The organism is Citrifermentans bemidjiense Bem (genome assembly GCF_000020725.1).
Taxonomy (GTDB): Bacteria; Desulfobacterota; Desulfuromonadia; order Geobacterales; family Geobacteraceae; genus Geomonas; species Geomonas bemidjiensis.
This window is the reverse complement of record NC_011146.1, coordinates 1,292,844-1,350,514: the sequence shown is the minus strand read 5'-3', so window position 1 is coordinate 1,350,514 and position 57,671 is coordinate 1,292,844. Positions and strand designations below refer to the sequence as shown.

Below are 57,671 nucleotides of genomic sequence, written 5' to 3'. Positions count from 1 at the left end.
CAGCGTGAGCCTGCGATGCCAGATCCTGCCGAAGAAGCAGCAGGCGACGTTGAGTACCAAAAGCACGAGGAGCCCGTTGAACCAAAGGGTGGAGAAGATGATGTCCCAGGCACGCTGGCCGCGGAACACGGTGACGCCGACCAGGCAGCACAAGAGGATGGCAACCAGCAGGAACATGGCGAGCTTCGCCGATGCCAGAAAGTCGTATATGAGGCGCGGGATCTTGTGAATCGGGTGGAACCGAGGCTGTATCGGGTACAGTTCGGCTTCAGACTCGGTGGGGGTGTTGATTTCGTTCATTGCCTTCCTTTTGCATTCTGCTGCCGCAGCGCGGGGGCTGCCGTTACCAGTTCCACCCAGCGACCGTTCTGCCGTACGTAAAGCTTGCCGTCTTTGGGTGCGTCACCCACCGCACCGATCGCCTCGGCACTCTGACCGATGAACTCGCCGCGCCGGTCGCCGTCGTAGCTCTTGCTGTCGACGCCGGAGAAGACCATGCACTCGGTCAGCCTGCCGTTGAAGGTGGCGTGCACCACGCCGGGAAGGAAAACCGACCTGGTCACGTCCCCGGAAACCTTCGCCACCTCGGTCCCCCCCATGAAGAAGGAGGTTTCCACGGTGCCGCCGAAATTGACCGTGTTGTTGAAGCCGACCATCTGGCTGTTTCTCCAGCTACCCTCGCAGACGATGTCGTCGGTGCACTCGCCGAACAAGGCGCTGGTCACCTCGTTGCCGTAGATCTTGATGTTGAAGCTGTTCATCCCGATCTGTACCTTGTTGGCGGCTTCAAGGTAGTGCTCCGGGTTGCCGTACCCCATGTTATCCGCAACCGCGCCGTCCTCCCCCCTCCAGGGGATGCCGGCCTTCTTGATCACCACCTGCGAGGAGTTGTCGACCTGCAAAAGCGGCCGGTCCACGTAGGCCGGCCCCTTGCCGTAATCGCGGTAGACGCCGCTGCCCGGCGCGGTCTCGAACAGGCGCACGGTGTAGGCGCGGAAGTCGAACCAGCATTCGATGCCGCGGTTGATGTCCTTTCTGCGCACAATGCCGCCGCGGTCGTTGGAGGGGATCTCGACCCCGTTGACGATCTCCCCATGCAACGAACCGTCGTAGATGAGGTAGTCGATCTCGTCGTTCGGGTAGCGCTCGGAGTAGGCCAGGATGGCGAGCCGGTTCGAAGTGATGGCCTGAACCAGGAGCGGTTCCACCGGCGCCTCGTGCACGATCCCAGTGATGTAGGAGCGCCAGCGGGTACGGAAGTCGGCGATGCGGTACCACTGGCCGGGGACGAAGCCACCCTGGTTGCGCAGCGCCATCAGCTCCGCGTGTTTGAGGCTCACCGGCGCGCCCTGTAGTTTCCGCTCGGCCTGATCGGCCGGCGCCGCGAGGGCAGGGGCGACAAGCAGCGCGAGGAGCAGCGCGGAGAGGTTCAGGGCGAAAAGCAAGCGCCTCATAGCTTTTCCACCTCCCAGGCGAGCTGCCGCCCCTCCTTGATGCCATACGCCACCGATTTGCCGTCCGGGGTGAAGGTAACGTCGAACACCATCTCGTAGCGGGGGTGCTCTCGGACCACCTTGCCGTCACGGTCCAGCACCACAACGAAGCGCCTGCCGTCCTTGCGGGCGCGGCAGACCAGGAACCTGCCGTCGGGGGAGAACTTCGGGGTTACGATCATGTCGTACCCGGGGCTTTCCTTCCCGTTGACCACGGCGAAGATGCTCTTCTCCCTGCGCGCCAGGTATGCGGTCTGGCTGCCGTCCTTGCTGTAAATGAGACCGGCGGCCTCCTGATAGCTCCTGCCGTCTTTGCCGCCGCCAAAGCCCGGGTGCAGGCGGAAACCCTTGCCCGTCGTCAGGATGATCCCCGCCCCTTTGCCGCCCGGCTTGACCACCGGGGGTTGGCGCATTTCGCCCTCCGGGAGAGGCTCCTCCTTACCGTCGAGGACCAGGTATCGCCTACCCTCTTTCACGGCCACGTAGGCGAACGAGGCGCCGTCGGGGCTCAGGGTGAGACCGGTAACCTCTTCGTAGAGGGGACCTTCCTTGATTTCTTCGGGATTAAGCAGGCTCACGATCACCGCGCGCTGCTTCCCTTCGGCCGGCACGACCGCCGCCGCGCGCGTCCTGTCCGCGTCCAGCACCATCTCGTGGTTCACGCAGTCCCAACTCTTCAGGTGCTTGAGGTCGCGGCTCGCGACAACGAGCCTTCCCTTGCCGCCCGCACCAGGGGTGAGGTGAAAGGCGACGTGCGAGGCATCGGCGGCAAAGACCGGGTTGCCGCTGAGAAGCGAGGGGTAGGCGCCGGTGATGCTGCCATCTACAACGATGTGTGAGTCCTCACCGATCTGGGCGATGTAGGCTATGTGACGGTTGTCCGGACTGAAGACGGGATTCCAGACATCGACGTAGACATCCCCTTCCCTCCCGTCCCACACGATGCGCCGCTGTTTCTCCTGCACGGTCACACCGTAGGCCACGTGCTGCCCGTCGGGACTGAGCGATACGTTGGCCACTTTGTCGTACTCGGGACCGGAGCGGCCGTTATGCACCACGACCGACTTTCCGTTACGATATGCAACGTAAACAGCCCCCTTACCCTCCTCATTCACAACGATCTTGGCGGGATCGCTGCTGCCTGGGGGAGTCAATACAGCGTCGGGGGGGATGGTCGCCAGCACGGCGGGGGTAGCGATGGCACCCTTTACGGTGGGTGCCGGATAAGCGCGGCTTTGCTCCTGCTGTTGACATCCCGCAAGAGCCGGCAACAGGAGCCCGGCGCAGACAAGGCAGGTAGGCAGGCCGGGGAAGTGCATCATGTTGTGTTCTCCATGAACGAGTAAACCACCAACAACTTAATGAAGTGCCGCCAGAATACCCGAAATTGCGGGAGAATGGCAAGCAACTTAACCGGCTGGCAAGATCTACGAAAAAAAGCCCCGTCCCTGCGGACGGGGCTTTCTGTATTGCGGTCCTGCAGTCGGCTAGTAGGTGCCGCCCGGGCCGTAGGTCCCGTGGGAGTTGCCGCAGCCAGTGCCGGTGGAGTACTGCGAGCAGCCGACCGTGCCCAAGAGGGTATCGCCGGTACCTGTAGCCGGACGCCAGCTACCGAGTCTCGTGGTGCGGATGAAGGCGTAGGGCTTGGAGCCACCGCGGACGGTGCCCCCCCACTTGGCGGCGTTGGCCGCGGTGGTAGTGTCGGTCCGCAGCTGTGCCATCAGGTTGAAGCCGTGGGCGTCGACTCCGCGCCAGGGCCTGCTGTTGTTGCCGGAGGAGTGGCAGTAGGAGCAGGTCCTGAAGTTGGATCCGATGGCGCTGTCGGCGCCGGTGGCGAAGCCGGAACCGGTGCTGTGGTTGGTGGTGTTGGTGCTGTAGGAGTCGGCATGGCACGCTGTGCACAGGTTGAGCGTGGTGGCGCCGTTGGCCGCACCCCAACTGTCGTAGCGGATGGTGGCGGCGCCGCCATGCGCGGTGACGCTGGCAGTCTGGTTGCCGGAGGCGGCGGCGGCGGAGTGGCAGTCCCAGCAGGTGATCAGCAGCCCGTAGCTCGTGGTGTTCACCGTGGCACCACGCGTGGTGTAGTTCCAGGGGGCTTTCATGAGCGCAGGGGTGGTGCTCTTCAGGTACCAGTTATTCTGCTTGCCGCGGACCGGATGGTAGGAGGCGTTGCTGGTGGCAAAGGAAGAGTTGACGTCCACCACCGAGCCCGCGGTGTTGGCCGCGGCGACGTTGTTCAGGTAATAGGTGCCGGTGCTGGCCACGGTGGTGGCGAACGGCTTCAGGGCGGATCCGCCGGGAACCTGGGCCGTAGTGCTCTTGGCGCCGTCGGCATCGTGACACTTGAGGCAGAGGTTGATCATGATCGCAGCGGTATCCGGCTCGATGGTGCTGCTGGCCAGGTTGCGGCTGAAGCGCGCAGGGGTCGCATCGACAGCGGTACTGGTATAGCCGCCGGGATCGGCGCCGCCGAAGGTAACTCCCTTGATGGTCCCCCCGAGGTCCGGATCGCGCAGTTGCAGTAAACCGTCGCCATGGAAGCTGCTCTGCGTCCCGTCCGCGTTTCCTTCCATGTGGCAGACCACACAGTCGTATTTGGTGACGGCGCCGGTCGCGGCACGCTTGTGCGACCAGGTCAGCTTAAATTCAGCGGAAACGGCGCGGCGCGACGAGGTGCCCGCCAGCGGCCCGGCGGTGATGGGCTGGGTCACGTTATGACAGGAGACGCAGTCGAACTGGGAAAGGCCCCAGATGGCGTTGCCGTGGCAGGAGACCGTGGAGCAGGTGCTCCCCCCGGCGTTGTAGGCGTAGGTGAAGGTCACTCCGGTCTTCGGCGCCAGGTTGTAGCTCCCGGTGGCGTGGTTTGCCGGCGTGGTGATGCTGGTGCCCGTCGTGGTCGTCGCGCTGTGGCAGACGTCGCAGGTCTTGGTCGCGTGCTTCGCGTGGCTGTTCATCTTGGGCTCGGCGGCGGTGTACACCACCACCCTTACGCAGTCTATCTGTATGTTGGTGGCAGTGGTGTCGTTGTCCTTCAGGATGACGCCGAAGTTGGCGGACTGCAGGTCGGCGACGGTCCAGGTGGTCCCCCAGAGATCGGTCGGGGTCGTGTTCACCGTCACCCAGCCGTCGGTGGTCGGCATCGTGGCCGTCTTCGCGGTGCCGGCGACGGTGGTGGTGCCGGTCTTGGTGAGTGCCACGTTGATGAGGCCGGAGGCGGCAAGGCCGTGCACCGAAACCGAGATGCCGGTGACCGTGTCGCCGGCGGTGAGCCCGGCGCCGGTCAGGTTGAAGGTGGTCAAGACCAGGGGCTGCTGCGTGGTGCTGTTGTAGACCGCATACAGGCCGTCCTCGACCAGGGCGTTGGTCCCGGTGGTCCAGCCGGTGCTGGTCGGTGCCGCGGTCGGGTTGGCCCTCACGTTGGCGTAGCCCGGCGCTCCAGTGGTCCCCCCTTCGGTGCCGTGGCAGCTGTAGCAGGTAGTGCTGCCCCCCAGGCCGGAGAGGCGCCGCTGGCTGCCGTGCCGGTGGCGACCGAGGTCCCGTTCGAGTGGCAGTAGGTGGCCGTGCAGGTCTGCCCGACGAAGGGCGTCGTGTTGGAGACCGCGAAGCTGGTCCCCCGCCCGTAGCTGGCGCCGGTGTTGCCGTTGATCGGCACAGCCATGTCGATATTGCCGTTGGCGTGGTTTGTCAGGGTGTTGTTCACGTGGCACTTGGTGCAGGCGTAGCCGTACTGGCCGGCGCCTGTACCGGTGTGGGTGCCGTGGGACCCCGGGAACTGCCCGGTGGTCGAACCGACGCGGCTTGCGTTGTCGACCGGCGGGTTGCCGTGGCAATCACTGCAGGTAAGGGCCTGCGCCATGCCGGGGATACCGGCAGCCGCTGTTACCAGCCCTGCAAGTACCACAGCCTTAATCGTGCCCCTGTTTCTCTTCAAAACTCTCAACATTCTATCTGCCTCCCCCCGCTGGAAACTACCAGGACGGCGTCTCTTTGTAGTGGCAATCTACGTTCGAACAGGTCTTCGGCTTGGTCGCCGACGCTGTCCCGACGATGCCGTTGTAGACCGGCAGCAGTCCGCCGAACTGGCGGGCCGGCGTAATGGAGATGGTGCGCCCGGTGCCGGGGATGGCTTCGCCCATGTCGTGGGCGGCGCCATTATGGCACACACCGCAGACCGCTGTCCACGAGGAACCGACTCCGAAGGCGTCGGCGGTCGGGGTCAGCACCACGTTGTAGCGCGTCTTGAGGTAAGCGATGTGCTTCTCGTGGGCGCCTTTGCCGGTTATCACGCCGGAGCGCTCGGGGAACGAAGCCCAGGTGCCGACATCGTAGCCGTGGCAGCTGTCGCAGTTGCCGGAGCCCCACTTGATGCCGTCCATGTGCCTCTTCCCTGCCACGGTGCCGGTTGCGTCGCCGTTATGGCCGTGGCAGCCGGAACAGTCGGTGGTGTCGGTGTTCATCCCCGAGTGGGTTCCCGCAGGCTGGAAGCCGGTGACGCCCGGGACCTTGTGGCAGACGCTGCAGTTGGCGACCGACTTGGCGCCGCCTGCCACGTAGCTCGCGCTGGTCCAGGAGGGGAACACAGCGGTCCCTGAGTTGGCGGCCAGAAGCGTTCCGCCGGCCCCTGCCGGGTTGTGGCAGTAGGTGTTGTTGCACGTGGTGCCGCTGTAGCTGGCGGTCATGGCGCCGTTTTTGGTGGCCAGCCCCTGGAACGCGGGGGTGGAGTTCGAGTTTATATGGTCGAAGTTGGTCGGCAGCGGGCCATGGCAGGCCTGGCAGCGGTAATCGATCGTCGAGTAGTTGCTGAAACCGAGGGTCCCCTTCAGGTGGGTCTGGTGCGCCCCGACCTTCGGGTCGTTGCTCACCTGGCCGATGCCGGCCGCGGTACCGTTCAGGCCAGAGGCGTTTCTGGGCGGAGCCACCACGTAGCGGTTATCCGGGGTGATGGTCGCGGTCTCGGTGCCGTGGCAGCCGGTGCAGCCAAGCCCCTTGACGCTGAAGCCTTTGCCGTGTTTATGGCAGTCGATGCAGTCCCTGCCGTCGGTGCCGAAGTGGTTGCCCAAGGTCGCGGTGGTGGCAAACGGGTGCGCCTTGGTACCGTTGGCGCCGGTGGCGTCGTAGGTGTGACAGACCTCACAGATCTTGCCGGAAGAGACCCTGGGGGTTGCCCCGGAATCCCAGCCCGGTACCGGCTGCGTCCCGTTGATACCGGCGGTCCTTCTGTAGTTGATCGCTTGTCCGGCGCCCGGGAGCTGCCCCTTGGCTGTATCGGGAGCGGTGACCGTTTCGCGGATCCTGTTCACGTTCCTGGTGGCCGCCCCGCCCTGCACGTGGCAGGTGGTGCAGTCGAATTCGCCGTATCGGGCGCTCGGGATACCCCAGCCGCCGTTGGCGCTCCACTTGGTGGAGCCGGTGCTGTCGGAGTTGTGCAGCATCGGGTTGTTGACGGTCGAGTTGACCGCAACGTTGGCCGGCGCGGTATGCAGAGCCGCCGAGGCGGCCACGGTGGTTTTATTGACCACGTTCTTCGCCGCCGTCGACTTGGCGCTGACGGTGAGGGTCACCGAACCGATCTGGCCGGAGTTGAGGACCAGGCTCGGAGCGCTGAAGGACGAGGCGTTGAAGTCCGTCGTGTTGGTCTCCGACGGAATAGCGAGGTTGTAGGTGACCGGGGTGCAGCCGCTACCCGAGTCGGTGTTCTTCACCGATACCGTGTAGGTCATGCTGCCGCCGCGGTTAAGATAGCCGGAATCCGGCCCCACGATGAGAAGCGGCGTCTTCTTGGTGCAGCTCACCACGTTGAGGGTGGTCTGCACGTCGCCGGTCGTCACCGCGGCATGGTACAGGTCGGCGACGGTGAAGGCGCGGGTCTTGCCGGAGCCGCTTAAGTGGTCCACGGTGGCCTTGACGGTCACGGTCGCGGTGGTCTGTGCGCCCGGGGCGAGGTTGACCGAGGGGACCGCAACGGTCGGCGGATCGAAGACGGCCCCGACATCGGTATCGGACACGCCGAGGTTGAAGGTGGTGGAGCCGCACCCGCCGTAGTCGTTGTTGACCACTTTGAGGTTGTAGACCGAGGTCCCGCCATCGACGGAGATGGTGGAAGCGATGCCGCCGGTCGGGGTCAAGAGGGTGACGGTCGGATCGTTACGGACGCAGGCCGCGGCCGTGGTGAAGGTCCTGGGCGCGTCGGAGGCCGAGTTACCCACGCCGTCGCGAGCCGTGACGGTCCAGGTGTAGGTGGTGCCTGCGACAAGACCTGCGGGCGCCCACGAGGTGGAGGCGATCCAACCGCTGTTCGTCGAGTAGGCGGCGCCGTCGTTGATGGCGAAGTAGTAGCTGACGTTCCCTACGCCTGCGTCGGTGGCGGTGGTGCACTGCAGCGTCGTATTGAGCGGCTGGTCGATGGAAGCGTCGGCGGGGGAGACGGCCAAAAGGCCACTCGGGGCGACGGTATCGACCTGCACCGAGCGGGTCAGTCCGGAAACGGCGGAGACGTTCCCCGCTGCGTCCTTCACCCAAGGGTAGAGGGTGTAGGTCCCGTCAGCTGCCACCGGGAAGGTGGCAGGCGCGGTGCCGCTCCAGCCGGCAGCGCCTGCTGCGGGCTGGGTGCTGGTGGAGGTGATCAGGTAGGCCGCGACGTTGGTGCCGACGTCAGTGCCGGTGATCCCGCCGATGGGGATGTTGCGGCTGTTGGTCTGGGCGTTGACGGTGAAGGTGGCGACGGTAGGAGCGGTCATGTCCACCACTACCGACACCGGAGCGCCGTAGGGATCCGAAACGTTCCCGGCGGCATCCTTGACCCAGGGATAGAGGGTGTAGGTACCTGCCGCGGCGACGGTGTAGCTCGCAGGCGCCGTGGCAGTCCACCCCGGATCGCTGGGTGCAGGCCTGGTGTTGTTGGTGGTGATCAGGTAGCCGGAGACCCCGCTTCCGCCGACGTTGTCGGTGCCGACGAAGGAACCGGCTGTGATCGGAACGGCCAGGGTGTTCCCCGGGGTTTTGGCGGCGAAGCCCGGGTTCACGCTCGGCGCGACGGCGTCGGAGATGAGGAGCTTAAGAGGCCCTGTCCAGACGTCGCTCGCGTTGTAGTAGTTAACGTAGCCGTCGTATTCGAAGATCTTATAGTAGTAGGTGGTCCCGGTCTGGAGGCCAACGTTGTCGGTGAAGGTGGAGAGGTTGCCGACGTAGCGGACGGTACCGGTGCCGAGGGTGTCGACTCCCGCGACATAGGTTTTGCCGTCCGCGGGCTTGGTGGTGTCGGTATTGGCAGTATAGCGGACGATTACCACGCTCTGCCCCGCCGTGCCGTAGCTCCAGTTCAGGGTGATGCTGGAACTGGTCGAGCTGTTCGTGCCCCAGGTGGAGGCGGCGTGGACGTTGGAGAGGGTCAGCGTGGTGTCGACCGCGTCGCTTCCGGTCATCACGTTGCCGCTGGTGATGGCGGACACGACGGCCGTGGTGGCGGTGAGCCCCGCCGGAGCGCCGGCCGCACGGCTCTTGTAGGTCGCCACTATCTTGTAGTTGGCGGCCGTGTTGGTCACCGGGATCGGTGTGCCGCCGCTGAAGTTCCAGGTGTTGGAGCCGGGGTTGTTGACCGCGGTGAAGTAGGTGGTGGTGCCCGCCTCGTTCTGGATCGACAAGCTGGCGATGGCCGCGTTGTTGGTGGTGGTGACGGTCAGGCCGGTCACCGAATCGGTGGTCCCGGCGGAACCGGTCACCAGCGAGAAGCCATCGAGCTTCTGCGCGGTCGCTCCGGGTGCCACGTTGATCGAGCTCCCTGCGACGCCGGCGCCGAGCGTCGTGGTGGCGGGGTTAAGCCCGATCACGGCGAAACCGTAGCGCGCGGAGGTCCAGGTCGGGAGCGGGTTTTCCGTGCCGCTTACCGTGATCGGCTTGGAGCCGACCGCGTCCTGGTAAAGGGTGCTGTTCGCGGTGTCGAAGTGCTCGGTGTAACCTGTCGGCACGCTCGCGACCAAGGCGCCGTTCAGGTTGGAGCCGTAGATGGCCGTGCCGCCGGCTGTGACGCTTACGGTGCCGCTAGTCGGTGTCGTCGCGGAGGTATCCGAGGCCACCGCACGGGAACCGGTGGTAGGCGTCGCCTGGTTCACGTTAGAGTAGAAGGCTGCCGAAAGGCCGACACCGGACTGCGGCGTCGAGTTCCAGCTGACCGTTATGCTCGGGGTGGTCCCTGTGGCCGCCACGATCTTGGCCTCGTTCAGGTACCCGAACCAGACCTTCTGGCGGCTCGTGGTGTCGGTCGCCACGATCTTGGTCAGGGCCTGTCCGCCGTAGCTGACGGTCGGGGTGAAGGTGCTGATGGCCGTGCTGTACTCGGCCACCACCTTCACCACCAGCAAGCGGTTGTTCCCCGCCCCCTTGGCCAGCGTCATGGCGGGCAGCGTCGAGGTGCTGCCGGTCCCGATGATGGCCCACTGGGTCTGTACCGCTACCGCCGCCTGGGCGTCCCTGGCGTCGCGCATCTGCAAGCAGAGCACGACCGCCAACAGGGTAAACACCGCGATCAGGCAGGTTCTCGCGCCCCATCCCATGCCCTTGATATTTTTAACGATCACTTTTCCCATGCTAATTCACCTGCCTTTGCACTCGATGTGTCATGGTTGTCTTCGTTTTGATACACGGTCATGCCCCCCTATTGCGGCAGCCCGATGTGGCAGGCTGCACAGGCCAGCGGCCCCTTGGTGCGCCACTCCATTTGCGTGCCGTTGTGGCAGGCGACGGTGGAGCAGGTACCGCCGACGTAGCTCGGAGTGGTCCGGGCCTGGTCGTAGGAAGTGGCGGTCTTGTAACCGTTCACGCGGGTCCAGGAGGTGTACACCGACTGGACTGCCTCGACGCCCATCCTGAGCTGCGCCTTGGACTTCACATTGAACGGACTCATGAATACCACGTCGACGTCGCCGTTGATGTGGGTCTGGCTGGTGGCCAGGACCTGCAGGTTCCCTTTGAGCGGAGCGGAGCCGGCGGTCACGTGGCAGCTTGAGCAGACGCTACCTTTGTCGTTGAAGGAGACCGCGACGGTCGCGTTGTGGCACAGGTTGCAGTTGAAGGTCGTCGAGGTGGCCGGGTCGCCGTGGGCGGCGCCTGAGCCCGGCGCGCCTGCAACGGCGATCCTGGCGCTGTAGCCGTCGAAGATGTCGTTGTAGTGGTTGCCGACTACGTGGCGAGCGTGAGCCGCCGAACCTTCCTTGCCGCCGGAGTTAGGCGAGTTGCCGTGGCACTGCGAGCACTTGTCTACGCTTCCCCACGGGTCCACCGCGTACCAGTCCGGAGTGGTCTGGAACTGGTACTGCTGCGTTGTCTCTGAGACATAGCCGTTGGAGTGGCAGTAGACGTTGTTGCAGACCACGCTGCTTCCCATGGTGTAGCTCATCACCCACGGGCCGCCCGCCTTGTTCTTGGTCTTGACGGTGCCGGCCAGGCTGTGGCTCGGGTCGAGGTCGAGTTCGACGGTGGAGTTCTTGTGGGTACCGGAATCCATCGGATGGCAGAAGCCGCAGCCGTATTTCGGGAAGCCGTCCTTGTACACGATCCCGTAGATCCACGAGGTGTCGATGAAGTCGCCGGCGGAGAGCTTCTTGCCCGCCAGGAACAGTTCGGCGTCGGTGTGGAACTTGTGCGCCCCGACCAGCTCCTTATTGACGCAGGTCGGGTCGCCCGGTGCGCAGAGGTTGGTCGAAGAGTGGCAGCCGAGGCAGTCGTCGACGGTCACTTCTACGATGCCGTCCATATGCTTGCTCTTGTCAGTGAAGGCGACGTTGGACTGCGCCACGTGGTTATGGCAGGCGGAGCAGTTCGTGCTCGCCGAGTGCGGGTACGCCGGCGGATTCATGTGGCACTTGTTGCAGCCGGTGCCGCCGAGGTAAGCCGGGTCGTTCCAGCCCGGGCTGGCGCCGGTCCCCTGGGCTGTGCCGTCGGAGGTCTTCCTGACACCCGCGTGGCAGTAGGTGTTGTTGCAGGTGCGCGTTGCCTGATCGTACCCGGGTACCATGGCTGCGCCTGCCACGCCGCCGGCGTAGCTCGGATGGGTGGCGAGCGTGCCCCAAGTGAGAGCGGCGGGGACGCCGTCCATGTGCCCTTGCGCATCGACCGTCCCCGGGACCTTGTGGCACTGGTCGCAGGTGATCGGGTTGGAGTAGTTGTGGGTGCCCGCAAGGTGCGAGACGTGGGTCCCGACGTAGGGGCCTGTGGGGCTACCTGCTGTGTCCTTGAAGGTCGCGCTGGTCTGGGCGGTGTTCGCCGAGCCGTGGCACTTCTCGCAGGTGGGAAGCGTGGTGGAGACCCCCCAGTTGCGGGTTGCGCGGCCATGGCAGGCGCTGGTGGAGCAGGTGCCGTACCCGTTGCCCGGGGTGTTATCCAGGGCCTGGGAGTAGGTGGTGCCGGTCCCCTTGTCGGTGAATGAGAGGTTGATGGTACCGTTGGCGTGCGAGGGGCCGGTGGTGCTTGCGGAGTTGCCGGCGCCGTGGCAGACGGAGCAGCTGTAGGCGCTGTCCACGGTGTGGCGCTTGTGGCTACCCAGGGTCAGGTCTTGCGCGGTTTCCTGCAGGGTCGCCATGTTGCTATGGCAGCTGCCGCAGGTAAGGGTGCCGTTGGCGCCCCAGACGGGATTTCCGAAGACGGTGGGCTGGCCGGTGCCGCTGGCCCCCTGGACGTTGCTGTGGCAGTAGGTGGCGCAGCTCTTGTTCGCCTCGGTGTAGGTTCCGCCCACCTTGAAGTCGACGTCGCGGACGCGGTTCAAGTGATTGGAAGAGTAGTCGCGCATCTTGCCGGCGACGCCGCTGTCGACGGTCGAGCTGTGGCAGTTGGCGCAACCGGTCGAGTCGGTCATGTTCGCCGTGTGTTTTTCGTGGCTGTTGGCGGTCTTCAGCGTGCCGTCGTACTTGTTGGCGTAGTTAGGAGCACCTGCAGCGCTGACCCAGGTTGCGTTGGCGGTCTTGCCGTGGCAGCCGTTGCAGGAGAGCTTGGCGTCGCCGCGCCAGTTCTTGGAGCCGGTCATGCTGGCAAAGACCGGGGTGGCCTGGCCGGAGCTGTGGCAGTAGACGTTGGAGCAGATGCCGCTAGAGGTATCGTAGTTGGCGCTCCCCCCCGCCTTGACGCCGGAGTAGTCTTTGAAGCTGTTGGAGTGGCTGGTGCCGGTGATCACGGTGTTGCTGGCAAGCGAAACCGTCTTCGCGTGGCACTCGGCGCACATGAGGTTGTTGTCACGCCCCATGGTCGTGTAGTTGTTCATGTGGGAGCGGTGCTTGCCGGTCGAGATGGCGACGGTATCGAGGCCTGCCGCGCCGCCGTGGCAACCGCTGCAGTTTGCCGGCATGTTCCCGCCCCAGACCGGGGTCTGGGACTGCTTTCCGTTGCCGTCGGCATGGCAGGAGTTGGAGCAGGTGCCGCCGTAGGTCCCGATCGGGTGTTTGTCAACCGGGGAGAGCGAGTAGTTGCTGACGTCCACCTTGGTATTGGCGTGGGTCAGGCCGCCGGAGACGCCGCTGACCGCGCCGGAGTGGCATACGCCGCAGCCGGTCCCGGGGAGGGCCATGTGCTTGTCGTGGCTGCCGGTTGCCGGCGCGCCTGTGGCGGTGAAGGCGCCGGCGCCGCGGTGGCAGGCCGCGCAGCCGGAATTTTGCCCCCACACCGGCGACTGAATCGGCAGCGGGCCGTAGGGGTCGGCGTGGCAGGAGGCGGAGGAGCAGCTCCCGGTATAGGTTCCCGGCGCGTGCTTTTGCACCGGAGAGCCTATGTAGTCGTTGGCTACTTCGACAGTGCCGTTGGCGTGGCTGAGCCCGCCGCTTGTGTTTTTGACCGCGCCGTCATGGCACTGGTTGCAGGCCGAGCCCACAAGCGCCATGTGCTTGCCGTGGCTACCGGTGTCGGGCGCGCCGTTGGCGGCGAAGGCGCCGGCGTTGTTGTGGCAGGCGCTGCAGCCGGCACTCTGGCCCCACTGCGGGGACGGTGTGGCCTGCGTGCCGTAGGGGCTCTGGTGGCAGGTTGCGTTGGAGCAGCTGCCGTAGCCGTTGCCCGGGGCGCCTGCCTTGTCGTACCCGCCCAGGCCCACGTCGATGCTGCCGTCCACGTGGGTCGGCGCCGTGTAGCTTGTCGCAGTTGCGTTGACATGGCACTTGCCGCAGTCGCCGTTGGAGGCCAAGTGGCTGCTGTGGCTACCGGAGGCAAGCGCAGAGGTCTTGTGGCAGGTGTTGCAGGCGCCGGTAGCCGGGTCGCTCCAGCGCGGGGCGCTGTAGTCGCCGGCGCCAAGCGGTCCGCCGGTGGCGCTTTGCCCTGAGCTGTGGCAGTAAAGGTTGGAGCAGCTCCCCACAACCCTGGTGGCGGACTGGCTGGGGAGGTAAGCGAAGTTGGACCCGGCATAGGAGCCGACGGTCACGGCTATGTTCCGCCCTGCGCTGGTGGCGTGCTGGAACGGCTTCGCTTCCTGGGTGTGGTCGATATGGCACTTGGCGCAGACGGTAAGGTCGCTGCCGTACAACGCCAGGTGTTTAGTATGTGCGTAACTGTCGGGAACGGCCTTGTGGCAAGTCGCGCAGGAGGTGCCGAAAGGCTCACCCAGAGCCGGCGTGCCCCATTCGGGGGTCACCGTCTCGAAATGGCAGTTGACGTTGGAGCAGGTCCCAAGGTTTGCCGGGGGGACGGAGGTCTGGTTGAAGAACCCCCTGCTGTAGCTCGCTCCGGCGCGGCCGTTCAGATCCTGCCGCACCTGAATGACCCCGTCGCGATGCCCGGTGCTGGTCACCTGCGGCCCGTGACACTTGGCGCAGCTGTCAGCCGTGCTTCCGGCATGGGTCTGGTGATTGCCGCGAATCGAACCGGCATCCGGCTCACGCTGCCCCGTCAGAGAGTCGAGCGGAGGCATGGTATGGCAATCGTCGCACTTAAGGTCGTACTGGGGCGCGGCCAGCGCCAGCGATGCAGTGAACATCACAACGCCGAACAGCACCAAAGTAAGGATCGTTCGGAGATTGCCATATCCAGGTCTGCGGTAGCTCTTCATTTTAAGCTCCTTCTCTAACCCTCTGATCTATACCTGAACCAGCTTGTTATCCGGCTGAGGAGAAATTCCCCCGCCGGAAGCTTGTAACGTACTTTACAGTATTAAGTAAAGTTAATCCCTACAAAGTTTTAATTTTTTTCTGCTGATGTCTCGCTCGTTTACTACATACGCAGCACCGACGCAATATTTATGCTGTACTAACGTAGTACCTAGTTTCCTAGGTACTACGTTAGTACTATGATTCAGACATATTTACTACGTATTTACTGAACATTAACAGCAAATTAATACTATTGTTGCCTATCTACTACCTTTCGATACTCCACGGCTTGGTCTTCTTGAAGTGGCAGCTCACGTTGAAGCAGCTGCCGGACTTGTTGACCCCGCCGTTGACCAGCTGGGCGGAAGTGTAGCCCAGGAACGGATCGTCGCTGAAGCGGTACTGCGGATCGATCTTGACGGTGACGTTGTCCACGTGGTTCCTGATCGGCAGCGCCCTTGAGTGAGCATCGTTGCCGCCGTTGTGGCAGGGGAGGCAGTTTGCCCAACCCTCGGAAGGCTTGGCGTCTTTCTTGATGTGAGCTGCAACCGCGTGGGCGCCGCCGCCGCCGGAGTAGTCTTCGAAGCGGGCGGAAGACCAGTTGCCCTGGACACCGAAGGTGACTGCGGAGATGGTTTTTCTCGGAGCCGGCGGGTAGCCATGGCAGGCGTCGCATCCGCCGTTGGGAACGAAGGCGAGGCCGGTTGCCGGGTTGTGCTGGTGGCACTCGAGGCAGTTCGTGGTGGAATCCACGTGGGTTGCCTCCGGCTGCCCGGCCTTGGTGAAGTACTGGGTCGTGGTGTGGCAGACCTGGCAGACGCCGGTGCGTGCTCCGTTGGCGAAGGTGTTGACGGTGGTGAAGCTCACCGCGGTCCCGTTGATCGTGCCGTTAATCATCATGCTGTTTGCGGTACCGTGCGCGTTGTGGCAGTCGGAGCACTTGGCGCCGAGTGCGCCGGTGGGACGGTGCACCTTCACGTTCAGAGCGGCGCCGGCCACCTTGCCTGCGTCGGTGTGGCAGTAGTTACATTCCTGGTTGTCCGCGCCGGTCAAGGCGCCCAAGAGACGCTTCTGGTCGCCGGCTATGCCGTTGATGTGTGCGGAGTTGGCGTCGTGGCAAGCGGAGCAGGACTGGTTGATTCCGGTCTTGCCGTGGCCCGCGGTCGCTGCCAGGGTCTTGTCCGGAGCGGTGAGGGCGCCGATGACGGAGAGCTGGCCCCCTGCGGTGCTGTGGCAGCTTTCGCAGGAAACGCGCCCGGTGGTCCAGTTGGTCGACTGCTTGTGGCAGGAGGAGCAGGTGCCGATCTTGTTGTAGCCGATGGCGAGGTTAAGCGTGCCGTCTGCGTGGCTGGCCGCGGTGTTCGGGGTATGGCAGCCGGAGCAGGAGGTGGCAGCGGCGCCGTCGAAGCCCGGGCCGTAGGTTGCGGTGAAGTGGGCGGAGTGGGCGTTGCTGCTCACCAGGCCGTTCGCGGTGGTGGAAAGCGCTTTATGGCAGGTACCGCAAGCGCCGGAGTTCTTGTCGTTCCACTTCGGGGTGCCGGAAAGGTGGCAGGAAGTGGCGCAGTTCTTGGTGTCGGTGGCGAAGCTGGTTACCTTGACGCCGGCAACCTCGACGATGGCGTCGCCGTGCAGGGTCTTGTCGGCAAAGGTGGTGCTGCCGGTGACGGTCTGCGCGTGGCAGGTGTCGCAGGCATAGCCCTTGGTGGAAACGTGAGCCGCGTGGGCGTTGGTGGTAAGGGTTGCGGCGTCGCCGTGGCAGCCGTTGCAGCCAAGCGACTGGCCCCATTTGGCAGCGCCGACGCCTGCGATCTTGCCGCCGCCGTCGTGGCAGGATACTGCGGAGCAGCTGTTCCCTGCGATGGTGAAGCTCTTGCCGTTGCCGGCTGCTACGTTGCGGGTGCCGTCGGTGTGCGGAGCGCCGGCCTTGATGGTCAGGCCGTCGGTGGTGGTGTTGACGTGGCAGTTCTGGCAGCTGGCAGCGCTGAATACGTGGTTTGCGTGGCTGTTGGCGCGCGGCTGGTCCATACCGTCGTTCTTGTAGTTAGGCTCGCCGGCGATGGAGGCGACAGCACCAGGCGCCGTGTCGGAGCCGTGGCAGCTTTTGCAGTCCAGCGCCTGGGTCTGGGTCCAGGTAACCGTCTTCTGGACTCCCTTGCCGTCGGTGTGGCAGTAGGAGGTGGAGCAGGTCCCGGCAACCGGGGTCCCTACGTGGGCGCCCGCGACGTCTTTGTTCTTGTTGACGTGGTTGTTGAAGTTGCCGATAGTGTTGTTGTCGGTCACGGTGGCGGAGTGGCACTCCACGCAGCCGTAGTTGGTGCCGAGGAAGCCGGCGTTGTTCACGTGTTTGGCGTGCTTGCCGGAGAGGGTGTTGCTGGTCGCGTCGCCGTGGCAGCCGGCGCAGCTAAGAGAAGCGCCCCAGGTCGGCGGGGTGAAGCTACCCTGGCCGTTGCTGTGGCAGTAGAGGTTGGCGCACTGGTTGCCGGCGAAGGAGCCGCCGTCGGGGAGCACCACTTCGATGGCACGGCCGGCGGAGGTTGCGTGGCTGAAGGGCTTTGCCTGAGCGCTGTGGTCGGTATGGCACTTAACGCAGGAGCCGGTACCGGTGCCGAAGTAGGAGGCGTGCTTGCTATTGAGTGTCGGGTGGTTGCCGGTAGCCGGAGCTACGTCGTGGCACTGGGAGCAGTCGCCGGGAGCCTGGAACGGTGCAGCGCCCCAGGCCGGGGTGGCCTTAAGGGTGCCCTTGCCGTTACTGTGGCAGGCCGCGGTGGAGCAGGAACCCATCGGGGTCGGCGGTACCGAGGTCTGGTTCACGAACCCGGCTGCGATCTTCCGCGAGTAGCCGATGCCGTCGGCAAGCTCGATGGTCTTGTTCCTGTGGCCCATGGCGTAGCCGCTCACGTCGCCGTGGCACTTGGCGCAGGAATTGACCGCTGCCGAAGCGTGACCCTGGTGGTTGCCGGGAATGGCGCCCGTGTTGGGGTCCTTCTTCGCGTTGGCGGAATCCAGCGGCGGCATTTGGTGACAGAAGGTACAGTCATAGCTGTACTGCGAAGCAGCTTGTGCCTGTCCGGCACCAAGCGTCATCAGTGTCAGCACCAGAAGTGCCAACCCGAACAAACATCGTCCTCCGTACTTAGGTAACATCTTTCCCTCCAATTTAGATACTTTCCTTTGTTGCCCTTTTTATTGTTCAAGCTGAATCGGTATTTGATCCAGAAACTTGATTATCTTTCGCTGCTCCACCTGACCGACGGGCTCATGTGGCAGGCGATGTTGAAGCAGCTGCCGGTGACGTTCGCACCGGGGACGCTGGTGAGGCGCGCGCCGGTGTAGACGGTGAAGCTGTTGGCGAAGCGCAAGCTGTTGTCCACCATGACCGTTACGTTTTCGATGTAGTCTTTAACCGGAGTGGCCATCTTGTGGTACGGTGCGGAGCCGGTTACACCCGCGTTGTGGCACACAGCACAGTTGGCCCACCCTTCCGAGGCCTTGGCGAACGGCGAGACGTGCGCTGCCACCAAGTGAGCCCCGCCGCCGCCGGAGTAGTCCTCGAAGCGAGCGCTGGACCAGTTGTTCATCCTGCCAAAGATCACGGCGCTGGCGGTGCGCTTGGGCGCCGGCGGATAGCCGTGGCAGGCATCGCAGGTACCAAGCGGCATGAAGGCGGCCCTAGCGGAATCATGCCTGTGGCAGGAGAGGCAGCCTGTGGTGGGGTGCCCCCCGGTTTCCGGAACCCCTGCCTGGTAGTGCGCGGTTTTGGTGTGGCACACCTGGCAAAGTCCCATGTTGGTGGTCAGGTTGACCAGACCGGCGCCGGCTTCAGTGTAGGTGATGCTCTTGCCGTTGATCACTGTCCTGATCTGGGAGAGGTTGCTGGTGCCGTGCGGATCGTGGCAGGTGGTACACGCCATGGCGGCATCTCCGCCCTTAGTGGTCACGTGGCTGGCCATGTTGAGGTGGTTTGCCTGCACCACCGCAGCATTGTTGTGGCAATAGCTGCACTCAGCGTTGAAGCTGACGGTGAGCGGAGCTATTAGCCTGCCGGCGCCACCGATGTGGCGCTGGTTCCTATCGTGGCAGGAGAGACATCCCTTCCCTGCTGCGCCGTGGCCGCGGGTGGCGGCGAGCCCCTTGTCCTGGGCGGCGACGCCGTTGATCACCGAGAGGGTGCCTGTATGGCAGCTCTCGCATGTCACCGCGCCGGAGGTCCAGCTTACCCGCTGCTGATGGCAGGGGGTGCAGGTGCCGGTTCCAGCGCTCAAGTAGCCGAGACCGATATTAAAATCGACGACGCCATTCACGTGGGCCGGACTGGGGTCCCCGCTGTTGCTATGGCAGGCCTGGCAACTCGTCACGGAGGTCTGCGTCAGCATCGGCCCGTAGGAGGTGGCCGAACTTGAGAAGTGGGCAAAGTGGGCGCCGCTGGCTATCAGGGCGCTTCCCGGAGACGGCACGGTGCCGTGGCAGGTACCGCAGGCGCCGGTGCTGGCTACGCCCCACTGCGGAGTGGCTGCGAGGTGGCAGGCGCTGGTGCAGGTCTTGTTGCTGCTCATCCCGGCAAGCCTTGAGCCGTTCACTTCCACGGCACTGTCCATGTGCGCCCCGTTTGCCACCAGCGTGGTATTGGTTTTTGCCGTGGCGGAGTGACAATCGGCGCAGCCTGCTCCTTTTTGAAGGTGCTTGGCATGCGACCCGGAAGCGAGGGTGGAGGAATCGCCGTGGCACCCGATGCAGCCTAGCGAGGTCCCCCAACTGACCGGCGCCGGATTGGTGAGGATACCGTTACCGCTGTGGCAGTTGATGTTGGAGCAGGTCCCGCCGGTAGAGAGGTACTGATAGGTGAAGGATGCGCCCGGCCCGGCGGTGACGTCATAGACGCCGTTCTCGTGGTTGGCCGTGTTGGTAATGGTGGTTCCGGTCGTGGTCGTCCCGAAGTGGCATTTGTCACAGCTGAAATTATGGCTGCCGTGGCTGTTCGCCTTGGTGCTGCCGTTGGGATAGTTGGGCGGGAAACCGTGGCAACCGTCGCAGCGTAGATCAAGGATGCCGTTCATGTGCACCGAGGGACTGGTGTTGTGGCACAGACTGCAGTCATTGTTGCTGCTGTGTGGTTTTCCGGGATCGAACCACTGGGTAACCGTCGGCGGATACCCATGACAGCTATCGCAGGACGCCGTAAAGGAACCTTTGGTGCTGTTGTGGGCATGGCACTTGTTGCAGACCTTGGGATCGGTGCTTGCGTGTTCCGGAATGGAAGCAGGCGGGGTGTGGCAACCCTCACAGACACCGGTACCGGAACCGTTCTTGTACTCCATGCGGCTGCCGGTGTAGCGGAAGAATACCTGGCTGCTGCTCCCCGGCATATAGCGGCGGATAAGTTTGATGTTGCGGCCCTGCGCAGCAGTCGGGTCCCTGGGATCGTACTCAACGTGGGCGCCGTGGCAGTCGATGCACTGGATGTCCTGTCCCTTCCCGTTGTGACTCATCTTGCCAGCATGACAGTTAGTACAGATGTTTATGGAATCTGGGGCTCCGGGGGCGACTGTTGCTCCGCGCGGGTTGGTGCGCAGGATATTGCCGTCGCCGGAACTGAGGTTCTTGAAGCCGTTCACGTAGTTAGAGCTGCGCGAATCCGCGGAGTGCACCCTGTGACAGGTCGAACAAAGAATTTTGCCGTCGGCGCTGAACCGGCTTCCGAGGTCAGAGGTCGGATTGGCGGGATTCGCGTTTACCGGGGTCATGCCGACAAACTTCGCAGGGGAAGCTTTCACTGCGGCGCTATATCCGACGAAAACAGGGTGGGTTCCTGCTGCAGCGGTTGTTGCAGCACGCGACCGGTGGCAATCGACACACATCTGGTCAGCGCCATTGGCGATACGCTGGAACCTCTTGTTGGTATCCAGATGCGGGTTATGACAGTTCGCACAGGAGAGCTGGGACCCGGTGTAGCCCTGCACCTGAACCATAGCCCCTACAGATGGCGACTGGGCACCGGCGCCGGGATTGACGACACTCCCCCCCCACCGGTGCGAGGTGTTGCCCTGGTCGGCATCGCTGAACTTGTAAACAGAGGAGCCGGTCGCGCTGTGACACCTCAGGCAGGTACCATTGAACAGGTTGCTGTCCGCAGGCGCCGCCGAGTTATGACACGTTATGCAGACGCTGGTATGAGGAGCATCAACTGCGCCGGCATTGGTGCTTATAATGCCCAGCATACTAATGAACAGTGCTATAAGTATCAGTCTTTTCGTCATAGGGATCACCGGTTATCCAGTTAGTAGTGCAAATCCGTATCAGTGACAGCCGAAACAGTTGGAGTTAAAGTTCGCAACTACGTTCACAGTTCCATTCTGGTGTTGACTTGGCGCGGTGATGTAATTGGAGACTATAGTCTTCCCGTCAGGTGCCACATTTGATTTCGCATCGGGGTGACATGTCTCACAATTATTCCCCCCCGGTATACCGTTGCCATGAGAGCCGTTATGCCACACGTTCCCCAGGGGGGGGTTGCCGTGGCAACTGTTGCAGTTGGTGGCAGGGTCGTCCTGCCATTTGGCAGTCGCATTGCTCATGCCGCCGTAGCTGACTGTCACAGGCACTGACGCATCAATGCCATAGTCATATATGTAGTAGGTGAAAGTACCGGGCGGGATGTTGTGACACGCTATGTTTGAGCAAGTCGCCGGGTTAGTTGTCTGAGGCGAGCTCCACGCACCGGACGGGACGAAAATCGGGGCGGGACCGCCGGGCTGAAAGGCTCGCTTGGAACTATCCTTGAAGAATGAATTCGACGCCACAAACGAGCTGCTAAGGTCATGACACCCCTTGCAGTCATCCATGAACGCCTGGTGCTTCGTATGAATGCTATTAGGGCACAGGTCGTTGTTATTCGCGTCAAGGCAATAGTTCGCTGCGTGGCCCACAGAGATAAGCCCAGCCAGGAACAGGGCCGCTGAACAGAGCGATATAGTAAATAGTCCTTTCATGTAACACTCCCTGCCAATTATTGAAGTGAATTGCCAGCTGCCGTCGGATTATTTTGAGGCGTATTGGGCTTCTTATACTTCTTCAAAATGTAGCCATTGATAGAAGCATCATGCGGGACCCATTCCTGCCCATTGTATATGTACTCACGTTTGACAGTGGTGTCATAGTAGACCTGATGTATTGTTGGATTAGCCGGAGCACTGGGCAGATATTGTTTTTCTGCAGCCGAAACGTCTAGTGGCGCAACCAAGGCTATTGAACCGAGCAGTAAAAGTGCAGCAGAAGCAGTCAAAGCAACGGCTGTGATTTTTTTTAATAAGGTTCTCATAATTTGTTGTTTATGTAATTCCATGCCATCCCCCCTCAAGAACTCAGCTACCTATTTACCGACTCTCATTTGGCCATCGCAGTCACGCACAGCCTCTTCTTTTGTCATCCTCGAAACAGTTGCAGGCGTACAGCAAAAAATATACCACTCTCATAAACAGCTGTTTAGCCGTATACTGACACACAGATTTCCAATCAAACTCAGTCATTACGCAAGATCTATTACGTGTAACAGCGTCTCATAGGTAACGAATTGGTAACGCTGTCTGGTGCTCCAGGAGTTGTGTTTACCCCCCCCACCAAAGGGAACGGACACATTGCAGGCTCCCCAGCCCAATCATCGGGCTAAAGCCACCTGATGATGGTCTGGCAGTGGCCACCAGCTTACGCTCGACGGTTACCGCCTTGGAACTTCCGTGCCAGTCTGAACCGGCCGTTGAACTGCTGGAGGAGGTTACCGAGCTTCTCGAGGTGATGGAGGCGTGCAGCGACGTAAAAGAGGTGGGTGACCGAGCCTCCGAGCAAGTTCGGGGACGGGGCCGCGCCTGACTTAGCGGGAACAAAAGAAAAAAGGCACCTGGTCGGAACCGGGTGCCTTTTGTTTATTTGGTTGCGGGGACAGGATTTGAACCTGTGACCTTCGGGTTATGAGCCCGACGAGCTACCAGACTGCTCCACCCCGCGTCATTGAGTCCCTACTTGTACCACAGGCTTCCAATGACAGTCAACCTTTTTGTCGAAAAAAGTTTAGAGACTGAATCCTTCTTTCCCTGAGACAGTACCGTCTCCCCTCTCCTCTTTGCTTCATGCTTTGAATCGTCCGAGAGCTGACAGTGCTACGGGAAGTTGATGTCGAGCTGGGTGGTGAAGGTGTTCTCGCCTGCCAGCTTCTTCTCGTTGTAGATGTCGTAGCCGAAGATGACGGAAACGTTTTTCGCGAAGGCCCAGGAAGCGCCGAAGCTCAGTGCGCCGAGGGCGTTCTTGCCACCCTGGTAGTCGACTGCAACCCATAGCTTGTCGGAGATCTCGCTCATGGTGCGGTCCCAGGAGAGGAGCACGCCGTCGTTTTCTTTGTTGCCGTTGACGTCGAGCAGCAGTTTATCGTTGCCGACGTAGTAGCCGGCGGAAAGGCGCCCGACAACGGGCAAGGTCTTCGCTGCCAGGCCGTAAATCACGTCCTGATCGGTACGGAAGGCGCTCCCCTTGTCCCGGTTGGTGCCGAAGCCGTAACCGCCGAGGGCGAGCGCAGGCGAGCCTTCGAAGAGGGAGCCCTCGGGGGTGCCGAGCTTGGCGTTGAAGTAGAGCGGCTGGCTGTCGTAACCGTTGTTGCCGTTGGTGATGTAGTCGATACCGACCTCGCCCTGCAGCTTCTCGAAGGGGAGAACGCCAGCGGTGAGGCCAAGGTCGTAGACGTGGCTCACGGCGGAGTTGTTGGAGGTGCGGGTGTAGTTGTCGATGCCAAGGTGCAGGCTCTTGTACCCCTGGACGTCCGTCGACGGGATCCAGATCTGGGTGGAAGGGGTCGCCATTGCGATTCCGGTGGTTGCCATGGTCAGCGCCGTTGCCATAATAAGGGTCTTCATGGTTTTTTTCATCTACTTACTCCTTTGTAATTTTGGATTTGGTACTACCTTAACCGTATGAGCCTGTCAGCCGCCGCGGCTGATCCTCCCCCTTTCGATGAATAAAAAAAGGCGCCTCCCACCAATGTGGAAAGGCGCCATTGCCTGTCTAATCGTCCGCTGCACTTCGTTGTGCTTCGCGTCCTGCCCAGAGATAGCAGAAGCCATGCCACACCGGCAAAACCTCGTTAAGTTATCAATTTCATGAGAACTACACGCGGCGCTTGCGTGATCCCTGTTACCATTCCAATGAAAAAAGAGGCAGACTAGCCTATTGTTTGTGCAGCACTACTTGTTGCAGCAGTGCGGTTGACGCCTCTTTGAGGACAGGTAAGTCGCAGGTAACTCGCCTGCCAGCGTATGAAGAAACGAAGTGAGGATAGTGGAAAAGTCGGGGGGGGGACGGCGGATTAATGTAGCGGGAGTAGTGAAGCCATGGCGGCGCGGTGATTGGCGAAAGGTATTGCGTGCCAAAGACCGACGCCGCGCGGGTTATGAGATGGGGAGAAGCTATGGACCTTATTCTTCGCGACGGGTGCCGGCGTTTATTTTTTCGCGGGCCTTCTCCTGGAGTTGCCGGCGACGCGGACCGCTCACCAGCTTCTCTTCAAGAAATGCGATACCGAATATACCTACGGTGACGAGCGCCGCCACACCTGCCAATTGCAGCCAGAACATCTTTGAAGAACCTCTTTTCCTTCGGATTTTCGTCCCGCCTAATGTGCCCGAACCGTCACCGGTTGTCAACACGGCAACGCCCTCGTCCCCTTCCGCTGAAGCCCCTCCCGCAAAGTACAGCAAAGGTAATAAAAAAATTAATTTGGAATAATTATCTTTTTCATGTAAATTAATTCGCTTTTTTAGGTCGCGCGAAAGTGTCGTTCACCCGAAGAGAGTTCCGGGTATTCCAGATTTCCATCAAAAGGAGGAGCAACCATGAAAAGCAGCAAGGTGGCAGGCAGGATCGCAGTGCTGGCAACGGCGCTGGCAGCAACGGTAGGGATCGCTTTCGCCTCGGGCGCGGGCGCAGGGATCAGCGCCGACGAAGCACTGCAGAAACTGGTCGACGGCAACAACCGCTATGTGGAAAGCAAGATGCATGCGTCGGCTCTTTGCGACGCTACGGCCCGCGGCAAACTGGCCAAAGGGCAGCAGCCGTACGCCATCATCCTCTCCTGCTCCGACTCCCGCGTTCCGCCCGAAATCGTCTTCGACCAGGCTCTGGGCGAGGTCTTCGTGATCCGCGTGGCCGGCAACGTGGCGGACCCGCTGGTGCTGGGAAGCGTCGAGTACGCGGCGGAACACCTGAAATCCCCGCTGGTCATGGTGCTGGGGCATGAGCGTTGCGGCGCAGTGACCGCAACCGTTGGGGCCAAAGGTAAGGCTGAAGGGAATATCGAGGCCATCGTGAAGGCCATCGAGCCCGCAGCCAAGAAGGCCAAGGCTAAGTGCAAGGGGAAATCCAAAGAGGAAATCATCGAGTGCGCCGCTGAACAAAACGCCAAGGATGTGGCTGCTGACCTGACCAAGAAGTCCAAAATCGTCGCGCACCTGGTGAAGGAAGGAAAGATCAAGATCGTCTCGGCCAAGTACGACCTGGACGACGGCAAGGTCACCATCCTCAAGTAGAGGCGCCGTTTAACCTCGCAAAAAGAACAGCCGCCCCCCGGGTTGACCGGAAGGCGGCTGTTTTTGTTTCAAGAAAACAGATGCAGCTTAGGCGCCAGGTTTGGCTCCACCTCGGCCATGCGCTCCTCGCCCGCTGCGGAAAGCTTTTCGAGGAACGCTGCGGCATCGCCCCTTAGCCGCGCCACGTCCACCTGCAGGCAGACAGCCGACACGCGCCGCAGGCAGTCGCCGCCTTTTTGCAGCAGGATGAGGGCGCCCTTGAAGTTGCCGTTATGCCAGTGATGCAGCGCGACGGCTATCTGCAGCACCCCCTGGTAGAAATCCCTCAGCTCCCCCTTCTCCCCCACCCAGAGCTCTTCCAGTGTCTCGTGGCACTCGAACCACTCCTCGCGATTGAATTCCTCTACCGCCTTGACCAGTTCGCTTGGTGGCTGTTCGTTGCGGCATGCCATGGCGTGCCGCTAGTTGACCAGGACCGGGCGCAGCCCGAAGAATTGCCTCTTCGAGGCGTTGCCGCAGCCGACGCAGGAGATGCGGTCGATATAAAGCCCTTCCCCGCCGGGGACGCAGGCGGCTGACGGCTGGTCGGCGCGGGCCGAGGTCTTGCCGCAGCCGGGTTCCCCGCCGGCGCAGATCCTGCTGATGCGGACTAGCGAATACTTCACCACCGTGTGCTGCTCGAAGGTCTCGCCCGCCTGGAAGCCGGCGCAGTCGGTGGCGGGGACCACCACCCACCATCCCGCGAGTTTCCCGTTGTTGTCGTACTCCTTGTTGGAGCTGTCCACGTTCGGGTCGTACATCATCGCCTTCAGGTCGCGCAGGATGGCGTCGGTCTTCATGGCGGCGGTGAAGATGGGGAGGCCGCAGACTTCCTGCACCGGCATCTCCTGGCAGACCAAGTCGGACATGGTGTTGGTGATGGTGACCGGGTGCAAAAGCGAGGTGTATAGGTAGCGGTTGGCGCTGGAATTTTCCCTGCGCGGATCCCATGGCGCGTGGCTCATCTTTCGTTCAGCGATATTGCAGACGTCGGGATAGCTGCAGGAGGGCTCGCAGGCGGCGGCGCAGATGGCGATGTTGGAGCGGGTGCCGGGAACCAGGGCCGCCACCGCAACCGGCGTGGAGCCGAAGGAGGCGGTACCGCTTATCTTGGCGACGAAGGTGCCGAGGCTGCCAAGCCCTACGGAGCTGCTTTCCGCCGTTCGCCGCGCCCGCACCTGCATCGCGTTCACCGGGGTCCCCCCGGGGGTGTAACTGCGGCTGCTCATGTTCCAGAAGCCGACCGTTATGTCGTTGTTTTCGGAGAGGGCGTTGCCGTTATCGTTCATGAGGGCGACGAGTGCAGAGGCGCTGTGTTTTCCGGTCGCGTTGTCCACGGCGGTGCTGCGTGCCGCCGACTGCAGAGGGTCCGCGGAGACCTGCGCCAGCTTTTCCGGGGACTGCTGCGCCTGGAAGAGCAGCCGCTGCTTCAGCGATTCGGCTCCGGTCAGGGCTGCCATTTCCGCGGAATGCTGCAGATCCTCATCGCTTACATACATGTAGCCGATGTCTATGGCGAGACCGGTCAGCACGAGAAAGACCACCAGCATGATGGTGACGTAAGAAGTATCCATTGAAGATCCTCTCGACTAATTAAAAAAGTGAACCCAGCAGGTGCGCCATAATAGCATCAGTTAAAAAAAGGGCCATGCACAAAATGCATGGCCCCGCTTTTTATCATCCTGTTACCAAAGCCAAACTAGGCGGAAACCTTGACCGCGACCTTCTCTCCGACCACCTCGGTAGCCTCGACAGCGACCGCTTTCTTCTCACGCAGAAAGAAGGTGACGATGGTGCCCAAGGCAAGGCAGGAACCCGCGAGGATGAAGGATTTGTTCAGGCCGCCCGGCTGCGCGTTCATCATCTCGGAGACGCGCCCCATAACGAGGCCGCCTACGCCCCAGGCGCTGAACAGCACGCCGTAGTTGAGGCCGTAGTTTTTGAACCCCCAGTAGTCCTTGGCGAAGGAGGGGAAGAGGGTCAGGTTTGAGCCGTAGTTGAAGCCGATCAGGGAGGCCAGGAGCACCAGCAGCATCGCGGAACCGGAGCCAACGACGGGGACGGCCGCGAACATCAGCACCGCCTGGAAGCTGAGCATGATGGTCAGGGTGGCGCGGCGGCCGATCTTGTCGGAAAGCACGCCGGCAACCACGCGGCCGGAGGCGTTGCCGATCGCCATGATGGCTACGGCGACGAAGGCCATGGGGCCCATGCTCTTCTTGGCGAGACCTGCCACGGAGCCGATCACCATAAGTCCTGCGCCTGCACCGATGAAGAAGGTGGTCCACAGCATGTAGAACTTGGGGGAGCGGAGCATCTCGGACACGGTCGCGTCGTGCACTGCCTTCTTGGCGGGAGTGGGCTTGCCTTCTTCGCCCTTCATCACCGGCTCGGCGGGAACGAACCCTTTGGGGGGGGTTGGCCAAGGCGAAGGAGAGGCCGCAGACGATGACGGCGAAGCCGGCGGCGAGGATGTACATGGACTGCTGGATGCCGTAAGCGCCCAAGAGGTAGCTGGAGAGCGGCGCGATGTACACCGGCGCGAGCCCGAAGCCAGCGACCACGATGCCGGCGATGAGGCCGGTTTTCTTGGACGAGAACCACTTGAGCGCCGGAGGGGTGGCGGCGGAGTAGCCGAAACCGAAGCCGGAGCCGGCCAGGACGCCGAAGCCGGTGACCCAGGCTGCGTAGCTGTTGGAGTAGCCCATGAGGCTGAAGCCGGCGCCGACCAGGATGCCGCCGATCAACGCGGTCTTAGCCGGGCCGATCTTGTCCTGGCATTTGCCGGCAAGGATCATGGAAAAAGCAAAAGCGAGACAGCAAAGAGCATACGGGTCGTTGATGGAACTCAGGCTCCACTGGAACGCATCGGGGCCGCCTTTTTCGATGGACGCCTTGATGGCACCCTTGAAGATACTCCAGGCATACAGCACCCCGAGCGCCAGGTTGATTCCGGTTCCGGCCATGACTACCTGCCACCCCTTGTTAGATGTTGTTTTGGACATGCCTTTATACCTCCATGTTGGAATTGACCACTCTTACCGTTCACGTTAGCAACTTGCATACCAACGTTTTAAAGTTTCGTATATCCTACCAAAAGACGCAAAAACAGCAACTTACGCTGACAGATGAAAGCCGGGGGGAGGAACCATCTATCCCCTTTTTCGCATAACAGCAAAAAGCGGTACCGCTGAAACTGCTCCGGCTTTCAGACAATGCGGCCGTAATATCAGCACGTTGATCACTGCTAATGCTCATAAGGAGGGCATTCGCAGATATGCGAAAGGAAGGCTTTCTGTTTTGCAGATCTGTAAATTTGTCGTGATTCGTATAACACCGAAAAGGGGAGAGATAAAAAGGGAGGGGCAACAGCGGGGTAAATCAGGTGGGGGGCGGCACCCTGAAACGCCGAAGGCCGGCCCAATGAGGGTCAGCCTTCGGTCAGCGCCGGTGGCTTTTGCTGAAAACTGCGCGATCAGCAGAAAAGGACGTTGCCTCTGCGCTCTGGACCGCGGTACTTCTTCCCCCCCATCCCTCTCACAGCATCGGTAGCGATCTGAACGCATTCGCCGTCGCTGCGAAGGAAAGAGACAATGGCAGCCTGCTCGATCAGTTCCTGAAGATCTTCTGCCTTTACCAAGCCGCGTCTTTCATCTGCAAACACAACCGGGACTTTCATGGCACCCCCCTAAGAGATCATTGTTGCAAGCGTTAGCACATTCTATCAATGGATTTCTCCGATATCAAGTTCAGCTCCCGCAAAAAAAGAAAAGACCACTCTCACAGCGAAAGCCAGATAGCATTTCCACACTTCTTCCACTTTGCCTCCACAATTGCCGGCTACCTTTCATACCATATCGTGCCTAGCGCACCGAAGAACACATCCAAAGGAGCCTCATCATGAAAAGAGATCTGAGAAAATTGGCCCTACTTGCCTGCATCACCGCAGCCGCCACCTTTGGCGGCCAGACCGCGTTCGCAGAGTACACCGGGGCGGACCCGTCCCCCGGAGCCGGCCAGCATCAAAAGCACAGAAAGGGGCACCGGGGCGGCGACTTTTTCAAGAAGATGGCGCGTGAGCTGAAACTGACCGACCAGCAGCAGGCCCAGGCGAAATCGCTGTTCGAGAGCAACCCCGCCGAGCATAAGCCGCTGATGGAGAGCCTTAGGGCGGAGCGGAGCCGGATGCAGGACCTGGTACGTTCGGGAAGCGCCGAAGAAGCGGCCATCAGGGAGCAGGCGGCAAAGGTGGCGGCATTGCAGGCGGACCTGGCGGTGAGCAGGGCGCGGGCGGCGAAGCAGTTCCTGGCGCTGCTCACCCCGGCGCAGGCCGCCGAACTGAAAGCGCTCCAGGAAAAGCGCAGAGAGCGAAGGGGACTGGCTCCGAAGGGACCTGTCTCCCTGGAGAACGGCGGTATGGAAGGAGAGGGTTTTTAGCAATCGGTTCCCTCACCTGTCCCCTCCCCTGGCCTTGGCCGGGGGAGCTTTTTTTTTGTCAATTCCTGCTCCTCGCGTACAATTAGATTCGCCAAAAGGAGGGGCATTCAAATGAGAACAACGATCGGTTTAATTTTATTATTGGGAGCACTGCTGGGAGGTTGCGCCACGACTTCTACCGATTACCGCCAGCGGATGAACGCACTGCCGGAGCATTATCAGCAGTTCGACCTGGTGATGGGATGGGAGACCCGGGTCGAGGGCGACCAGACGGTAATAGACGGCGTGGTGCGAAACGTGCGCTACTTCGTGATGCGAGACCTGGAAATCTGGGTGGCACTGCTTGCCCCCCAGGGAAAGCCGGTGCGGCGCGAGGTGAGTTTCATCATCCCGTCGGATCTCAAGCTGGACGAGAGCGCGCCTTTCTCGATACGGCTGCCGATGGCAGTCAAGGCGGGCGACAGGCTCCGCTTCACCTACAAGTACCGGGGCAGCGACGGCGGAGACGGATTGCAGCGCGACGAGACGCCATGGATGCAGAGCTTCGAGCGGGTAGTAGTAGCTCCACGTTGACGCGGAACGGGGAAAAACCATGACCGATAAAGATCTCACTACCGATTCAGGCGCGCGCAAGCAGGAGCCCGGGCAACTGCAGGGGGACCTACCCTTTCGGCTGCTGGTGGAGCAGGTGAAGGAGTACGCAGTGGCGCTTTTGGATCCGCAGGGAAACATCTCCTCGTGGAACGCCGGGGCCGAGCAGATTACCAAGTATCGGGGCAGCGAGGTGATCGGGAAGCATTTCTCGCTGCTCCACCCCAAGGAGGAACTGCGTTCGGGGGCGCCGGAAAGGGAGCTCGCCATTGCACGCTCGCTGGGGAGCCTGGACCTGCAGGGGTGGCGACTGAAAAAAGACGGTAGCCGCTTCTGGGCCGCAATCACGCTCACCGCGCTCTACGATCAGGGAGAAAACCTCGCCGGGTTTGCGCTGATAGCACACGACAACACGGAGAAACGCGCTTCTGACGAGGCGCTGGTGAAAAGCCGCAACATGCTGGAGCGGCTCTTCGAAACGGCTCCGGACGGCATCGTAGTGGTCGACGACAACGGTGTCATTCGCAGGACGAACCAGCAGGCGGAGATCACCTTCGGCTACATGCGTGAGGAGATGCTGGGGCAGCGCATCGAGCTCTTGGTCCCGGAGCGTTATCACAAGCACCATCGCCAACACCGGCGCAACTATTTCGCCGACCCGCGCGCCCGCAAGATGGGGATCGGCCTCGAACTGTACGGCCGCCACAAGGACGGTCACGAGATCCCGGTAGACATCATGCTAAACCCCATCGAGACGCCGGACGGGACCTGGGTCTTCGCCGTGATCCGCGACATAACCAGCCAAAGGCAAGGTGAGGCGAAGATACTGGAGCTGAACCTTGCCCTGAGAAACCAGCTCGAGCAGTTGGGGGCAAGCAACAAGGAGCTGGAATCGTTCAGCTACTCGGTTTCCCACGACCTGCGGGCCCCGCTGCGCCACATCATCGGGTTCGTGGACCTGTTGAACGCCAAGGCCGGGAACGTTCTGGACGAGAAGAGCCGCCACTATCTGGAGGTAATCAGCGAGGCGGCCAACAAGATGGGGTTGCTGATCGACGACCTGCTGGCCTTCTCGCGCATGGGGCGCAGCGAAATGATGAAGGGGTGGGTAGACCTGGGACTGCTGGTGAGAGAGATAGTGAACGACCTGGAAAGCGATAGCAAAGAGAGGGAGATCCAATGGGACATAGCCCCGCTCCCCATCGTGCTTGGGGATGCAGCAATGCTGCGCCAGGTTCTCATCAACCTCATCGGCAACGCGGTCAAGTTCACCCGGTCGCGGGAAGAAGCAAAAATCGCCATTGGCGCCATCGACCAGGAGCAGGAAACGGAGATTTTTGTAAGGGACAACGGGGTCGGGTTCGACGAGGCTTATGCGAGCAAGCTTTTCGGCCTTTTCCAGCGTCTGCATGCCAATGAGGAGTTCGAGGGAACCGGGGTCGGGCTGGCTATCGTGCAGCGGATCGTACTACGACACGGCGGCAGGGTATGGGCTGAGGGCGCGGTCGATGGCGGAGCAACCTTCCGGTTCTCGCTCCCGAAGGGACTAAACCCGGCGCCCTAGAAGAAGCAGCTAATTACCTGCGCCCGCCGGGCTCGCCTTTAGCTTTAGAGCTTGTTCCTCAGGGTTTCCTTGAGTTCCAAAATGGCCAGTGTCTGCATGTATCCACCAAGAAACTCGATGTTCTTAAAAGCCACCCCCTCTCCGAAGTAATCGTCTATCTCGTGTATCGCCTGCTTCATAAGCTTTTGCCCCGGAGTCAATTTCGCAAGGTCAGGATTCATCTTACACTCCCTAGCTAATTTGGTGATACTGCCAGTGATGCTACCAGTGCTGCTTCAGGCACTTCTCCGCACTGCCGCTGCCACAATTGGACAATTCTAAAGACGCACTCACAACTGTCAATCAGCAACGGCGTGGGCCACTGCCACAGAAGGCATTTTGTCTTTGCCAATACCACGCGAATCGGGTTATTGTCTGCCGGATTGGCACCCAAGCGCCGACCCATCCCCAATAAACGGATGACAGCAATATTTCGGCGAAATCCCTCTTGATACAGTTTTCTCTGCCACGCCAGCGGGCTCGCCGGGTACGACATACTCCATGTCAGCTCCGGACCCGCCGCGTTAATGCGCATAGAAGCCAACGGCAGCTGCAGATGGAACTCATATGGAGGAAAAAGGGGAAATGGGTCGCCACGACGGATCCCAGGTACCCCGTGGAACAATTCGCTACGGTGGAGAACAGGTGCTGGCGCATCGGCTACAGCGGCTCCAAGGGAGCCCTGTACATCATGAGCGGCAGCATCTGGCACGAAGGAAGAAAGGCCGAGCGGAAGAGGAAGTAACTGGCACGCCCGGAGAGGTTCGAACTCCCGACCCGCAGGTTCGAAGCCTGCTGCTCTATCCAGCTGAGCTACGGACGCACGCGCCGAAAGATACATCATTAACGATTCCTTTGTAAAGCCTGAAAACGGTTGCCCGGACCAAGCTTGAGTTGGTCTAGTGCGCGGCGATCAAAACAGTTGAGGGGGCAGCATGTCGGATACTGAAAACCAGATGGGATTGTTCGAATCGGGAGAACTCCTGCCCGAAAAGCCGCTTGCAGCCCCGGCGCCCCCGCCGCAGCCCGAACCCCGCCCACGCCCCCGCCCCGCAGCAAAGCAGGCTGACAGCCCCGCTGCCGCCCGCCGCGAGAGACCAGAAAAAAGGGCATCCCGCAAGGGAGCGCAGGCAAAGGTGCCGGTGAAGGCGGTCTCTGGCCTCGTCCCCGAGGGGGATGTGCGCCTCACCGCCAACATCAGGCAAGACCTGCACCTGAAACTCAAGATAGCCTCGGCGTACCGTAGAACCACCATCGGCGAGATCATCGAGGAACTGGTGGAGAAATACGTCTAACTTCCTACCATTCCGTCCCGCGCCGGCGCCCGGGACCGTCCCCTTACGGCAACCTTCACCTCGTCCACCCTTCTTTGGCCATATCGTGGGGCGGTTGGCGCGATCATATCAAGGTCTTACCCGCCGTAACCACTGCAGCGTCCGTCGAAGCCACAGGCGACGCCCCCATTGGCTGACCGTTGCCGCAGAAGCACCGAACACAGCTAAAAACAAAGAAAAGCTATTTTGCCAAGCAGAGGGGATGCAACAGATATCGTTGAAGACAGTCGGACTGATTCAGCGGCAACCAATTGAGCGGCGAAACCTGACTCAGAGAGCTAACTTAAGACATGGATTAGAGGTTTTCTGGTTGAAGTAGCCACACAGTTGGTATAAGGTGCGACTCATCAAAAAAAAATAAGGAGTAACGAGTTGCCTCCTATCTTCTGTCGCGTCATAGCCGTCCTAACTGTAGGCCCTGCGCAACGTAGAGCTTACAGAAGCGGGAAGGCAGAGAAACCGCAGGGCGGTCGTCATCATCACCTTGATCAACTAGCAGGCATTTAACGCAACCGAGGCATCAACCGACGATCCGGCGTGAACCGGAACAGACTAGCAAGGAGTTTTGGGATGAAAAAAATGCAGATGTTCGGTTCTTGCACAGCGCTGACCTTAATGGCAGTCGCCTTTGCAGGTTGCACCACTACGGGGCAGGCTGCCAAGCAGGCAACGGCTCCCGTCACGGCGGCGGCTCCGGCTGTACTTTCCGGAAAAGTCTTGGAAACCGTCGACTCCGGCGGGTACACCTACATGAACCTCGAAAAGGACGGCCAGAAGACCTGGGTGGCGGCTCCCGTAATGAAAGTATCGGTCGGCCAGGAGGTGCAACTGCTCCCCGGCGCCCAGATGGCCAACTTCAGCAGCAAAACCTTGAACCGCACCTTTGAAAAGATCACCTTCTCGGCAGGCGCCATAGCCCCGACTGCTCCGGCCGCACCGGCGGCGCCCGCTGCAGCGGAGCCACTGGAAGAGGTGGTCATGATCGGCAAGGTCATCGAGACCATGCCTGCCGGGAACTACACCTACATCAGGATCGAGAAGGATAGCAAGGCGGCCTGGGCAGCGGTGCCCAAAGCCGACGTGGTCGTCGGTGACGAGGTTGAGCTTGCCCCCGGCACCCCCATGGGTAGCTTCACCAGCAAGACGCTGAACCGGACCTTCAATTCCATCTATTTTGCCGGCGGCATCACGATCACCTCCAGGAAAGAAGGGGCCGCGCCCGCGGCACCCGCCACGGAGAACGGACTTCCCTCCGGGCACCCAAAACTCGACGCTGCTGCGGCGCTCCCGTCCGGGCATCCGTCGGTCGATGCAGCTGCGCCGGCAGCACCCGCTCCCGCAGCCAATATCAGCGGCAAGGTGGTGGAGACCATCAACGGCGGAGGGTATACCTATGTCTGCCTGGAACATGATGGCAACAAGACCTGGGTGGCAGTCCCTAGCATGAAAGCCAACGTCGGCGATGAAATAGCCGTCCTTCCGGGGAACGTGATGGCGAACTTCGCCAGCAAGAGTCTCAATCGCACCTTCGACAAGATCATCTTCTCTGGTGGCCCTGTCGCCAAATAAGGTAAACCGGTTGCATCCCCCCAGCATTTTCACCGACATATAGAACTGCTTAAACATGAAGGCCTCGTGGCGAAACCATCGAGGCCTTCTTTTTTCCCCTGGCTTCCAAGCTCCAGTTTGGGAACCCTCTGCCGTGCAACTGCTGCCTCCTTGCATATCGCCATACCGAAGCTCCGCTTACATTGCCTTGCATGCCGCCGCTCCCCGCAAAGCGGCGTAATCCCGCGTAAACCCTGCTACTCTGCTCCTTTTTTGGTTGCTTTTTACCTCATATTAAACTACTAATATCTGTCGCCTTCGGCACAGGGCCCCACCCTGCCGCCGGCCCATCCAGCACTTCTTCACAAGGGTTTTCCCGGACGCTACCCCCCCCTGCCGCGGTTTCGGCTGCCCCCTTGTCGGTCCCTTTGGTCCCCCAAACAGGGGGGCGGAACCGGATCGGCTTCGACTGAGGCATCTCCCGCAGCGGTTTAAGCATGGCCGTGCGGCCGAGAACGGCTTCACGATCTTCGATGGAACAAAAGAGGAGATTGTTACATGGCAAAAGTAGCTCTTATCACAGGCGTCACTGGACAAGACGGTGCATACCTCGCCGAATTCCTGCTCAAAAAGGGATACGTCGTGCACGGCATCAAGCGCCGCGCCTCGCTCTTCAATACGGACCGGATCGACCACCTGTACCAGGATCCGCACATCGAGAACCGCGACTTCATCCTCCACTACGGCGACCTGACCGACTCCACCAACCTGATCAGGATCATTCAGCAGGTGCAGCCGGACGAGATCTACAACCTGGCCGCCATGTCGCACGTCGCCGTTTCCTTCGAGACCCCCGAGTACACGGCAAACGCCGACGGGCTCGGGACGCTGCGGATACTGGAAGCGATCCGCATCCTCGGGCTGGAGAAAAAGACCAGGTTCTACCAGGCCTCCACCAGCGAGCTTTACGGGCTGGTGCAGGAAGTGCCTCAATCGGAAAAAACCCCCTTCTACCCCCGTTCCCCCTACGCGGTTGCGAAGCTTTACGCCTACTGGATCACGGTCAACTACCGCGAAGCCTTCGGCATGTACGCCTGCAACGGAATCCTCTTCAACCACGAGTCCCCGATCAGGGGAGAGACCTTCGTCACCAGGAAGATCACCCGCGCCATAGCCCGCATCTCCCTTGGCCTGCAGAGCTGCCTCTACCTCGGCAACCTGAGCGCCCTGCGCGACTGGGGGCACGCCCGCGATTACGTCGAGATGCAATGGCTCATGCTGCAGCAGGATGAGCCGGATGATTTCGTCATCGCCACGGGGAAGCAGTTTTCCGTCCGGCAGATGGTCGAAGAAGCGGCCAAGGGGGTCGGCATCTGCATGCGCTGGGAAGGCGAAGGCGTCAACGAGACCGGCATCGTCGCGTCCATAGATAGCCACGGCACCAAGACCGAGGGGGGCGCCGCCGGCCACCTGCAAGTGGGACAGGCCATCGTGAAAGTGGATCCTCGCTACTTCAGGCCGACCGAAGTGGAGACCCTTTTGGGAGACCCGAGCAAGGCACGGCAGAAACTGGGGTGGGTTCCGAAGACCACGTTCGAGGAACTGGTGGCCGAAATGGTGCACTCGGATCTGGAGGAAGCGCGTCGCGACGAGCTCTGCAAACATCACGGCTTCAGCACCTACAACTACCACGAGTAGCAGCGAGGACCGTTAGTTCAAACATGAATACCAACGCCAAGATTTTTGTCGCAGGCTCCAAAGGGCTTGTCGGTTCCGCGCTGACACGCAGCCTCAAATCCGCCGGTTATCGCAATCTCCTCACCCCGGAGAAAGAGCGGCTCGACCTCACCGACCATATCGGGGTCAAGGCCTTCTTCGAAAGCGAAAAACCGGAGTATGTCGTACTGGCCGCGGCCAAGGTGGGAGGGATACACGCCAACAACACCTACCCTGCCGACTTCATCTACCAAAACCTGGTAATCCAGAACAACGTGATCCACCAGGCTCACTTAAACGGTGTGAAGCGTCTGCTCTTCCTCGGCTCCTCCTGCATCTACCCAAAGCACGCGCCGCAGCCTATGCGAGAGGAGCACCTTCTGACCGGGCCGCTTGAGCCGACCAACGAGCCCTACGCCATCGCCAAGATCGCCGGCCTCAAGATGTGCGAGGCCTACAACCGCCAGTACGGCACCAAGTTCATCGCCGTGATGCCGACCAACCTGTACGGTCCCGGGGACAACTTCGACCTGACCAACTCCCACGTGCTCCCCGCGCTGATCCGCAAGTTCCACGAATCAAGGGAGCAGCGGCTGCCGGAGGTAGTGGTCTGGGGCACCGGCACCCCGCGCCGCGAATTCCTGTACGTGGACGACATGGCGGACGCCTGCCTCCACCTCATGAATCTGCCGGACAGCACCATAACCGAAGAACTCACCGCCTACCCGAAGCCCTGTTTCGTCAACCTCGGCACCGGCGTCGACGTCACCATACGGGAGCTGGCGGAAACTGTGCGCGAGGTAGTCGGCTTCGAGGGGCGGCTTGCCTTCGACACCAACAAGCCTGACGGCACCCCGAGGAAGCTGCAAGAGGTATCCCGGATGAAGGCGCTGGGATGGGAAGCGAAGGTGACCCTGAAAGACGGCATCGCCAAGTCTTACCAGTGGTTCCTGGAGAACCAGGGCAACATCCGGAAATAAACAATAAAAGGGGACAGGCTACTTTTTCAAATCGAAAACTAGCCTGTCCCCTTTTCCCTAATAAGCGCGTAAGCGCTTGAAATGACTATCAGCAACAATAAAAGGGGACAGGCTGGTTTTTCAGATCAAAAAGTAGCCTGTCCCCCTTAAATGTATGGGGAGAATTTTCCGGTGAGCAACATGCACTGCTTCAAAGCCTACGACATCAGGGGGAGAGTCCCTGATGAACTGAACGAGGACCTCGCCTACCGCATCGGCCGGGCCTATGCCTCTTTCCTCGCACCCAAGAAGGTCATCGTCGGGCGCGACGTGCGCCTCTCCAGCGCCTCGCTCTGCACCGCGCTCGCCAACGGGCTTACCGACAGCGGGGTGGAGGTGTACGACATCGGCATCTGCGGCACCGAGCAGGTCTATTTCGCCACCTTCAGCGAGAAGATGGACGGCGGCATCATGGTGACCGCGAGCCACAACCCCATGGACTACAACGGCATGAAACTCGTGCGCGAAGGCTCCCGCCCCATCAGCGGCGACAGCGGCCTGAACGCCATCCGCGACCTGGCCGAGCAAAACCGGTTCGAGGAGGTTTCGGCGAAGGGTAGCGTGCATCCGCTCGACATCGAGGAGAGCTATGTCTCGCATCTCTTGGGTTATCTCGACCCGGGCACGCTGAAGCCGTTCAAGATCGTGGTCAACGCCGGCAACGGCTGCGCGGGGAGAACCATCGACCGCCTTGAATCCCGCCTCCCCTTCAGCTTCGTCAAGGTCCACCACGAGCCCGACGGCACCTTCCCCAACGGCATTCCGAACCCGCTGTTGCTTGAGAACCGCTCCGCAACGGCCGAGGCGGTACTGGCGCATGGAGCCGACCTGGGGCTTGCCTGGGACGGCGATTTCGACCGCTGCTTCCTTTTCGACGCCAAGGGAAACTTCATCGAGGGGTACTACATCGTTGGGCTTCTGGCAGCCGCCATGCTTCAGAAACACCCCGGCGCCCGGATCATACACGACCCGAGGCTCACCTGGAACACGGTCGACGTGGTGACGGCGGCGGGGGGCGTGCCGGTGATGAGCAAGACGGGACACGCCTTCATCAAAGAGCGGATGAGGGCCGAGGATGCGGTCTACGGCGGCGAGATGAGCGCCCACCACTATTTCCGCGACTTCGCTTACTGCGACAGCGGAATGGTCCCCTGGCTTCTGGTCCTGAACATCATGGGAAAAACCGGGAAGACGCTGGCGGAACTTGTCGAGGAGAGGATGCGCCTTTACCCGGCCAGCGGCGAGATCAACAGAAAGCTCGCCGACCCGTTGGCCGCCATCGAGCGAATCGGCAAGACCTACCGGGAGAGCGCCTTGAGCATCGACGACACCGACGGCATGAGTATGGAGTTCCCACAATGGCGGTTCAACCTGCGCTGCTCCAACACCGAACCGGTGCTGCGGCTTAACGTCGAGTCGCGGGGCGATGAGGCGCTTATGAACGAGAAGACGGGGGAACTCCTCGCGCTGGTCGACGAGGTGTAATCACACCCTACCCATGCGTGTGGGGTGAAATGAAACCGGCGCCTCTTTCACAAGAAGACGCCGGTTGAGATTTATTTTCGAACTTCGCAGTACGCCTGGAGATTGGCAACTTCAGCAATCCAGGGGTGCCATTTCCTTTCACCGTTCAGGTCATCTAGATAACCTGAACGTCCCTTCCTATTTGGGTTTCACGCTTCCAAGTTCCAGAATGGCCCTGTATTTATATCCAGACCCGAAATCTTTGTCCTTGGCTATGGTCCCAGATATGGTCACCACGTCCCCAACGTTTGGAAGGGCATTCGTGGTAACCACCAGATCGTTGTTTTTCTGCATTGCAGAACCGGAGCCGTCCTGTATGTGAAGCCAGTTCCGACCCATAATCCGGGGAGTGACTTTAATCACCTTCCCAGAAACTGAGACCGTCTGTTTGTCAAGTTGGTCGATTTTGTCATAAATGTCGGCGATAGTGTGTGCGTCAGCACCTTTAGCCGCTTCGACAACGATCTGTTCTTTCGATTCCGGCACCTGCCCGCTGCTACCGGTCGACTTTTTGCTGAGTAAATCCGTCTGCGAATCAGACAGGGGAGCACCGCAGAACATGATCAGATCAAAAGTCCGTTTCAAAGCCTTGCTTTCAAAGTCCATCATGGGAGTGCATCCCGTAAACCCAAGTTGCTGCCCCAACTTCACGTTGGCCATGGGAGGACAAGCTACCCATGCCTTTTTACCGTCTTTCTCTAGGTTGATATAGGTATAATCCCCTGCAGTCGTTGTCTCCACAACCTTGCCAGTCACCCCAGAGTTCACCGCCATGACGCCCCCCATGCTCGGGGGAGCATCGGAGCAGGCCCCAAACCCAGGAGCAGAAGTTACTAGGACTGCGGTCAACATGCTTATCATTTTTTTCATCACAACTCCTCGCTTTTGAAGTGGTGCCAAATACCCGGCATGTTCGTTTAATCGCTAAACAAAGTACCACTACTGGCCACACGGAAACAAGCAGATATGTGTGCGCGAAGAAAAACATCCTCCGTGACAGAATCATCCCTCGAAGCTGTATTTTCACAACCGCAGGCTCGAGAGGGGTGCACTGCCTAATAAAATGGTGTGAATGCTGGAGTGAACCCTACCATTTCCAAAGATCTGCCTCTCAGCGGTTAGCGCCGCCCCAAACTATTTGGAGGCTCATGCTATAGAAGAGGATAAGATTAGCTTCACACAGCTTTTGACTCTTGCTGATAAATAAAGTATATTCCACGCACTTGAGGTCATTAGGCATTACAACAAAGCAGCGCGGGATGCGTGATGCGGCGTTTCCACTGTGAGCCCAATACAATGCCACGAAAAGGATTGCAATAATGAATGCTATAACGCGCGTGTTCATTCCACCGGCACTGATTGCTTTGCTGCTGATTCTACACACGCAATGCCTAGCGGCAGACAAATACGACAGTTTCACTACAACCCCTGTAGTAGGTATCTTCAGTCCAGGCAGCTTCAGTTCCCTCAAGCCTGGTTTAATGGCAGGGGTTAAGATTGACAAACAGCTGACAGACACTTTTGGGATTGAGGGAGACATCAGCATGGTTGGTGCCGACGCAAAATCGTCAGGCAGCACAGCCCTATACCTAGTCACCTTACAGACTATTTATCCTTTTCTCGAACGCCCCAATTTAACCCCATTCTTGACGTTCGGTGCTGGCGGACTCATTGCTGACAAAGGGTCATCGAGCCCTTTAGTAAACTTCGGTCTCGGAGCCAAGTACTTCATAAAAAAGGATGTTGCCTTCAGGTTTGATTTCCGGGATGTCGCCGCAAGCAGCCAGGGAAACAGTTTCGAATTAACTGCGGGGGTAAGTTTCGTCTTCGGCGGAGAAAAGAAGCAGCCCCGCCACAGGGCGCGCCCACAGATTGCCGCAGCGACACCTATGACGAATCCGGCGGCCACCGAGGCATCAACTAGCCTTTCGACACAAACGGCTAAAGACCAGCCTGTTATAACGCATAGGGAAACCCCTAAGCCAGTTCCCGCATCCCCCGCGCCTGCAACTGTTGCAACGACGCCGCAGAGTCTTGCCGTTCCAGTGATCGCCACGCCCGGCATTGCCTCCTCTGCATCAAGCGTGCAGCCTCCCCCCGTGGCTGCAACTGTTGCAACGACGCCGCAGAGCCTTGCCGTTCCAGTGATCGTCACGCCCGGCATTGCCTCCTCTGCATCAAGCGTGCAGCCTCCCCCCGTGGCTGCAGAAATTGCAAAAACGGCACCGGCGCCACGAGAGAACGACAGCACCGAAGCAACAGACCAGGCAAAACAAATAGAACTGGAAGCTGAAAAAAAACCAGCGTCAACACCTTCCGTGCCAGTTGCCGCCCCGTTACTCAAAGCCACCTTCGAGTTCGACTGCAACAGCTACAAAATCAGGCCGAGCTTCATCGATGTGGGGCGAAAAATCGGCCTGTTCATGAAGCGTAACCCACAGATCATTGCACAGATCCACGGACACGCCGATATCACCGGCAGCGATGACCACAACCTCGCGCTTTCAGAGAAACGCGCAGTGCGAACAAAGCAGTACCTGATGAAGATGTACAATCTTTCTGCCGATCGGTTCGAAATCCGCACCATGGGCAGTTCCGAACCGATCGCAGATAACACGACAGAGGTCGGTCGCAAAAAAAACCGCCGGGCCCTCGTCATCATTTTAAAGTGACCCTTCCCCCCAATATGCCTTTTCAGAGACAGCCGTCCCCCTGCCTTCTCTGAAAAGGCACCTCTTCAGCCGGGGCAGTAAATGGCCTGCTGCCCCGGCGCCCCTGCACTGTTCAAAACCTGCACCGCGCCACCCCCCTCGTAAACCGATAATGATTTCGGGAGTTTACTCCACGAGCGCCAAGACATGATCAGAGCTTGCGTGTTTGCAGAACAGCTGCAAATCGATAACCTTTTTCATAGTTGTTACGACCAATGCGTATTTCACTTAGAATTCAATTAGATACAGGTTTCCCCCTATTAAGAACGATCTGGCGTACAATTTGTACAGGTAGCCAGTGAAAGCCAAAATGAGGGAGGAAAACCATCATGCTCACGACCTGCCTTACGCACAAGTCAGCCAAAATGTTTGCAATCCATCTAGTGATGACCGCAAGCATCTTTCTCTGGGTCAACAATTCCCATGCAGCATATTTGAGCGGCAACACCAAGCCATTTCATAACGGCGGCACCGGAGAGTGCAATGAGTGCCATTCAACTGGCGCCGTCGAGAGCGGAGTACCCCGACGCGGTAACCTGTTAGGCAGCGACTCAAGTTCTACGTGCCTCCGGTGCCACCAGTCCCCCGAAGGGGTTCAACACGAACCCTATCAAGTCGCTACTAGCGGTATCGAGTTAGTCGAAGGGGTCGCTCCAAGAGAACTCACCCCCGGCGGTGACTTCGGCTGGTTGAAAAAAAACTATCGATGGTCCGGTGAAGGCCGGGATAAAGAAGCCAGCCAGGGAGAGCGCCACGGTCACAACATAGTAGCTGCAGATTACGGTTATTCGGCGGACACCAAACTTTCGACAGCGCCGGGGGGTAACTTCCCTGCCAACTCGTTATCCTGTATCAGCTGCCACGACCCGCACGGCAACTACCGCAGGTCCGTAGACGGAACGATCAGCAATGCCGGCAAGCCCATCATCGCTTCAGGCTCCTACAACAACAGCCCGGAGCCAGACGCATTCAGCGCCGTCAGCGTCTACAGGATGCTGGCAGGCAAGGGGTATAGAGCCACGCCCGGCGTCGAGTTCACCGCCGACCCGCCGACTGCGGTGGCGCCATCGGCCTATAACAGGGAGGAATCCTCGACGGACACACGGGTCGCCTATGGAAGCGGGGTATCCGAATGGTGCAGCAACTGCCATGGCTCGATCCACGATGCCGGCAGCGGCAGAGCCACCCAGCATCCCTCAGGGAAACAGGGCAAACTGAGCGCAGAGATCACCTACAACTACAATGCCTATCTCTCCTCAGGCAACCTGAATGGCTCCGCCGGGACCGCCTACAGCTCTCTGGTGCCTTTTGAAATGGGAACAGACGACTACGCTGTGCTCAAGGCGACGGCCAACAGCAACGGCTCCAACAGAAGCGGTGCTACGATGGACGCCAACGTCATGTGCCTCTCCTGCCACCGTGCCCATGCCGCCGGTTGGGACAGCAGCATGAGGTGGAACCCCAATACGACCTTTATCGTATACGATGGAAAGTATCCAGGCACGGATAACGGTGCCCCTGCAGCCATAGCGCAGGGACGTACCTCTGCCGAAGTGAAGATGGCGATGTATGGCAGAAGAGCATCTGATTTCGCCGTTTATCAAAGAAGTCTTTGCAATAAGTGCCACGCCAAAGACTGATGACCAGCGGGGGGCAAGGCTGTTTAAGGCGTCTGTGGTAGTAAAAGCTGTTAAAATCTGATCGAGAGTGTTATAAATAGCCGGGGTTATGCCTATTCCAATTACTAGAGGAACCAATTCCAATGACGAGATTTACCACCGCTTTACTGGCTATCACACTGCTTTTATTGTCCATCAACTGCCATGCCGCTACCATTCCCAACGGGTATGAGGACATCAGATGGGGCACCATGTTTCACAAAATCGTGGAAGCATACCCCAAGGGTAAAATGACTGAGTACGACAAGCAGATGGTGTACACCCAGGAGAAACCGGATGAAACCATAGCGTCTCGCATGTTTGTCTTCAAGGACGGCTTGATGGTGAGCGTCGCTGTCACATTTGAAGGTAAATACGTATCCAAGACAGGCGTGGAGAAACTAAAGCAAAAGTTCATCCAGCAGTACGGCAAAGGGAAGGCAGGCAAGCAGGGTTCGCATATGTCCACCTACGTTTGGAACGGAAAGCAGACAAAGGTGTCGTTCCTTTATGTCCCGAATCATCCTGAAATGACCGTGCTCCAGTTTGAAAAGATATAATTGCGGCAGGTTTTAGCGACAAAAAAGCCTCCTCAAAGGCGATATCTTTGGGAGGCTTTTCTTATCTCATCGATGTTCACCGCAGCTAAAACCCTCTAGTCAGTTCCCTTCGTGAGCCTTTTCAAGGCGTCTTTGGCAGGGGCAAAACCCTTGAAAGAGGCTTTTTTGAACCACTTTATCGCCTCGTTCTCGTCCTTGTCCACCCCGTAACCATTGGCATACATCACACCCAGCCGATACATGGCCTTGACAGACCCCTTTTCGGCCGCTTTCATATACCATTCACTAGCTTTCGCACCATCTTCCGTGACACCTTCTCCGTGCTCATACATATAAGCGACCATATAAAGCGAGCCCGGGTCCTCGTCGAACATGAATTGTTTCATGGCGTTCTGATAGTCCTTCATGAGGTACAGTTCACGCCCTTTGCCGTAGTCGGCTCGCACCGGCAACGTTAGAAAGCAAACGCCGGCAATAACAGCAGTGGAGAGAATGCACTTTTTAAAGATTCTTCTTTTCATCAAGTTCTCCTTGGCGCCTTGGTGATACCTTTACTTCGTCCATAAAAGTTATGCCTACTCCTTTACGAACTTGTCGTCCTCGATGACGAGAACTTTCTTGCCTTCGAATCTGGCGAGCACGTTTTTTGCTACAGGGGGCTGAATGCTCAACTGGATGGAATCATCACCACGTAGCGCCCAGCTAAACCGAATGTCGTGAGGAAGATTCACACCAGCGGGGGGATTCATGACCCCGGTCTTGTTTTCGTTGAACTGAAAGCTGCCGCTTTTGCCGACCCATTTGCCAATAAGCCTGCTTTCGGGTTTGCTGCACGATATGACGGTGGCCAGGGAAACCAACACCAGAATTCCCACAACTAATCTTTTCACACTCTACCTCCTGACCTACTATGTTCCAGAATTTTTTCACATTTTGCGATGACTTATGTGCGGACCTTCACCTACTTCCCGAGCAACTGAAGTTCAGATGCGGCGTTATGGTTACCTTGCGAGGCGGCCTTGCGAAGCCATGCCACAGCCTCGTCAGCGTTGCGAGCGACGCCTTTACCATGCAGGTAGCACTTTGAAATCTGATACTGCGCATCGGCGTGCCCAGCCTTGGCCGCTGACAGCAAGAGCCTGGCGCCCTCTACCGCGTCCGGATCGATGCCGTCACCTTCAGAAAGCATCAGGCCGTAGTAGTATTGTGCCTGAGCATCGCCCTGCACGGCAGCCTTGCTAAACCAGAGGGCTGCTTCGCGCTTATCCGCCCCGAGATCACGACCAAAGTAATAGATCAGGCCCAGATTCACCTGGGCTCGCACCATTCCGCGCTCGGCGTCACGACGGTACCATTTGGTCTCTACGTCTTCTTTGAGGGCGTACAAACGCTCAAGCTCGGCCTGCGCCTCCTGGTTGCCTTGCGCACCTGCTTTGCGGTACCACTTTACGGCCTCAGCGGGATTCTCCTCCACGCCGTCGCCGGTTCTATACATCTGCCCGAGGCTCACCTGAGCATCCTCATTACCGAGAGCGGCCGCCTTCAATAGCCAGTGCACCGCCTCGGCTTTGTCCTGACGAACACCATCTCCTCTATAGTACATAATGCCAATGTTATTGAGGGCCTGCGCCCCGCCATCCGCCCGGTAGAGTTGCAAGGCCTTTTCATAGTCTCCGTCGTTTAGCGCTTTTTCGGCCATATCCAAATTGCTGGCTGCAATTGCAAGGGAACAGATTAGAGAAGATGCCAACAGAACAAAACCGGGCAGAGATTTCTTCATCGTCGTTTTCCTCAGCCATGCAAGAAACCGGGTGGCAGGTCACCCGTTGGTATGGAGGTGACGGTCTTCCAAGGCGCTATTTGAAGCTTTCGAAGATCTGCACCCGGGAATTCCCACGATCTGCGATAAAGACATTACCGCTTTTGTCAAAGCAAACCTGGGTAGGGTAGTACAACTGGCCGGCTTTCCAGCCCAAACCCAACTGGCGTCCCTGAAAGCTGCCATCTGGGCCTATGGTCACGACTGCGCCGCCATCCTGATCCAGCAGGTACAGTTCCCCCCCCCGGCTCGCGGTGGTCAAGTAGCTGGCGAAATTCATGTACGCACGCAGGTCCTTAGTGAGCGGCGTGAACTGCGTCGCGTCCTTTTTCGCCACGTACAGTCTGGAGCCTACGGAATCGAGCAAAATCACATCAGCGCCTGGAGTCACGGCAAGGTCGGTGATAAAACCAAATCCGGCAGGGAACGGTATCTGTCCAAGAAGTTTACCGTCCATGGCCACATGCAGCACGCGCTCGCCGCCTATGTCAAGAAGGTAGATATTGTTAGCGCCGTCCACCTTGAAGCTCTTGATGACGTACTTATCCGGGTTAGTCACGCCATAGGGGGTAACGAAACCGGCGAAGCTGCCATCAGGGTTGAGGTGTGCAACCTTCTGTTGCTTGCCGTCAAGGACAAAGATGTCGTTCTTTGCGCCGAACTGCACTTTAACTGGAAACTGCACCTGGGAGAGTTTAATCTCCTGCCCCCCCTTGAGGGCCCTGTCCTGAAAGGTGTAACGCAGAAGCCGTCCGTTGCCTGTATCGGCGACCACGACATCCGACTGGTCGTTGCAGGCGACACCCTCGGGGCTCTTGATGAGCCCCTCCTTGTCATCGGCGCTGATGGTGGTAAGGAACCGGAGCTTAAGTGACCCAGCGGCAAAAGACTGGACCGGCACCAGCAGGACCAGAAGCAGAAGGTTGGCGTATATCAAGGCTCGCATGTCAATTACCTCCGGAATTTTTCATGGCACTGGACGCACAGTTCACTTACCGTGTTGAACGGCATCAGGCCTTTATACTCAGTCCCATGAGAACGGTGGCAACTCAAACAGTTAAGCGTTGCGTTCTTGTTCCGCGGATCCTTGTACTTGTCGCCGATCGGGTGCGTGGAGTGCTTCATCCAATCGTGGCAGGTGGCGCATACCTCGATGACTGATTCCTGCTTTACGAGCAACGGGTAGTTCGAGGAATGCGGGTCGTGGCAGGCGGTACAGTTACCGGAAGCCACCGGCTCATGTTTGGTAATGGACTTGTTCTGTCGCTGAATAGTGTCAGCATGGCACTTGCCGCAAACAATCAGCGTCGACTCCTTCAGCAACCCCTTTTCCTTGCCAGCGTGGGGGTTATGGCAAGTGAGGCATCCTTTTTTGCTGAACAGCGGTGAGTGGACCTTGTTCTTGCCGAAGGTCGAGTTGTACATGTCGTTGTGACACCCCTTGCAAAGTTCGCCGCCCTGGCGTTTGGTCTTCAAAGCGTTGGGCGAAGCGGCGTCTTCGTGGCACTGGTTGCACATCTTGCTTGCCACCGGTTTGTGCACGTTGTTGTACAGGATCCCCTGCACGCTAGAGCCGTGAGGATCGTGACAGGAGGTGCAATGTGTATTCGCCATGGGGTAGTTCATGTGACGCTTGATGAACGTAGGCTTATCAGTTTTATGACAACCGCTGCACAGCGCACTGACTTTGTCCTTCAGGAGAGAATCCTCCTTGACCGACATGTGCGGGTCATGGCAGATGGTGCAGTCCTTCGTCACAGGTGCGTGTTGGAACTTCGCCTTCGCGATGGCGTTTTTCAATGCCTTGTGGCACTCAAGGCACAACTCGTTCCCCCCCTTGAGCAGGTTGTTCTTGATGGCGGAAGCATGCGGGTCATGACACTTCATGCAGTTGCCTTCAACGACGACCTTATGGGTGCTTTTCGCGTTCGCAGACAGCAGGCCTTTATGGCAGGACGAGCATATCTTGGAACTGTCGGCAGACAGGAGTTTCTTGAAGTTCGAGCTGTGCGGGTTATGGCACCCGGTACAGTCCCCTTTCTTCACCGGGGTGTGCACGTAGGTCTTCTTCAGCTTTTCCTCAAAATTCGTATGGCAATCCTGGCAGAGTTTGCCGAAGGCGCCCGGCTTAAGCCGGAATTTCGCGCTGTCATCTTGAGCGTTGGCGATGAGGCCGACCATGAGAGAGCCGATAACACCAAACAGGATTAATACCTTATGTCTATTTATCATAGTAAAGCTCCTCAAATGGCTATTGTTTTATATGGCAGTCATCGCACGTTCTGCCGGCAAACGGAGGATGCACGACATCCTTGAAAAACTTGGGATCGTTCGAAGCATGCGGGCTGTGGCAGCTGATGCAATCCATGTCGGCGGCCTTGATGCCTATATGAGCTTTGACGAAGGCAGGCTTTTCGACTTCATGGCATTCCGAGCACATCGTCTGCAACGGCTCGACCAGAAGAGACTTCTGCTTGGAGAGATGCGGCAGGTGGCAAGTCGAGCAATCTTTCTGCGCGGGGGGGTGCGGCCTTTGCCGGGCGATCTTCTCCTTGATGTCCTTATGGCAGTTGACGCAGAGGTCGGGACTCTGCGCAAGAAGCAGCTTGTTGAGTTTCGCCTTGTGCGGGCTGTGGCACTTGGTGCAGTCCCCCTTGGTGAAGGGCGCATGGTTGCTCTTGGCATCCTTCGCGTTTTTGTTGAGATCGCTGTGGCAGTTAACGCACAGTTCGCTTTGGTTGCTGGTGATCATCCCCTGGATGTTGCTGGCATGGGGATCATGGCAGCCAAGGCAGTCCCCATCGGTGAAGGGCTGGTGGTTGATCCCTTGGCTTATAGGCTTCATGAGTTCGGCGTGGCATGACGAGCACAACTGTGCACCCACACCCTTCAGGAGCTTCTTCTGATCGGAGGAGTGCGGCTTGTGACAGGCAGCACAGTTGGAATCCTGGACCGGCTTGTGGGTGTAATTCTTCTTGAACCGGGTTTCCGCGTCGCTGTGGCAATTGAAGCAGACGGTATCCATGCGGTCCTTCATCATGCCGGGGAAGTTGGATCCGTGTGCATCGTGGCAACTGCTGCACTCCCCGCCGGAGAACGGCTCGTGCACGTCCTTGCCTTTCAGCGCCTCCTTGGTCTTCGCATGGCAGGTGTAGCAAAGGTCGGCGCCCTCGGCGACGAGAAGCTTCTTCTTGGCCGCAGCGTGCGGTTTGTGGCAGGACAGGCAACCCTTGCCATCGGTCACAGCCTTGTGCTTGAAAAGGTGGGATGCCGTTTCCGACGCATGACAGATCTTGCAGAGATCGTTGCCTTCCTGCACCAACAGCTTTGTCTGCTCTGAAGCATGCGGGTTGTGGCACAACAGACAGTCACCTTCCTTAAATGGCATATGCTCGACGGTACCGCCCCCTTTAAGGGAGGCGCTTTCGTGGCACTGGGCGCACAGTGCCCCCTTCTTCAGAGAAACACCGAAGGGATTGGCCGAATTGGGCGGGTTGTGACAGCCGTCACAACCGGCGGAGGCAACAGGATTGTGCACGCTGCCTTTGAGCAGCTTTGGTTGATCAGAGGCGTGCGGGTTGTGGCATACAGTGCAGTTTTTCTGGTCGACCGGGTAGTTGCCGTGCGCCTTCTTGAAGGAGGCACTACCCTTGTCGTGGCAGTTCAGGCAAAGTTTTGGCACCTCCGAGGAGAGCAGGTTGTTGTAATCCGAGCTGTGGGCCACATGACAGGCACTGCACCCTTTGTCGGTGAGCACCTTGTGCACGACCTTCTTTTCAAATACCGATTTCTTATGGCACTGGAAGCAGGCTTCGTTCCCAGCTGACTTCATGAAATAACGGGAATCAGAACCATGGGGATTGTGACAGGTCGTACATTTACCCTTTGCAATGGGGGTATGCACCTTGGGCTTGTTCAAACCTATCTTGTTGGCGGGATGGCAGTTCAGGCAGAGTTGGTTGCCATCGTGCTTGAGAAGCAGCTTCGGGATAATGCCGTGACGCAGGTGGCAGTCCTCACACTTCTTGTCGTGCACCATCGGGTGCACGTACTTCACAGAGGAAAATTTGTCGTCGAATTTTTTGTGACAGTCAGAACAATCTTTTCGGACAAACGCCTTTGCGGCGAGGGCTGTCCTGCTACCGGTGAACGAAACCATCACCGCCAGCAGCGCCGTCAGCATAAAAACCAAAATTCTTCTGCCCTTACGCATATCGTGCATTTTCATACCGTCCCCTTGGCCTAATTTTGGCAGTTTAACCAATCCGGCATTACCGCGATTCAAGATAAATCTTCACGGGATAGGCTTCCCTCAGCTTCTTGAACCATTTCTCTATATCCTGCGTCAGGTTCAGCCAGGCAACCTTCTGGCCGACTTCATCTTTCACCTCTTCCAAAGGACGCGCTTTCGCCTCTTCTTTCTCTTTTACAAACAGCGCATAGGAGTACCCTTCCGGGCTTTCATACAGTCTGTAGTCTCCTTTGTGGGCATCTTTCAAAACCTTCTGCATCGGCTCCGGCATGCTCTGCAGCGTCAGGGCCTCCTCGTTAAACTGGAGCAGGTCGCGTGCGTTCTTGGCAACCTGGCCATCCGCATTGTTTCTTAGCCAGGCGAAATCCACCCCCTCCCTCAACTTGTCGATCGCTTTCTGTGCATCATCCTTCTTGGTGAAGGCGATCCCTTGGATCTGCATCTTTTCCGGGGCAGCGTACTCGGAGATATGCTTTTCGTAATAATCCTTGATCTCGGCCACGGTGAAGGTCACGTCAGGCTTGATAACTTTTTCGATGAAGGCGCCAAACAGCACCGTAGTCTTGTGGTCCTCTATCCTCTTCAGGTACTCTTCAGACTTGTCCAGCCCTTTTTCCAGGGCGGCCTTCTTGAAAACCCGTACCGACTCGAGTTCGTCGAGCGCCAGCAGTTTCTCCCGGTTGAGCTTCTTCTCCTTAATCGCATTGTCTATGCCGTGGAAAAACTTGGAGTTCAGAGCTTCAGCCAGGTCGCTGACGCGAATCGGTTCCTCCCCTTTGATGGACATCACCACCCGTTTGTCGGTAAGGAGTTTCTCGAACCCCGGTTTTTTTGCCTCGAAGTCTAGGGACTTCACCAGCTTGGTGTTTTCCTTGGCGTACTTCTTGACGAGTTCGGCTTTATATGCCTTCAGGCTATCGAGCTTCATCTGGCTGAGCACCTTGCTGCGCGCCTGCTCCAGCCCGGCAGGGTTGTCGACATAGCGGATCTCTTCGACCTTGGCGACGAGGAAGCCGTTCATTATTTCGATGATAGGGCTGATCCCCCCGGCCTTAACGTCGGCCAACCCGGCACTGACGACGGGCCCCAGAGCGGCGTTGGTGGCATACTGCTGTTCGTCCTGTCCGGCCGTTTCCGCCTTTCCATCTTTCAGGGCCTTGTCACGCAGCTCGTCAAACTTCTTGCCGTGCTTCAGTTCCTCGATGAAGGCCTTAGCGACGGTGTCTTTCTTGAATATCAAGCTTTTAAGCTTCATTTCCTTTATCGTGTCGCGGTATTCCTTTTGGACCTTCCTCTCGTCCGGCTTGATGTCCTTCACTCTTTCGAGGAAAAGAACCTGCCTCAGTTGTTGATCGGCGAATTTTTCCAGGTTGCTCTTTATTTCATCCTGCCGGTCGAGCTCCATGTTTTTCGCTTCCTGCACCACGAGTTTGACGTTGATCAGGCGCTCCAGCGGCTCCATGAAGTTTTTCTTCGCGGAGACTTCCTTCTCCTCAGTCATCTTTTCATGCAAAGACATCAGGGCCTTTTGCAGATCGCCGAGGGTGATTTTCTCGTCATTCACCGAGGCAAGGGGCACATCGAAGAACAGCGGGGAGTATAACGGCGCTTTCAAGTGAAGGTAGACTCCCTCGGCCCGGGCCTGGTCGCTAACCGGCTGGCTGGATACGCCAGCCGCTTCGGTTTTAGCCGTACTTGTTTTGTCAGCTTCCGGGGTGATCCCCTTTGCTGCGGGCGCTTGAACCGCCTGCACTACTGCTTGAGGTGCAAGCTGCTCCGAGGCGAAGCCCCGGACCTCCATGCACAGCACCATTCCGGCCATAATTGCAACGGTTCCAGTAGTAAGTAACTTAGCTTTCATTGCTCCTCACTTTCAACATTGGTTGAGTAACGTAACACTCCAAAACGAGCATCGAATCCTAGATAAATTCAGTACGAATAGCAACCCGAAAAATAGCCCAGCCCTCCCGGCGGAAACCTCTGCGACCTATTTCGCGCGCACCATGTTCCGCACCACGCTGTGCGTCATCGCCTCAGCCATGACATTGGCATTGTTCTGTCTGCCCCGGTCGAAAAAGTAGACGCCGTCCGTCCCCATATTCGAGCTCTTGGACTTGAAAACGATCCTGCGGTCGGACTTCCGCATCAGCAGCGTGGTGAAGTCGACAACAGGGGTTCCGTTGCCGCCTTGCGGATCGTAGTAGTCGAACACCGTCCCCGAAAGCACGTCGTCCGCGCCAAGGACATAGGTGAGGATGTCGACGTCCCTCACCGAAATGCCTTCGCGCATGATCATACGGGAATTGAGCATCTTCTCCCGGACAACGCCGGGCTCGATGGGCTGGATGCTCCCCGTTTCCAGCAATTGGCTGATGAAATGGAGCTGCATTAACTCTCCGGCGCGTTTTCTTTGGCTGTCGTTGTACAGGGGCACGACGGCGACGGTCGCTTTTTCCGCGTCCCGTAATGGCGATTGGTTGTACATCAGTTTCGGGCGAAAGCGCCGCTCAACATCGCCGGCGGCGACGTCACGGCGCTGCTCATCGAGCCATCTGCCGAAGGAATCGGCCAAATGCTGCAAAGCCAACTCCTGCAGCGCCTCGTAATCCTTGATGAGGCCGAGGTCGAGCAAACCAGGGGCATCGTCGCCTGCCATCCCCACGCTCCCCATCCAGAGGATCCTAGGCGTATCCTCTGTGGAAACAAGCCTCGCGAACACGGCGAGCTTAGGCGGATATGCGTCGCGGTAATACTCCAGGGAGGTGATGAAGATCCCTGCGGCGCCTGCCTCCTCCCGGAAGGCTTTTGCTGAGATGGAATCGACACCCGAGATCGACCTGATACGGTGTTCGGCCAGGATCTTTTCCCGGGTTGCATCGTCAATCACAGCAATCTCGAACTCCTGGAGCTTCCCGAGCCACGCCTTGCCGAATGCCTTGATCGGGGCATAGGCTCCAGTCAGGTTATCGACAGGGAATACGACAAACTTCACCCCGAGTGCAGTTGCTGGCCCTGCTGGTTGCGCAACCTGGTGCGCAGCGCACCCTGGCAGGCAGATCAGCGCCGCGGACGCCAGAATTGCAATTTTTTTAAAAAAGCTTGCGGAGCAGATCATAAACGGCCTTTTCCGTGATGACGTTGAGCGGTTGCCCGCCGCCGCCCAACAGGCGGTCACTCATGCCGACCCCCCCCTGGGTCGCGTCCCCAGACCAGATGACCTTACCTGTCTGTCCTTCAATCATCTGCATGCTCATCGAAATGACGTTGGCGGTGGCGGTTCCCGACCGCACGTCACCATATTCACGGATCACGCCGGTAAAAAGGGCGTCTGTCTTGGTCGCCTTGCAGAACTTGACCACCTCGTCCGAGGTAGGGCTGCTGGGGTTGGCGATGCTGGAATTGACGATACCGCGCATGACTTCGCCAGGCGGGATGACGTAGATGCCGCTGCTGGCCATGAACGCGGTGCTGAAGACGTCGCGTACCCGGTCGGCCGCCTGTTGCTCCCTGGTGAGGTTGGCGAGCGGCATCACGGCCACCGAGTGCACGGCACCGAAATCCATGGAGGAATCCAGGTAAACGCCGGTTTTGCCGCCGCAGCCAGGGAGCAGCAACGATACCAGTACCAGCAGGAGGTAGAGTCGGAAGTTCCAGTAGGTGATCTTTCTGGCTTTTGTCATATCGTGAATCTCCTGTAAGGCTAGAGTGCTATACGCAACTGAGCGCTGAAGGTTCTGGAGTCGGTTGAACCGGACAGTTCACTGTCAGTGTGCTGCACACTGTAGGAAGCATCCAGAGATGAACCGGGGCGGATGTTCCACCTTAGGCTGGGCGCGAGGCTCCTGGTCTTCTGGTTGCCGGTGGAATCGAGAGCCTCGTTGTAGGCCAAGGAGAACTGCAAGTCCCCCCCCCGGAACGGTGCCCAGCCGATGCTGTAGTTTTGCAACGTGACGTTTTCCCTGTCGTTTTGCATGGTCATGCCGTAGCCGCCGGTGAGATAAAGGGCTTCGAAGGGGCGGTAGGTGGCATTCACAGCGGTGGTGCGCGTGAAGGTCTTGCTGTCGGGGTGCCCGCCGCCTGTCTGCTGCCCCGTCTGGTCCTGATAGCTGAGGCTTGTGGTCAGGTACCTGTTGGGCACGATGTCCGCGCCAAAGGTAAAGGTGACCGTTTCCGACTGCTCGCCGGTGGAACGGCTGGTGGTGCTGTACCCCGCGGCGACGACGGAAGAGAGCCCCTTGTAGAGCTGTGCCGAGTTGTTCAGGAAGACCGAGTTGTTGACTGCCGTCTGCCCGTTGGCGAACTCGGTTCTGCCGCCGTAGACCAGCGAGTGGGTCAGGGTCGGCAAAGACATCAGCGAAAAGCCCGCGTTATAGGTCAGGGTGTTCCTCATCTTACCTTCGGGATCGAGGCTGAACTCTTCGGTGAGACGGCCGTTCAGCGAGGCGGCATCGCTGACGCGGTACGCGAGAGAAACTCCGTTGTTCACAAGGGTACTGGTGCTGAACGAGGACTGAGCCGTCTCGGCGTGCGTGAAGACGAGCCCGAAGTCGTAGGAAACGTTCGGCAACAGCTGTGCCCTCGCGTTGAAATCGAAGATCCCGCCGGAGCTGCTGGAAGAAGCGGATTTTCCCGCCGCAGCCTGAAGCACGGTTAACGACTGCAGGTTCGCAGCCATGATACTGTCCTTGTTGATGTCGTTAGGAAACGGCGCCGTCAACTTGACTGGTGTCTCAACGATCTTGATGTACCGGGTCCGCAGCACCGGGAAGGTGAAAACGAAACCGGTCGGGTCGGTACCGGGCGCGGCCGGATTGTGGCCGGCGCGGACCTGCAGTGCCATCCCCGGCGGAATGGACCAATTCAACCCGTCCTCGCTGGTGTAAATCTGCCAGGTGAACAGCCCCGAGTAATTATTGAGGCTGGCGACGCTCGGGTACGCTCCGCTGAGCGTTGTAGAGGTAGTAGAGGTCACGGCCAAAAAGAGTGTGCTCACCTCGGTGTAGGCCGGAAACGACATCCCGATGTTGTTCTGCTTGGGAACTGCAGGGGGAAGCTCCCCCTGAGGGAGTACCAGGTTCAGAGACTGGAAGCTTCCCAGTTGCCCTTCGGTAGCTGTGGGGCTCACGCTGCCGGTCACCAGGGAGAGCTGCTGTCCGACTTGGGGTACGTAGGAGGACGCACTGTTGTTGCCTTTGGAAGTGACCTGCGAGTTCTGCATGTTGAAGTTGTAGTTGGTCTGATAGCTCATCTCTTGCCACGGGAGCTTTCCCGAATAGGCGACGCGAACTGCATTGTTGAGCGAGGTGTTTTCTGAAACGAGCAGAAGGTCCTGCATCATGTTATAGCTGCCGCTGTAGTTCAGCTCGAATCCCTTCACAGATCGGTAGTTGCTTGACCAGTTAAAGTCATCCAGCGAGAGATTCTGCTGGGTGCGGTTCTCGTCGTACAGGTCCCTGTGCCCGTAATTGAAACTAAAAGTGGGGAGGTCCGACGGGTTCAGGCCGAGGTCGAAGGTGTAGTTGTCTTGTATCTCCTTCGGAACGGAGACGCCGTTGGTGCTGGCCATATCCTCCCGGCGCCGGTACCCGATGCCGGAGCTCACGAAGGGATTTCTCAGGTCCAGCTCCACATATGGGCTCAGGCGCTGCACCGTTGACCTGCTGTCAATCCCTTCGTTAGTGCCTTGCTGGGTGGTCGTCTCGAAAAGCCCCCCCCTTTTATGAACAGGGTCGGGTACAAGGACCTGTCGAAGGCCAGGTTATAGCGCTGCAGGAAACTGGTGCTTCTGCTGCTCGTGGTCGCCCCGGACACGTCCTGGAGTTTGTTGGTACTGCTCCCGAAGCCGTACTCCAAAAAGCCGCTGAGGCCATCGGCCAAGGCGACACAAGGGACGCTGCACAGCGCAAGGGCGAGCGCCACGGGCGCACCGCTTTTCATCAGCGGCAGTGCCGCAGTCACGTTACCATTCCGCATCCTCACAGCAGGTTACCTCTCACCCATGATTGCAGACCAGTAGGGTGCGCGGCCTGTGTCCATGAAGAAACGGCTTCTTTTACTTATCAGGTTGATGCTCTGGAGGGCGTTTCTCTCCGGAAGCACCAGCAACAAGTTGTTCTCATCCGCGTCAATGAGCATGTAGGACGCCCACCCTCCCGCTTCCAGAAAATCGATCGGTATCAGTGAAAAAGGGTCGTAGACCTCGATCACCCGGCTGTCCTTCTTCGCCACGTACAGGCGGTCGGTGTTGCGGTCCACCTTGACGGCGCTCACCCCAAGCCCCGTATAGATCCTTTTGAAAACGGTGAGGGACGCCGTGTCGTAGACCAGCAGGGAGGGAGACCATTGGTGGAAGACGTAAAGCCTGTCCCCCTGCCTGCTGAAATCACCCCTGACCGGCACCGACTCGGTCGGCACCGTGGCCAGCACTACCCGTGCGCTTACATCCAGCACCGAGAAGTTGCTCGAGAGAGTGTTGAAGATGTACGCCCTCTTCCCTTGGGGGTCGAGGATTATGCTCCCCGGGCTGTTGCCGACCCTGACCCTGGTCGACTCGAAGTTGGAATTGGGGTCGATGAAACTCACCGTGTTGGTCCCCTGATTGACCACGATCAGGGTAGCCCCGTCGGGAGTCAGCAGAGCATCACAGGGCCGGTCCCCGCTGGTCATGCGGATGGTGTTGATCACCTGCCCCGACCTGATATCGACGACCTCGACGGCATCGTCCGCGGAGGCCACGACGTATGCCCGCAGCTTGTCCCTGTCAAAGACGACCGTTTTGGGGGCGCGCTCGGTTTTTATGACGTCCAGGGCCTCGCCCGATTTCTTGTCGAAAACTGTGATGGCGCCGGCGGCGTAATCGGTGACGTAGCCGGTCAGGTTGGTCAACGGCTTGGGCAAGGTGCCGCAGACGAAGACCGGCCGGAACCCGGTAGCCCCTTGGAGAGATTCCCCGACCTTGAAGGAAAGGGAAAAGAGCTCGGCCTGTCTGCGCTTCACAGTGAAAGGGAAGCTAAGCATCTCGCGCTTTTCGGCGACGGTCAGCTCTTTTTCGCCTTTTTCCCCAGGGCTAAAGGCCTGGTCCGCCATCAGGTAAAAGCCCAGGTACGGACCGGGAGGAAGGTCGCCGCGGCAGATGAGCCGCTGGCGGTCCAGGTTTTCCGGCCTGACATCGGGGAGCGTAACGGTTAGAGGTACCTCCGTACCGTCACCTTTTACCGCAACCACCTCCCTCAGGCGAAAGCGCAGCCCGGTCGCCTCCTGGGGGAGCGGCTGCGCGTAGAGGTAGATTTCGCCATCATCAGTCGACACCGGTTTCTGCAGGGTGACCTGCGAGGCGCAGGCACCGCAGAACAGAAGGACAAGAAGTATTGCAACCGTCTTGATATGCATGCTCATCTCTCTCTACGCGGCGAGGGCATCGCCGGACGGCGGGCCGCCCTGCGGCGATGCGTTAAAGGGTCATTGCGGCAGAGTTGCATGACACTTGTAGCAAAGCTTCTGCTGGTTGGGATCAAACTTCGTCTCGGGGATCTGATAATACCCCTGCAGCGCCTCGGCCTCGGTACGCCCCTGCCCATAAGGCTGGTAGAGCGCCCCCTCTTCGGAATACTTGCCATTGGACCCGATCTGCGACGTGTTCGCATTCCACCTCGTGCCGTAATCCCAGGAGCTGGCATGGGCACGGTGGCAGGAAAGGCACATGACCGAAGGCGTACCGTCGGCGCTGTTTGGTCCCTTGGTTGGTGTG

Annotated in this window: 44 protein-coding genes, 2 tRNA genes and 1 pseudogene (2 of these 47 cut by a window edge); 13 read left to right on the top strand and 34 right to left on the bottom strand. The window is 59.4% G+C overall.

Annotated elements, in window-relative coordinates:
- The 14 genes from GBEM_RS05820 to GBEM_RS21430 all read right to left on the bottom strand — a co-directional run.
- Positions 1-300: the 5' portion of a cytochrome c biogenesis protein ResB gene (locus GBEM_RS05820; protein WP_012529592.1), read on the bottom strand. It extends 846 nt beyond the left edge of the window; the window shows 300 of its 1,146 coding nt (coding positions 1-300); its start codon is at positions 298-300; its stop codon lies off the left edge, out of view.
- Positions 297-1,454, bottom strand: coding sequence for a phage neck protein fibritin (locus GBEM_RS05815; RefSeq protein ID WP_012529591.1), 1,158 nt, complete (start codon positions 1,452-1,454; stop codon positions 297-299). Before GBEM_RS05815 ends, GBEM_RS05820 begins: the two co-directional genes overlap by 4 nt.
- A complete protein-coding gene (locus GBEM_RS05810) occupies positions 1,451-2,815 on the bottom strand; it encodes a TolB family protein (RefSeq protein WP_012529590.1) in 1,365 nt (454 codons plus the stop codon). The genes GBEM_RS05815 and GBEM_RS05810 overlap by 4 nt, the downstream gene beginning before the upstream one ends.
- A 165-nt stretch (positions 2,816-2,980) precedes the next feature.
- Positions 2,981-4,909, bottom strand: coding sequence for a hypothetical protein (locus GBEM_RS05800; protein WP_041262686.1), 1,929 nt, complete (start codon positions 4,907-4,909; stop codon positions 2,981-2,983).
- Positions 4,906-5,436, bottom strand: a complete 531-nt coding sequence (locus GBEM_RS05795) for a CxxxxCH/CxxCH domain-containing protein (RefSeq protein ID WP_041262685.1) — start codon at positions 5,434-5,436, stop codon at positions 4,906-4,908. The genes GBEM_RS05800 and GBEM_RS05795 overlap by 4 nt, the downstream gene beginning before the upstream one ends.
- Before the next feature lie 25 nt (positions 5,437-5,461).
- Entirely contained in the window at positions 5,462-10,075 is a 4,614-nt protein-coding gene (locus GBEM_RS05790) for a cytochrome c3 family protein (protein WP_012529588.1), read from the bottom strand.
- A 68-nt stretch (positions 10,076-10,143) separates the two neighbouring features.
- Positions 10,144-14,508 carry a CxxxxCH/CxxCH domain c-type cytochrome gene (locus tag GBEM_RS05785; RefSeq protein WP_012529587.1) on the bottom strand — a complete coding sequence of 1,455 codons (4,365 nt, stop codon included), beginning with the start codon at positions 14,506-14,508 and terminating at the stop codon, positions 10,144-10,146.
- A gap of 307 nt (positions 14,509-14,815) precedes the next feature.
- Positions 14,816-17,692 carry a CxxxxCH/CxxCH domain c-type cytochrome gene (locus GBEM_RS05780; protein ID WP_012529586.1) on the bottom strand — a complete coding sequence of 959 codons (2,877 nt, stop codon included), beginning with the start codon at positions 17,690-17,692 and terminating at the stop codon, positions 14,816-14,818.
- An 80-nt stretch (positions 17,693-17,772) separates the two neighbouring features.
- Entirely contained in the window at positions 17,773-20,802 is a 3,030-nt protein-coding gene (locus GBEM_RS05775) for a cytochrome c3 family protein (RefSeq protein WP_012529585.1), read from the bottom strand.
- A gap of 39 nt (positions 20,803-20,841) precedes the next feature.
- Positions 20,842-21,387 carry a CxxxxCH/CxxCH domain c-type cytochrome gene (locus tag GBEM_RS22175; RefSeq protein WP_226373958.1) on the bottom strand — a complete coding sequence of 182 codons (546 nt, stop codon included), beginning with the start codon at positions 21,385-21,387 and terminating at the stop codon, positions 20,842-20,844.
- Positions 21,388-21,551: 164 nt separating this feature from the next.
- Complete coding sequence (locus GBEM_RS21195) at positions 21,552-21,887, bottom strand: hypothetical protein (RefSeq protein WP_012529583.1); 336 nt, start codon at positions 21,885-21,887, stop codon at positions 21,552-21,554.
- 582 nt (positions 21,888-22,469) lie between these two features.
- Positions 22,470-22,546, bottom strand: a tRNA-Met gene (locus GBEM_RS05770).
- A gap of 152 nt (positions 22,547-22,698) precedes the next feature.
- Complete coding sequence (locus GBEM_RS05765; RefSeq protein WP_012529582.1) at positions 22,699-23,457, bottom strand: hypothetical protein; 759 nt, start codon at positions 23,455-23,457, stop codon at positions 22,699-22,701.
- Positions 23,458-24,003: 546 nt separating this feature from the next.
- Complete coding sequence (locus GBEM_RS21430) at positions 24,004-24,162, bottom strand: hypothetical protein (RefSeq protein WP_015838381.1); 159 nt, start codon at positions 24,160-24,162, stop codon at positions 24,004-24,006.
- A gap of 258 nt (positions 24,163-24,420) precedes the next feature.
- Here GBEM_RS21430 and GBEM_RS05760 point away from each other — a divergent pair, with 258 nt between their 5' ends.
- Positions 24,421-25,113 carry a carbonic anhydrase gene (locus GBEM_RS05760; RefSeq protein ID WP_012529580.1) on the top strand — a complete coding sequence of 231 codons (693 nt, stop codon included), beginning with the start codon at positions 24,421-24,423 and terminating at the stop codon, positions 25,111-25,113.
- Between the two features lie 68 nt (positions 25,114-25,181).
- Here GBEM_RS05760 and GBEM_RS05755 read toward each other — a convergent pair whose 3' ends face one another.
- The 4 genes and pseudogenes from GBEM_RS05755 to GBEM_RS05740 all read right to left on the bottom strand — a co-directional run bounded on the left by GBEM_RS05755 (position 25,182) and on the right by GBEM_RS05740 (position 28,831).
- Positions 25,182-25,565, bottom strand: a complete 384-nt coding sequence (locus GBEM_RS05755; protein ID WP_012529579.1) for a DUF309 domain-containing protein — start codon at positions 25,563-25,565, stop codon at positions 25,182-25,184.
- 9 nt (positions 25,566-25,574) lie between these two features.
- Positions 25,575-26,726, bottom strand: a complete 1,152-nt coding sequence (locus GBEM_RS05750; protein ID WP_012529578.1) for a Tad domain-containing protein — start codon at positions 26,724-26,726, stop codon at positions 25,575-25,577.
- Between the two features lie 125 nt (positions 26,727-26,851).
- Positions 26,852-28,157, bottom strand: a pseudogene (locus GBEM_RS05745) (L-lactate MFS transporter).
- Positions 28,158-28,627: 470 nt separating this feature from the next.
- Positions 28,628-28,831: a GSU3473 family protein gene (locus GBEM_RS05740; RefSeq protein ID WP_012529576.1), complete on the bottom strand. Its 204-nt coding sequence runs from the start codon at positions 28,829-28,831 to the stop codon at positions 28,628-28,630.
- A gap of 221 nt (positions 28,832-29,052) precedes the next feature.
- On the opposite strand from GBEM_RS05740, the gene GBEM_RS05735 reads away from it, so the two are divergent.
- From GBEM_RS05735 to GBEM_RS05725, 3 genes are all read left to right on the top strand, one after another.
- Positions 29,053-29,589: a Spy/CpxP family protein refolding chaperone gene (locus tag GBEM_RS05735; RefSeq protein WP_012529575.1), complete on the top strand. Its 537-nt coding sequence runs from the start codon at positions 29,053-29,055 to the stop codon at positions 29,587-29,589.
- 111 nt (positions 29,590-29,700) lie between these two features.
- Positions 29,701-30,162, top strand: coding sequence for a hypothetical protein (locus GBEM_RS05730; RefSeq protein ID WP_012529574.1), 462 nt, complete (start codon positions 29,701-29,703; stop codon positions 30,160-30,162).
- 19 nt (positions 30,163-30,181) lie between these two features.
- Positions 30,182-31,744 carry a PAS domain-containing sensor histidine kinase gene (locus GBEM_RS05725; RefSeq protein ID WP_012529573.1) on the top strand — a complete coding sequence of 521 codons (1,563 nt, stop codon included), beginning with the start codon at positions 30,182-30,184 and terminating at the stop codon, positions 31,742-31,744.
- A 44-nt stretch (positions 31,745-31,788) separates the two neighbouring features.
- On the opposite strand, the gene GBEM_RS21425 is transcribed toward GBEM_RS05725, so the two are convergent.
- Positions 31,789-31,965, bottom strand: coding sequence for a hypothetical protein (locus GBEM_RS21425; protein WP_012529572.1), 177 nt, complete (start codon positions 31,963-31,965; stop codon positions 31,789-31,791).
- 374 nt (positions 31,966-32,339) lie between these two features.
- On the opposite strand from GBEM_RS21425, the gene GBEM_RS05720 reads away from it, so the two are divergent.
- Positions 32,340-32,528 carry a hypothetical protein gene (locus GBEM_RS05720; RefSeq protein WP_041262684.1) on the top strand — a complete coding sequence of 63 codons (189 nt, stop codon included), beginning with the start codon at positions 32,340-32,342 and terminating at the stop codon, positions 32,526-32,528.
- A gap of 1 nt (position 32,529) precedes the next feature.
- Here the strand turns inward: GBEM_RS05720 and GBEM_RS05715 are convergent.
- Positions 32,530-32,606, bottom strand: a tRNA-Arg gene (locus tag GBEM_RS05715).
- Positions 32,607-32,718: 112 nt separating this feature from the next.
- On the opposite strand from GBEM_RS05715, the gene GBEM_RS05710 reads away from it, so the two are divergent.
- From GBEM_RS05710 to GBEM_RS05690, 5 genes are all read left to right on the top strand, one after another.
- The gene (locus GBEM_RS05710) at positions 32,719-33,078 is read left to right on the top strand and encodes a hypothetical protein (protein ID WP_012529570.1); all 360 of its coding nucleotides are present in this window, start codon (positions 32,719-32,721) and stop codon (positions 33,076-33,078) included.
- A gap of 609 nt (positions 33,079-33,687) precedes the next feature.
- Positions 33,688-34,686, top strand: a complete 999-nt coding sequence (locus GBEM_RS05705) for a hypothetical protein (protein WP_012529569.1) — start codon at positions 33,688-33,690, stop codon at positions 34,684-34,686.
- Positions 34,687-35,223: 537 nt separating this feature from the next.
- Positions 35,224-36,363: a GDP-mannose 4,6-dehydratase gene (gmd, locus tag GBEM_RS05700; RefSeq protein ID WP_012529568.1), complete on the top strand. Its 1,140-nt coding sequence runs from the start codon at positions 35,224-35,226 to the stop codon at positions 36,361-36,363.
- Between the two features lie 23 nt (positions 36,364-36,386).
- Entirely contained in the window at positions 36,387-37,361 is a 975-nt protein-coding gene (gene fcl / locus GBEM_RS05695) for a GDP-L-fucose synthase (RefSeq protein ID WP_012529567.1), read from the top strand.
- A 180-nt stretch (positions 37,362-37,541) separates the two neighbouring features.
- Positions 37,542-38,885 (top strand): phosphomannomutase, encoded by a 1,344-nt coding sequence (locus tag GBEM_RS05690; protein ID WP_318842309.1) that lies wholly within the window; start codon positions 37,542-37,544, stop codon positions 38,883-38,885.
- Positions 38,886-39,062: 177 nt separating this feature from the next.
- Here the strand turns inward: GBEM_RS05690 and GBEM_RS05685 are convergent, their stop codons facing one another.
- Positions 39,063-39,794: an OB-fold nucleic acid binding domain-containing protein gene (locus tag GBEM_RS05685; protein WP_012529565.1), complete on the bottom strand. Its 732-nt coding sequence runs from the start codon at positions 39,792-39,794 to the stop codon at positions 39,063-39,065.
- Between the two features lie 449 nt (positions 39,795-40,243).
- On the opposite strand from GBEM_RS05685, the gene GBEM_RS05680 reads away from it, so the two are divergent.
- From GBEM_RS05680 to GBEM_RS05670, 3 genes are all read left to right on the top strand, one after another.
- Positions 40,244-41,596, top strand: a complete 1,353-nt coding sequence (locus tag GBEM_RS05680) for an OmpA family protein (RefSeq protein WP_012529564.1) — start codon at positions 40,244-40,246, stop codon at positions 41,594-41,596.
- A 728-nt stretch (positions 41,597-42,324) separates the two neighbouring features.
- Positions 42,325-43,275: a cytochrome C gene (locus tag GBEM_RS05675; protein WP_226373933.1), complete on the top strand. Its 951-nt coding sequence runs from the start codon at positions 42,325-42,327 to the stop codon at positions 43,273-43,275.
- Between the two features lie 122 nt (positions 43,276-43,397).
- The gene (locus GBEM_RS05670; protein ID WP_012529562.1) at positions 43,398-43,853 is read left to right on the top strand and encodes a hypothetical protein; all 456 of its coding nucleotides are present in this window, start codon (positions 43,398-43,400) and stop codon (positions 43,851-43,853) included.
- Between the two features lie 95 nt (positions 43,854-43,948).
- On the opposite strand, the gene GBEM_RS20320 is transcribed toward GBEM_RS05670, so the two are convergent.
- The 13 genes from GBEM_RS20320 to GBEM_RS05605 form a co-directional block, all read right to left on the bottom strand.
- Positions 43,949-44,374, bottom strand: a complete 426-nt coding sequence (locus tag GBEM_RS20320) for a tetratricopeptide repeat protein (RefSeq protein ID WP_012529561.1) — start codon at positions 44,372-44,374, stop codon at positions 43,949-43,951.
- 54 nt (positions 44,375-44,428) lie between these two features.
- Entirely contained in the window at positions 44,429-44,743 is a 315-nt protein-coding gene (locus GBEM_RS05660) for a hypothetical protein (RefSeq protein WP_012529560.1), read from the bottom strand.
- Between the two features lie 71 nt (positions 44,744-44,814).
- Positions 44,815-45,633: a tetratricopeptide repeat protein gene (locus GBEM_RS05655; RefSeq protein ID WP_012529559.1), complete on the bottom strand. Its 819-nt coding sequence runs from the start codon at positions 45,631-45,633 to the stop codon at positions 44,815-44,817.
- A gap of 76 nt (positions 45,634-45,709) precedes the next feature.
- Positions 45,710-46,618, bottom strand: coding sequence for an NHL repeat-containing protein (locus tag GBEM_RS05650; protein WP_012529558.1), 909 nt, complete (start codon positions 46,616-46,618; stop codon positions 45,710-45,712).
- A 5-nt stretch (positions 46,619-46,623) separates the two neighbouring features.
- On the bottom strand, positions 46,624-47,904 hold the full coding sequence (locus tag GBEM_RS05645) for a cytochrome c3 family protein (protein WP_012529557.1): 1,281 nt from the start codon (positions 47,902-47,904) through the stop codon (positions 46,624-46,626).
- Between the two features lie 19 nt (positions 47,905-47,923).
- Positions 47,924-49,855: a cytochrome c3 family protein gene (locus GBEM_RS05640; protein ID WP_226373932.1), complete on the bottom strand. Its 1,932-nt coding sequence runs from the start codon at positions 49,853-49,855 to the stop codon at positions 47,924-47,926.
- An 88-nt stretch (positions 49,856-49,943) separates the two neighbouring features.
- The gene (locus GBEM_RS05635) at positions 49,944-51,785 is read right to left on the bottom strand and encodes a peptidylprolyl isomerase (RefSeq protein WP_012529555.1); all 1,842 of its coding nucleotides are present in this window, start codon (positions 51,783-51,785) and stop codon (positions 49,944-49,946) included.
- A gap of 126 nt (positions 51,786-51,911) precedes the next feature.
- The gene (locus tag GBEM_RS05630) at positions 51,912-52,916 is read right to left on the bottom strand and encodes a hypothetical protein (RefSeq protein WP_148212895.1); all 1,005 of its coding nucleotides are present in this window, start codon (positions 52,914-52,916) and stop codon (positions 51,912-51,914) included.
- 97 nt (positions 52,917-53,013) lie between these two features.
- A complete protein-coding gene (locus GBEM_RS05625; protein ID WP_012529553.1) occupies positions 53,014-53,604 on the bottom strand; it encodes a GNA1162 family protein in 591 nt (196 codons plus the stop codon).
- Between the two features lie 20 nt (positions 53,605-53,624).
- Positions 53,625-55,574, bottom strand: a complete 1,950-nt coding sequence (locus tag GBEM_RS05620) for a hypothetical protein (RefSeq protein WP_041262682.1) — start codon at positions 55,572-55,574, stop codon at positions 53,625-53,627.
- Positions 55,562-55,882 carry a hypothetical protein gene (locus GBEM_RS05615; RefSeq protein WP_148212894.1) on the bottom strand — a complete coding sequence of 107 codons (321 nt, stop codon included), beginning with the start codon at positions 55,880-55,882 and terminating at the stop codon, positions 55,562-55,564. The genes GBEM_RS05620 and GBEM_RS05615 overlap by 13 nt, the downstream gene beginning before the upstream one ends.
- A 27-nt stretch (positions 55,883-55,909) precedes the next feature.
- On the bottom strand, positions 55,910-57,313 hold the full coding sequence (locus GBEM_RS05610) for a YncE family protein (RefSeq protein WP_012529551.1): 1,404 nt from the start codon (positions 57,311-57,313) through the stop codon (positions 55,910-55,912).
- A 69-nt stretch (positions 57,314-57,382) separates the two neighbouring features.
- Positions 57,383-57,671, bottom strand: partial view of a hypothetical protein gene (locus GBEM_RS05605; protein ID WP_012529550.1) — the final stretch only. It continues 1,046 nt past the right edge of the window; the window shows 289 of its 1,335 coding nt (coding positions 1,047-1,335); its start codon lies beyond the right edge, outside the window — the gene reads right to left on this strand; its stop codon occupies positions 57,383-57,385.

What these genes read in the sequence shown, in the direction of transcription:
- fcl (WP_012529567.1), top strand. Translation starts at nt 36,387, where the DNA reads ATGAATACCAACGCCAAGATTTTTGTCGCAGGCTCCAAAGGGCTTGTC.
- GBEM_RS05750 (WP_012529578.1), bottom strand. Translation starts at nt 26,726, where the DNA reads ATGGATACTTCTTACGTCACCATCATGCTGGTGGTCTTTCTCGTGCTG.
- GBEM_RS05640 (WP_226373932.1), bottom strand. Translation starts at nt 49,855, where the DNA reads ATGCTGACGGCGCTGCTGGCGGTGATGGTTTCGTTCACCGGTAGCAGG.
- GBEM_RS05815 (WP_012529591.1), bottom strand. Translation starts at nt 1,454, where the DNA reads ATGAGGCGCTTGCTTTTCGCCCTGAACCTCTCCGCGCTGCTCCTCGCG.
- GBEM_RS05690 (WP_318842309.1), top strand. Translation starts at nt 37,542, where the DNA reads ATGCACTGCTTCAAAGCCTACGACATCAGGGGGAGAGTCCCTGATGAA.
- GBEM_RS05780 (WP_012529586.1), bottom strand. Translation starts at nt 17,692, where the DNA reads ATGTTACCTAAGTACGGAGGACGATGTTTGTTCGGGTTGGCACTTCTG.
- GBEM_RS05670 (WP_012529562.1), top strand. Translation starts at nt 43,398, where the DNA reads ATGACGAGATTTACCACCGCTTTACTGGCTATCACACTGCTTTTATTG.
- gmd (WP_012529568.1), top strand. Translation starts at nt 35,224, where the DNA reads ATGGCAAAAGTAGCTCTTATCACAGGCGTCACTGGACAAGACGGTGCA.
- GBEM_RS05765 (WP_012529582.1), bottom strand. Translation starts at nt 23,457, where the DNA reads ATGAAAAAAACCATGAAGACCCTTATTATGGCAACGGCGCTGACCATG.
- GBEM_RS22175 (WP_226373958.1), bottom strand. Translation starts at nt 21,387, where the DNA reads ATGGATGACTGCAAGGGGTGTCATGACCTTAGCAGCTCGTTTGTGGCG.
- GBEM_RS05795 (WP_041262685.1), bottom strand. Translation starts at nt 5,436, where the DNA reads ATGTTGAGAGTTTTGAAGAGAAACAGGGGCACGATTAAGGCTGTGGTA.
- GBEM_RS20320 (WP_012529561.1), bottom strand. Translation starts at nt 44,374, where the DNA reads ATGAAAAGAAGAATCTTTAAAAAGTGCATTCTCTCCACTGCTGTTATT.
- GBEM_RS21425 (WP_012529572.1), bottom strand. Translation starts at nt 31,965, where the DNA reads ATGAATCCTGACCTTGCGAAATTGACTCCGGGGCAAAAGCTTATGAAG.
- GBEM_RS05755 (WP_012529579.1), bottom strand. Translation starts at nt 25,565, where the DNA reads ATGGCATGCCGCAACGAACAGCCACCAAGCGAACTGGTCAAGGCGGTA.
- GBEM_RS05625 (WP_012529553.1), bottom strand. Translation starts at nt 53,604, where the DNA reads ATGACAAAAGCCAGAAAGATCACCTACTGGAACTTCCGACTCTACCTC.
- GBEM_RS05650 (WP_012529558.1), bottom strand. Translation starts at nt 46,618, where the DNA reads ATGCGAGCCTTGATATACGCCAACCTTCTGCTTCTGGTCCTGCTGGTG.
- GBEM_RS05735 (WP_012529575.1), top strand. Translation starts at nt 29,053, where the DNA reads ATGAAAAGAGATCTGAGAAAATTGGCCCTACTTGCCTGCATCACCGCA.
- GBEM_RS05725 (WP_012529573.1), top strand. Translation starts at nt 30,182, where the DNA reads ATGACCGATAAAGATCTCACTACCGATTCAGGCGCGCGCAAGCAGGAG.
- GBEM_RS21430 (WP_015838381.1), bottom strand. Translation starts at nt 24,162, where the DNA reads ATGTTCTGGCTGCAATTGGCAGGTGTGGCGGCGCTCGTCACCGTAGGT.
- GBEM_RS21195 (WP_012529583.1), bottom strand. Translation starts at nt 21,887, where the DNA reads ATGGAATTACATAAACAACAAATTATGAGAACCTTATTAAAAAAAATC.
- GBEM_RS05730 (WP_012529574.1), top strand. Translation starts at nt 29,701, where the DNA reads ATGAGAACAACGATCGGTTTAATTTTATTATTGGGAGCACTGCTGGGA.
- GBEM_RS05635 (WP_012529555.1), bottom strand. Translation starts at nt 51,785, where the DNA reads ATGAAAGCTAAGTTACTTACTACTGGAACCGTTGCAATTATGGCCGGA.
- GBEM_RS05685 (WP_012529565.1), bottom strand. Translation starts at nt 39,794, where the DNA reads ATGAAAAAAATGATAAGCATGTTGACCGCAGTCCTAGTAACTTCTGCT.
- GBEM_RS05775 (WP_012529585.1), bottom strand. Translation starts at nt 20,802, where the DNA reads ATGACGAAAAGACTGATACTTATAGCACTGTTCATTAGTATGCTGGGC.
- GBEM_RS05790 (WP_012529588.1), bottom strand. Translation starts at nt 10,075, where the DNA reads ATGGGAAAAGTGATCGTTAAAAATATCAAGGGCATGGGATGGGGCGCG.
- GBEM_RS05655 (WP_012529559.1), bottom strand. Translation starts at nt 45,633, where the DNA reads ATGAAGAAATCTCTGCCCGGTTTTGTTCTGTTGGCATCTTCTCTAATC.
- GBEM_RS05785 (WP_012529587.1), bottom strand. Translation starts at nt 14,508, where the DNA reads ATGAAGAGCTACCGCAGACCTGGATATGGCAATCTCCGAACGATCCTT.
- GBEM_RS05645 (WP_012529557.1), bottom strand. Translation starts at nt 47,904, where the DNA reads ATGATAAATAGACATAAGGTATTAATCCTGTTTGGTGTTATCGGCTCT.
- GBEM_RS05710 (WP_012529570.1), top strand. Translation starts at nt 32,719, where the DNA reads ATGTCGGATACTGAAAACCAGATGGGATTGTTCGAATCGGGAGAACTC.
- GBEM_RS05810 (WP_012529590.1), bottom strand. Translation starts at nt 2,815, where the DNA reads ATGATGCACTTCCCCGGCCTGCCTACCTGCCTTGTCTGCGCCGGGCTC.
- GBEM_RS05680 (WP_012529564.1), top strand. Translation starts at nt 40,244, where the DNA reads ATGAATGCTATAACGCGCGTGTTCATTCCACCGGCACTGATTGCTTTG.
- GBEM_RS05705 (WP_012529569.1), top strand. Translation starts at nt 33,688, where the DNA reads ATGAAAAAAATGCAGATGTTCGGTTCTTGCACAGCGCTGACCTTAATG.
- GBEM_RS05760 (WP_012529580.1), top strand. Translation starts at nt 24,421, where the DNA reads ATGAAAAGCAGCAAGGTGGCAGGCAGGATCGCAGTGCTGGCAACGGCG.
- GBEM_RS05720 (WP_041262684.1), top strand. Translation starts at nt 32,340, where the DNA reads ATGGAACTCATATGGAGGAAAAAGGGGAAATGGGTCGCCACGACGGAT.
- GBEM_RS05610 (WP_012529551.1), bottom strand. Translation starts at nt 57,313, where the DNA reads ATGCATATCAAGACGGTTGCAATACTTCTTGTCCTTCTGTTCTGCGGT.
- GBEM_RS05740 (WP_012529576.1), bottom strand. Translation starts at nt 28,831, where the DNA reads ATGAAAGTCCCGGTTGTGTTTGCAGATGAAAGACGCGGCTTGGTAAAG.